General features: G+C 61.8%; 53 protein-coding genes and 2 pseudogenes (1 of these 55 only partly in view). 31 read left to right on the plus strand and 24 right to left on the minus strand.

What is annotated here, in order from left to right:
* Positions 1-89 precede the first annotated feature (89 nt).
* Entirely contained in the window at positions 90-3,491 is a 3,402-nt protein-coding gene (locus tag K2U94_RS19280; protein WP_243068925.1) for an NERD domain-containing protein, read from the minus strand.
* Positions 3,492-3,558: 67 nt separating this feature from the next.
* Between K2U94_RS19280 and K2U94_RS19285 the strand changes: the two genes are divergently transcribed.
* The 5 genes from K2U94_RS19285 to K2U94_RS19305 all read left to right on the plus strand — a co-directional run bounded on the left by K2U94_RS19285 (position 3,559) and on the right by K2U94_RS19305 (position 9,674).
* Entirely contained in the window at positions 3,559-3,858 is a 300-nt protein-coding gene (locus K2U94_RS19285) for a hypothetical protein (protein WP_243068926.1), read from the plus strand.
* Positions 3,858-4,286, plus strand: coding sequence for a type II toxin-antitoxin system VapC family toxin (locus K2U94_RS19290; protein ID WP_243068927.1), 429 nt, complete (start codon positions 3,858-3,860; stop codon positions 4,284-4,286). Before K2U94_RS19285 ends, K2U94_RS19290 begins: the two co-directional genes overlap by 1 nt.
* A 111-nt stretch (positions 4,287-4,397) precedes the next feature.
* A complete protein-coding gene (locus tag K2U94_RS19295) occupies positions 4,398-5,357 on the plus strand; it encodes an aminotransferase (protein WP_243068928.1) in 960 nt (319 codons plus the stop codon).
* Positions 5,357-9,007: a DEAD/DEAH box helicase gene (locus K2U94_RS19300; protein ID WP_243068929.1), complete on the plus strand. Its 3,651-nt coding sequence runs from the start codon at positions 5,357-5,359 to the stop codon at positions 9,005-9,007. Before K2U94_RS19295 ends, K2U94_RS19300 begins: the two co-directional genes overlap by 1 nt.
* 250 nt (positions 9,008-9,257) lie before the next feature.
* Positions 9,258-9,674, plus strand: a complete 417-nt coding sequence (locus tag K2U94_RS19305) for a hypothetical protein (protein ID WP_243068930.1) — start codon at positions 9,258-9,260, stop codon at positions 9,672-9,674.
* A gap of 61 nt (positions 9,675-9,735) precedes the next feature.
* On the opposite strand, the gene tnpC (K2U94_RS19310) is transcribed toward K2U94_RS19305, so the two are convergent.
* The 3 genes from tnpC (K2U94_RS19310) to tnpA form a co-directional block, all read right to left on the minus strand.
* Positions 9,736-11,346 carry an IS66 family transposase gene (gene tnpC, locus K2U94_RS19310; protein ID WP_243068931.1) on the minus strand — a complete coding sequence of 537 codons (1,611 nt, stop codon included), beginning with the start codon at positions 11,344-11,346 and terminating at the stop codon, positions 9,736-9,738.
* A gap of 72 nt (positions 11,347-11,418) precedes the next feature.
* The gene (tnpB, locus tag K2U94_RS19315) at positions 11,419-11,766 is read right to left on the minus strand and encodes an IS66 family insertion sequence element accessory protein TnpB (protein ID WP_243080209.1); all 348 of its coding nucleotides are present in this window, start codon (positions 11,764-11,766) and stop codon (positions 11,419-11,421) included.
* Entirely contained in the window at positions 11,763-12,113 is a 351-nt protein-coding gene (gene tnpA / locus K2U94_RS19320; RefSeq protein ID WP_243068933.1) for an IS66-like element accessory protein TnpA, read from the minus strand. The genes tnpB (K2U94_RS19315) and tnpA overlap by 4 nt, the downstream gene beginning before the upstream one ends.
* 356 nt (positions 12,114-12,469) lie before the next feature.
* Here tnpA and K2U94_RS19325 point away from each other — a divergent pair, with 356 nt between their 5' ends.
* From K2U94_RS19325 to recD2, 4 genes are all read left to right on the plus strand, one after another.
* Entirely contained in the window at positions 12,470-13,750 is a 1,281-nt protein-coding gene (locus K2U94_RS19325; RefSeq protein ID WP_243068934.1) for an SIR2 family protein, read from the plus strand.
* On the plus strand, positions 13,747-15,768 hold the full coding sequence (locus tag K2U94_RS19330) for an ATP-binding protein (protein ID WP_243068935.1): 2,022 nt from the start codon (positions 13,747-13,749) through the stop codon (positions 15,766-15,768). Before K2U94_RS19325 ends, K2U94_RS19330 begins: the two co-directional genes overlap by 4 nt.
* Entirely contained in the window at positions 15,768-16,661 is an 894-nt protein-coding gene (locus K2U94_RS19335) for a 3'-5' exonuclease (protein ID WP_243068936.1), read from the plus strand. The genes K2U94_RS19330 and K2U94_RS19335 overlap by 1 nt, the downstream gene beginning before the upstream one ends.
* Positions 16,662-16,816: 155 nt before the next feature.
* The gene (recD2, locus tag K2U94_RS19340) at positions 16,817-19,012 is read left to right on the plus strand and encodes an SF1B family DNA helicase RecD2 (protein WP_243068937.1); all 2,196 of its coding nucleotides are present in this window, start codon (positions 16,817-16,819) and stop codon (positions 19,010-19,012) included.
* 123 nt (positions 19,013-19,135) lie between these two features.
* On the opposite strand, the gene K2U94_RS19345 is transcribed toward recD2, so the two are convergent.
* Positions 19,136-19,408 (minus strand): WGR domain-containing protein, encoded by a 273-nt coding sequence (locus K2U94_RS19345; protein WP_243068938.1) that lies wholly within the window; start codon positions 19,406-19,408, stop codon positions 19,136-19,138.
* Between the two features lie 256 nt (positions 19,409-19,664).
* On the opposite strand from K2U94_RS19345, the gene K2U94_RS19350 reads away from it, so the two are divergent.
* Positions 19,665-22,004, plus strand: coding sequence for a type I restriction endonuclease (locus K2U94_RS19350; RefSeq protein ID WP_243068939.1), 2,340 nt, complete (start codon positions 19,665-19,667; stop codon positions 22,002-22,004).
* A gap of 543 nt (positions 22,005-22,547) precedes the next feature.
* A complete protein-coding gene (locus K2U94_RS19355) occupies positions 22,548-24,095 on the plus strand; it encodes a hypothetical protein (RefSeq protein WP_243068940.1) in 1,548 nt (515 codons plus the stop codon).
* A gap of 530 nt (positions 24,096-24,625) precedes the next feature.
* Here K2U94_RS19355 and K2U94_RS19360 read toward each other — a convergent pair.
* Together K2U94_RS19360 and K2U94_RS19365 are read right to left on the minus strand one after the other, a co-directional pair.
* The gene (locus K2U94_RS19360; RefSeq protein WP_243068941.1) at positions 24,626-25,369 is read right to left on the minus strand and encodes an RHE_PE00001 family protein; all 744 of its coding nucleotides are present in this window, start codon (positions 25,367-25,369) and stop codon (positions 24,626-24,628) included.
* A gap of 60 nt (positions 25,370-25,429) precedes the next feature.
* Positions 25,430-25,996, minus strand: coding sequence for a recombinase family protein (locus K2U94_RS19365; RefSeq protein WP_243068942.1), 567 nt, complete (start codon positions 25,994-25,996; stop codon positions 25,430-25,432).
* Between the two features lie 128 nt (positions 25,997-26,124).
* Between K2U94_RS19365 and K2U94_RS19370 the strand changes: the two genes are divergently transcribed.
* A complete protein-coding gene (locus K2U94_RS19370; RefSeq protein WP_243068943.1) occupies positions 26,125-29,106 on the plus strand; it encodes a Tn3 family transposase in 2,982 nt (993 codons plus the stop codon).
* On the opposite strand, the gene K2U94_RS19375 is transcribed toward K2U94_RS19370, so the two are convergent.
* The gene (locus tag K2U94_RS19375) at positions 29,083-29,514 is read right to left on the minus strand and encodes a hypothetical protein (RefSeq protein ID WP_243068944.1); all 432 of its coding nucleotides are present in this window, start codon (positions 29,512-29,514) and stop codon (positions 29,083-29,085) included. The two genes, K2U94_RS19370 and K2U94_RS19375, sit on opposite strands and share 24 nt — an antisense overlap.
* 201 nt (positions 29,515-29,715) lie before the next feature.
* Between K2U94_RS19375 and K2U94_RS19380 the strand changes: the two genes are divergently transcribed.
* The 3 genes from K2U94_RS19380 (at position 29,716) to K2U94_RS19390 (ending at position 31,839) form a co-directional block, all read left to right on the plus strand.
* The gene (locus K2U94_RS19380) at positions 29,716-30,894 is read left to right on the plus strand and encodes a site-specific integrase (protein WP_243068945.1); all 1,179 of its coding nucleotides are present in this window, start codon (positions 29,716-29,718) and stop codon (positions 30,892-30,894) included.
* 82 nt (positions 30,895-30,976) lie between these two features.
* On the plus strand, positions 30,977-31,408 hold the full coding sequence (gene parS, locus K2U94_RS19385) for a type II RES/Xre toxin-antitoxin system antitoxin (RefSeq protein ID WP_243068946.1): 432 nt from the start codon (positions 30,977-30,979) through the stop codon (positions 31,406-31,408).
* On the plus strand, positions 31,408-31,839 hold the full coding sequence (locus K2U94_RS19390) for an RES family NAD+ phosphorylase (RefSeq protein WP_243068947.1): 432 nt from the start codon (positions 31,408-31,410) through the stop codon (positions 31,837-31,839). The genes parS and K2U94_RS19390 overlap by 1 nt, the downstream gene beginning before the upstream one ends.
* Positions 31,840-31,849: 10 nt before the next feature.
* Here K2U94_RS19390 and K2U94_RS19395 read toward each other — a convergent pair whose 3' ends face one another.
* Together K2U94_RS19395 and repC are read right to left on the minus strand one after the other, a co-directional pair.
* A complete protein-coding gene (locus K2U94_RS19395; protein WP_243068948.1) occupies positions 31,850-32,644 on the minus strand; it encodes a TIGR01458 family HAD-type hydrolase in 795 nt (264 codons plus the stop codon).
* Between the two features lie 56 nt (positions 32,645-32,700).
* Positions 32,701-33,672: pseudogene (gene repC / locus K2U94_RS19400) on the minus strand (plasmid replication protein RepC); the annotation flags it as partial.
* 164 nt (positions 33,673-33,836) lie between these two features.
* On the opposite strand from repC, the gene K2U94_RS19405 reads away from it, so the two are divergent.
* Positions 33,837-34,037 (plus strand): hypothetical protein, encoded by a 201-nt coding sequence (locus K2U94_RS19405; RefSeq protein WP_243068950.1) that lies wholly within the window; start codon positions 33,837-33,839, stop codon positions 34,035-34,037.
* A 91-nt stretch (positions 34,038-34,128) separates the two neighbouring features.
* Here the strand turns inward: K2U94_RS19405 and K2U94_RS19410 are convergent.
* The 9 genes and pseudogenes from K2U94_RS19410 to K2U94_RS19450 form a co-directional block, all read right to left on the minus strand.
* A pseudogene (locus K2U94_RS19410) lies at positions 34,129-34,764 on the minus strand (hypothetical protein); the annotation flags it as partial.
* 175 nt (positions 34,765-34,939) lie between these two features.
* Positions 34,940-35,272 carry a hypothetical protein gene (locus tag K2U94_RS19415; RefSeq protein WP_243068951.1) on the minus strand — a complete coding sequence of 111 codons (333 nt, stop codon included), beginning with the start codon at positions 35,270-35,272 and terminating at the stop codon, positions 34,940-34,942.
* Between the two features lie 15 nt (positions 35,273-35,287).
* Positions 35,288-35,851, minus strand: coding sequence for a DUF6915 family protein (locus K2U94_RS19420; protein ID WP_243068952.1), 564 nt, complete (start codon positions 35,849-35,851; stop codon positions 35,288-35,290).
* Positions 35,848-36,246, minus strand: a complete 399-nt coding sequence (locus K2U94_RS19425) for a DUF6878 family protein (RefSeq protein ID WP_243068953.1) — start codon at positions 36,244-36,246, stop codon at positions 35,848-35,850. Before K2U94_RS19425 ends, K2U94_RS19420 begins: the two co-directional genes overlap by 4 nt.
* Before the next feature lie 164 nt (positions 36,247-36,410).
* Positions 36,411-37,010 carry a DUF6927 domain-containing protein gene (locus K2U94_RS19430; protein ID WP_243068954.1) on the minus strand — a complete coding sequence of 200 codons (600 nt, stop codon included), beginning with the start codon at positions 37,008-37,010 and terminating at the stop codon, positions 36,411-36,413.
* A 79-nt stretch (positions 37,011-37,089) separates the two neighbouring features.
* On the minus strand, positions 37,090-37,320 hold the full coding sequence (locus K2U94_RS19435) for a hypothetical protein (RefSeq protein WP_243068955.1): 231 nt from the start codon (positions 37,318-37,320) through the stop codon (positions 37,090-37,092).
* Positions 37,321-37,368: 48 nt separating this feature from the next.
* Entirely contained in the window at positions 37,369-37,848 is a 480-nt protein-coding gene (locus K2U94_RS19440; protein ID WP_243068956.1) for a hypothetical protein, read from the minus strand.
* Positions 37,849-37,949: 101 nt separating this feature from the next.
* Entirely contained in the window at positions 37,950-40,058 is a 2,109-nt protein-coding gene (locus K2U94_RS19445) for a ParB/RepB/Spo0J family partition protein (RefSeq protein WP_243068957.1), read from the minus strand.
* A gap of 174 nt (positions 40,059-40,232) precedes the next feature.
* Positions 40,233-41,195 carry an ArdC family protein gene (locus tag K2U94_RS19450; protein WP_243068958.1) on the minus strand — a complete coding sequence of 321 codons (963 nt, stop codon included), beginning with the start codon at positions 41,193-41,195 and terminating at the stop codon, positions 40,233-40,235.
* Positions 41,196-41,986: 791 nt separating this feature from the next.
* Here K2U94_RS19450 and K2U94_RS19455 point away from each other — a divergent pair.
* From K2U94_RS19455 to K2U94_RS19465, 3 genes are all read left to right on the plus strand, one after another.
* Positions 41,987-42,601 carry a type IV toxin-antitoxin system AbiEi family antitoxin domain-containing protein gene (locus K2U94_RS19455; protein ID WP_243068959.1) on the plus strand — a complete coding sequence of 205 codons (615 nt, stop codon included), beginning with the start codon at positions 41,987-41,989 and terminating at the stop codon, positions 42,599-42,601.
* 83 nt (positions 42,602-42,684) lie between these two features.
* Complete coding sequence (locus tag K2U94_RS19460; RefSeq protein WP_243068960.1) at positions 42,685-43,530, plus strand: nucleotidyl transferase AbiEii/AbiGii toxin family protein; 846 nt, start codon at positions 42,685-42,687, stop codon at positions 43,528-43,530.
* A 37-nt stretch (positions 43,531-43,567) separates the two neighbouring features.
* The gene (locus K2U94_RS19465) at positions 43,568-43,810 is read left to right on the plus strand and encodes a hypothetical protein (protein WP_243068961.1); all 243 of its coding nucleotides are present in this window, start codon (positions 43,568-43,570) and stop codon (positions 43,808-43,810) included.
* Between the two features lie 193 nt (positions 43,811-44,003).
* On the opposite strand, the gene K2U94_RS19470 is transcribed toward K2U94_RS19465, so the two are convergent.
* Entirely contained in the window at positions 44,004-44,069 is a 66-nt protein-coding gene (locus K2U94_RS19470; RefSeq protein ID WP_425332562.1) for a helix-turn-helix domain-containing protein, read from the minus strand.
* Positions 44,070-44,424: 355 nt separating this feature from the next.
* Between K2U94_RS19470 and K2U94_RS19475 the strand changes: the two genes are divergently transcribed.
* Together K2U94_RS19475 and K2U94_RS19480 are read left to right on the plus strand one after the other, a co-directional pair.
* Complete coding sequence (locus K2U94_RS19475; protein ID WP_243068962.1) at positions 44,425-44,676, plus strand: hypothetical protein; 252 nt, start codon at positions 44,425-44,427, stop codon at positions 44,674-44,676.
* The gene (locus K2U94_RS19480) at positions 44,673-44,906 is read left to right on the plus strand and encodes a hypothetical protein (protein WP_243068963.1); all 234 of its coding nucleotides are present in this window, start codon (positions 44,673-44,675) and stop codon (positions 44,904-44,906) included. The genes K2U94_RS19475 and K2U94_RS19480 overlap by 4 nt, the downstream gene beginning before the upstream one ends.
* Before the next feature lie 72 nt (positions 44,907-44,978).
* Here the strand turns inward: K2U94_RS19480 and K2U94_RS19485 are convergent, their stop codons facing one another.
* Complete coding sequence (locus K2U94_RS19485; RefSeq protein WP_243068964.1) at positions 44,979-45,173, minus strand: hypothetical protein; 195 nt, start codon at positions 45,171-45,173, stop codon at positions 44,979-44,981.
* 129 nt (positions 45,174-45,302) lie between these two features.
* Entirely contained in the window at positions 45,303-45,812 is a 510-nt protein-coding gene (locus tag K2U94_RS20465; RefSeq protein WP_243068965.1) for a helix-turn-helix domain-containing protein, read from the minus strand.
* A 63-nt stretch (positions 45,813-45,875) separates the two neighbouring features.
* Here K2U94_RS20465 and K2U94_RS19495 point away from each other — a divergent pair, with 63 nt between their 5' ends.
* The 6 genes from K2U94_RS19495 (at position 45,876) to K2U94_RS19520 (ending at position 49,384) form a co-directional block, all read left to right on the plus strand.
* Positions 45,876-46,352 carry a hypothetical protein gene (locus tag K2U94_RS19495; protein WP_243068966.1) on the plus strand — a complete coding sequence of 159 codons (477 nt, stop codon included), beginning with the start codon at positions 45,876-45,878 and terminating at the stop codon, positions 46,350-46,352.
* Between the two features lie 16 nt (positions 46,353-46,368).
* Positions 46,369-46,647, plus strand: coding sequence for a transposase (locus K2U94_RS19500; RefSeq protein ID WP_243068967.1), 279 nt, complete (start codon positions 46,369-46,371; stop codon positions 46,645-46,647).
* The gene (gene tnpB / locus K2U94_RS19505) at positions 46,644-46,991 is read left to right on the plus strand and encodes an IS66 family insertion sequence element accessory protein TnpB (RefSeq protein ID WP_184428059.1); all 348 of its coding nucleotides are present in this window, start codon (positions 46,644-46,646) and stop codon (positions 46,989-46,991) included. The genes K2U94_RS19500 and tnpB (K2U94_RS19505) overlap by 4 nt, the downstream gene beginning before the upstream one ends.
* Positions 46,992-47,064: 73 nt before the next feature.
* A complete protein-coding gene (gene tnpC / locus K2U94_RS19510; protein WP_243068968.1) occupies positions 47,065-48,717 on the plus strand; it encodes an IS66 family transposase in 1,653 nt (550 codons plus the stop codon).
* A gap of 2 nt (positions 48,718-48,719) precedes the next feature.
* Complete coding sequence (locus K2U94_RS19515) at positions 48,720-48,962, plus strand: hypothetical protein (RefSeq protein WP_336606186.1); 243 nt, start codon at positions 48,720-48,722, stop codon at positions 48,960-48,962.
* A 188-nt stretch (positions 48,963-49,150) separates the two neighbouring features.
* Complete coding sequence (locus K2U94_RS19520) at positions 49,151-49,384, plus strand: hypothetical protein (RefSeq protein WP_243068969.1); 234 nt, start codon at positions 49,151-49,153, stop codon at positions 49,382-49,384.
* Between the two features lie 174 nt (positions 49,385-49,558).
* On the opposite strand, the gene K2U94_RS19525 is transcribed toward K2U94_RS19520, so the two are convergent.
* Positions 49,559-50,089 carry a hypothetical protein gene (locus K2U94_RS19525; protein ID WP_243068970.1) on the minus strand — a complete coding sequence of 177 codons (531 nt, stop codon included), beginning with the start codon at positions 50,087-50,089 and terminating at the stop codon, positions 49,559-49,561.
* A gap of 114 nt (positions 50,090-50,203) precedes the next feature.
* Here K2U94_RS19525 and K2U94_RS19530 point away from each other — a divergent pair, with 114 nt between their 5' ends.
* A complete protein-coding gene (locus K2U94_RS19530) occupies positions 50,204-50,509 on the plus strand; it encodes a hypothetical protein (protein WP_243068971.1) in 306 nt (101 codons plus the stop codon).
* Positions 50,506-50,904 carry a DUF2513 domain-containing protein gene (locus K2U94_RS19535; protein WP_243068972.1) on the plus strand — a complete coding sequence of 133 codons (399 nt, stop codon included), beginning with the start codon at positions 50,506-50,508 and terminating at the stop codon, positions 50,902-50,904. The genes K2U94_RS19530 and K2U94_RS19535 overlap by 4 nt, the downstream gene beginning before the upstream one ends.
* Here K2U94_RS19535 and K2U94_RS19540 read toward each other — a convergent pair.
* Positions 50,894-51,181: a DUF742 domain-containing protein gene (locus K2U94_RS19540; RefSeq protein ID WP_243068973.1), complete on the minus strand. Its 288-nt coding sequence runs from the start codon at positions 51,179-51,181 to the stop codon at positions 50,894-50,896. The two genes, K2U94_RS19535 and K2U94_RS19540, sit on opposite strands and share 11 nt — an antisense overlap.
* Between K2U94_RS19540 and K2U94_RS20675 the strand changes: the two genes are divergently transcribed.
* Both K2U94_RS20675 and K2U94_RS19550 read left to right on the plus strand, forming a co-directional pair.
* The gene (locus tag K2U94_RS20675) at positions 51,168-53,858 is read left to right on the plus strand and encodes a PD-(D/E)XK nuclease family protein (RefSeq protein ID WP_243068974.1); all 2,691 of its coding nucleotides are present in this window, start codon (positions 51,168-51,170) and stop codon (positions 53,856-53,858) included. The genes K2U94_RS19540 and K2U94_RS20675 overlap by 14 nt on opposite strands.
* 16 nt (positions 53,859-53,874) lie before the next feature.
* On the plus strand, positions 53,875-57,054 hold the 5' portion of the coding sequence (locus K2U94_RS19550) for a UvrD-helicase domain-containing protein (RefSeq protein WP_243068975.1). It continues 246 nt past the right edge of the window; only the first 3,180 of its 3,426 coding nucleotides appear in the window; the start codon lies at positions 53,875-53,877; the stop codon falls past the right edge of the window.

The raw sequence follows: 57,054 nt of genomic DNA on the forward strand, positions 1-57,054 counted from the left end.
AAGCGCATGACTCTCATTGTGATTGCGGCGTCGCATGGTCTCAAGCTAACTCGTCAATGTCTTTGCCCGTCAATCCTGCCTATGGCAGATCAGACGTCATAGGCCCCTGCTCGTTGCAGCTCCTCCGTCGAGCCCGCATCCAGTCGCTTAAGAGCCGCCAGCGCATGCCGCGCGAAGCGATGGGCACCGCTGCGGGAGCGAAGCCTTTCGACGTCACTTCGATCACCATAAACTCCGACTGTGTTAAAAGCGAACGACATACTACTCTCATTGTCGGGGACCTGATGGTAGAACTGAGCATTAGTTCCGTCGTCGATGAAGCGTCTTGAAACTGTGAGGCAGTCCAGGGGATATGCCCCAGCTAAATCCAATGGGGGATACGCCTCGACCCTGTCCGCTTGATAGGACCTCTCGAATAACGCCGTCTGGACCTCGCTGAGGCAGCCGACGACCAGCTGAGCGGGCATCTGGTGGAGACGTTGCCAAGCAAGCCGCGCATCCATAGCGTCGGCTTCGTGCTTCGCCTCGACTGCATAGATCAGCGATCGAAGTTCAACGAGGCAGCGCTCTTCGGGCGTCGTTGAATCTATCGGCTCGAGTTCGGCGTGGTGCCGACCGACAAACAGTGTCGCGACAGCGAAGGCGCCCCATTCCTCCTGTACAAACGGGTTTGTCCGGCTGGGTAAGCCCGTGAGCGGCCGCAGTAAGGACGCATCCTCAGGATCGGCGAACGACGCTACCTCCTTGACAAGCCAGCTCAAACTTGTCGAACTTTTGACGTCCGATGCTCGGAGCGCTCGACGATACAGGCGCCGCCGCACCTCCTCATCCAGGTCGTAAATCTCCTCTGCGTAGATAGAGTCGAACGGATGGTCGAACATCCTCATGCACAGCGATAAAGCGAGGTCATTGTCGGCCGCAGCGTCATCATCAACAAGCACAGATGCCAGCTCTGCCTTGACCTGCGCGCGCGAATCTTCTGCGTCGCCGTCAAGCGCCCCAAGCATTTTCAAAGCGTCGATGACGCTCGAATTAATGCCCCAATTTCCTGGCTTAACTTCGAGCGCGTTGATTGCCTCGACGAGGCGATCTATCAATTCCTGCGGCGCTCGACGTGCGTAGCCAATCGAATTCAGCATGACGAGCTGGACGTGGTACGGCTCCCACCGAAACCGCTCGCGAAACAGATAAATCAGATCCTTGGCAAAGCGGCTATCGTCGCCGTCGAAGAACACCCGCCGGCCTTCCAGGAGGAAATGAAGCTGGCCTGAGGTGATCTGCTCTAAATTGAATGGGTAGGCCTTGTACTCTTCAGACAGAGGCTCAAACCCACGCTGTGTCGACCTGGCGACCTCTGTAAATCCGATAGATTTACCGAAGCCGTAGTAGGTAAGTGCAAAACTCTGGCTCCGGATCGGATATTGTTCCTGGCGGGCGAAATCCGCCCACCGCAGCCGTTCACTCGCCAACCGGGCGTCCATTTCGGCGCAGAGGTTTAGAAACAGCTCAATGCCAGGTCCCAAAGCAGCGCGACAGCCGACTGCCCGAAGGCGCGCCTCTTCAGCAAAGGTCCACTTGTGCCGGGAGCCCTCTTCCCACCCTATCCGAACAGCATCCCCGTCCTTCGATAGCGCGAGGCGGGCGCTGCGGATTTCGGCAATGCAAGCGTCTGTCGTCTCTTTCAGCAACTCCAACGCCGCCGACGATGCGATCGTGCCAAACCGCCCTCCGGCCGCCCCTGCCAGCAGTGACGAACTCATCACCTCGGATAGAAGTGCCCGACATACGGAAGCGTCCTCGATCGCCGCAATGATATCGCCGGAAATCGGCTCAAGGAGTGGCGTTGACAGCCGCTGCCCAAAGCTTGCGGCATCTGTCGCCGCCGCCTGTGCGAGATCAAACGCAGCGCACGCGTTCAGGATCATCTCATGGGCGAACGAAACGCGACCCGCACGTCGCAACAGCAGACCCGCCGTAAAAAGCATGTCGCACTCGGCGAAGCTTAGACCTTGAGCACGCATGAACTCGTCAAAACTCGTTTCGGCCATCGAGAATGCGACCTGCTCGTGTAGCGTGCTCGCAAGCCGTCTCAGTCCAAACGATCCAGAGCGCGCGTGCTCGCCTAGGCGCTTACGAACGTATTGGTCGACCAAAAGCAAGCGCGTAGCGTTGGCCTTCAGATCGCCGCCAATCTGTCCAACGAGCCCAGCCTCGATACCCGACGCCACGGCCCGAAGCACCTCCTGCGCGGTTGGCGTCAATTCCCCTCCGACCGACTGCGCGATCCGTCGCTTCAATTCCACGCTAGGGCGCGCAATCGTCACGCTGCGCAGCCCGCCGAATTCTTCAGGCTTCGCATCTTGGCCGGTGATGATGAGCCGTGCACCCATCCGTCGCACCAGAGCTCGGGCGCCGCGCAGCGCTTCCAGCGCCGCTGCCCCGAATTCGTTGATCCCGTCGATAATTAGGAAAACCGACCGATCGGAACGGGCGACTACACGGTAAATGTCGGCGGAAACGCCATCTGTGAGCAATCCAACCTCCCGACGAAGGCTGTCAGCCCACGAACCAGTAAAGTTTTTTGCTGCGAGGAAGAAAACCGGGTGGCCGTCCGCGGCCAACTTGGCTGCCAGCCATTTCGCCATTAGCGACTTGCCGCATCCGGATGGGCCGCGGATAAAGCAGCCAGCGTCAGCGGCGACTGCGTTCATCAATTCATCGCGCTGCTCTTCCGTCTCCGGCAGCCATCGCGCCCCGTCGCGCCCGTACTCTGACGCGACTGCGTCGGTGTAGCGCTTCAGAAGGTCAAACGCCTCACGTACCTCCACGCCAGCTATGGCCTGATCCATCGTCACAGAGGTCAACTTGAGCTTCCGCGCAAATGCCTCCCAATCGGTTATTGCCCACGGTGATGTCGCCACCGTTTTGAACCGACCGGGAAACAGGTCGATTGTAGTGACCTGCGCCTTGAAATTGCCGGGCGTGACCTCGGATCCTTCGGGAATCGGGCTGGTGAACACAACGAATCCGTCCGGATGGAAGTTGCCCACCGGTTTCGCCGCCTGCATAGCGTCGCGAACTCGGTTCTTCGCGCCAACCGCCTGCTTATAGGCGTTGGTATAGTCCTTCCATTCGCCAGACGCGGACAACCGCGTCCAGGTTCCGTTGATATCGCCGCGGATAGGAAGCTGACTGGTCTTGACCTCTATGACTGAAACGGAGTTGGCGGTCGCGACTATGCAATCAATTTGGCGTCCGTCGATTTCGACATTGGCGAGAACAATCGACGGGATCTTTTGCTCTTCGAGCCGAGACACTATGAACGCCAAGAACTTACGTTCCGACTCGTGATCGATCGCTCCGCCAATATAAATCTTAGTTTTGGTTGATTCCTCGCGCATAAGCCCATGATAGCAGAGCAGAAAGCATATCGCACCGCGGCTGTTCCGGAAGTCGCCGTCCTCTCTCGCTCGCGCTGCAGCGTTGGTCACCTTGACAGCGATCCTTGATTGAATCGTCGCGTGCGGCTATATTACTGGAAATCTCTAGGAGACGGCCGTGGGCAACTCGCAGAAACGTGCAATTCAGAACTATCGATCTCGCCTTAGCGAGCGCGGTTTGGCGCGCTTTGATGTGCTCGGTCGCGATGCTGACCGCGACCTCATCCGATCTCTGGCGCGCCGGCTCGCAGAAGATGGGCCTGAGGCCTCGCGATTACGCGCAGCAGTCAGCCAGACCATTGCTGGCGAACCGCCCAAGAAAGGCGGCATCCTGGCCGCGCTCCGCCGCTCCCCGCTTGTGGGGGCCGATCTCGACCTTGCTCGTCCCCGCGTGGAAGGGCGTAAAGTCGAAATCTGATGCGCTACCTGCTCGACACCAACATCATCAGCAACATCACGAAGCCTGATCCCTCTGAGTCCCTTCTCGCGTGGATGAGCGACCAAAACGACGAGGATCTGTTCATTGCCTCGCTGACGGTTGCCGAAATCCGCCGGGGCGTCCTCGAGAAGCCAGCCGGCAAACGGCGCGATCAGCTCGAAGTCTGGTTCTCAGGGCCGGACGGACCGCAGGCGCTGTTCGCCGGCCGTGTGCTCCCCTTCGACGAGAACGCCGGCCTGGTCTGGGCGCGGCTCATGGCGGACGGGAAAGCGCAGGGCCGACCTCGCAGTGCGCTGGACACGATCATTGCCGCCGTCGCCGAGGCCCACGGATGCACCGTAGTCACCGACAATGAAAAGGATTTTGAGGGCGTCGAAATCGTCAACCCATTGCGGCGCAAGACATGACGGGAGCATCAACGGGAATGCTTCATCAATGCACGACCCGTTGGACCGACCCAACCGCTAGCACTCGGCAGGCTGGGCTAAGCTATCGCATTCTCTCAGTGGGCGAAGCCAATGCATACTTGTGAGCCGCCCACCGAAGTCCTTGAAGAATGGCTGGCGTCGAACGGAACGGTTAGGGGAACGTATGGCCATCTGCTGCTCGAACAGCAGACCCCGACAGACGAGGACCTCATCGCAGCCTTGCGGCCGTATTTTGAGTCCGCGCATCTCGACGCTCGCGAACATTTTCACCGCCAAATTGCCATCGATCTCCATCCTGACGCAGACGCCCCCGGCGCGCACGCCTGCTATCCTGGCTGCCTCCCGTCCACCGCACGGCGCGGCCTCTTCGGAGAGGTCATGGCCGGGATGATGACAGAAGCTTTCCAAACCAAATTCGTTGGTGGCCACGAATGGTGTGTCCCAATCTTTCTCTTTCGCGAGCACGCTGATGTTGAGGCCTATCTGTGGGACCTTGCACGCGATCCTGCCCGAACCCGCCAGATTTTCGGCCGCTTCGGCTCCGATTTCATAGGACTGTCGCTCAACGAAGCGGGAGAGGCTGTCCGCTTCATCGCCGGAGAAGCGAAATGGCGTCAGCGTCTAACCAAATCTGCGGTCGACTCGTTGATGCTCGGTCCTTGGGAAGAAGACGAAGAGACCGGCGAGCGCGCACGATCCGGTCGCGGTGTCTGGTTCGAAGTCAATCGAGATACGCCAGTCCCGCATGGATTGCGGCAGCTTCAGCGCCTTTTGGAGCTTCGCGATCCCGACGGCCACCAAGCTGCAATTTTGTCGATCGATCAGGCCATCATTCTGGAAAATGCCCCGCCGCTTCCGCGCACCAACCTCATCCTCATCGCCGGGAACGGAGCGCGGGACCGCAAGGAGCTCAATGTCTTGATCGGATGGGAAGAAGCGCCAGAAGAATATACGGCTCCGCATGACCTACAGGTCGTCGAACTCATCCTAACCGACGGCGAACAGCTGATTGATGGCCTCTATTCCAGCCTCTGGCAGGACGATGAATAATGCCAGAGCTGGACGCCGAGCGCCTCGAAGTTGCCGACACCCTGCGCCGCAGGCTCGCCATCGAAAACGAGCTTTCACGTCCACAAGCTCGCGCCTATGTCCGATGCCTTCAAACCACGTGGCAGGTCCCCACCATTCAATGGGCTGAGCGAGAATCCACCCGGCAGCTTGCCGACGCCCGTCGCCTACTCCACGCGGCACACATTTTTCGAGAGATCGAGGGAGCCGGTTCGGCACGCGCGATCGATTGCTTTAGGAGGACCGGCGAGATCCTTGAATGGTTGTCCCGCGCAGCCGACACGCTTCGCGCCGTCATCCCGATCGAGTTACTCGCGGGCGCCGCCTATCAGCTCGGAGGGCTGCCAGCTATGGCATCGGGCCTTCTCAGGCAGGTCGTCACCGAGCACGAAGGCGTCGCGCTATACGCTGCTTTTTTGAAAGCCGACTTTGACGGTGTCATTCGCCTCTCGGCGGCCTTCTGGAATGCGCATCCCGATTTGACGGCATCGGACGCATCGCTTCGACTGGCCGCGCCAGGTGTCGAAGACGACGAACTGGACGAGGACGACGATCGGGTTGTTTGGTTATTCACGGTCGAGCTTGTCCGCAGCCTTGGGCTGATCGCCGACAGCCTCCGGCGCGGCGACGATGCGCGGTTGGAGACCGCCATGGCGAAGCTCTATGCGCTGGACGAGATGGCCTTGAGGACATTCAGCGATGACGCGTCGTTGGCCCTCTCGCTCATGCGACAGGTCGCAGACGGTTACAAAGCCGCGAGCATCTATCGCCCCTTAATCGCCCTTGCCGCCTTGAATCCGAACCGGAGGGGAAAGCTCGTGGCCTACGCCCGAGACCAGTTCAGTCGCGGTCGCGGCATCCTTTGGACCTCGCAGCTTCAGGGGCTCGATCGGCTGCTCCGCGACTCTTCTTTCGCCCTCTGCACGCCTACGGGCTCCGGCAAGACGCTCGTGGCGAACATGGCGCTCGTGAAAGAACTACTGCTTCGCGATCATGACGGCCTTGCGCCGCTGGCCATCTATCTCGTCCCGTCACGGGCGCTCGCTGGCGAGGTCGAAGCCAAACTTCGGTCGGAGCTCGGCGGCGAGATGACGATCACGGCGCTTTATGGCGGCGCCGACTGGGGGATCACGGACTATTGGCTCACGGGCGACGAGCCGACGGTCCTTATCGCCACCGTTGAAAAGGCCGACGCACTGATGCGCTATCTCGGCCCAATATTGACGGCGCGTCTGCGCCTGCTCATTCTCGACGAGGCGCACCAAGTTGTGCCCGACGTCGGCGAGAACACGCGTATCAGCTTCTCGGATCACAGCAACCGTTCGATCCGACTGGAGAATTTCGTCTCTCGCGTCTTAACGCAGCGCCCGGACGTGGTGCGCATTGCCCTTACGGCGGTCGCCGGCGGTGCCGCGCTCCCAGTTGCCCGATGGATCGAAGGCCGTCGCGACGCCGAGGCCGTCGGCGTACGCTATCGCAGCACGCGTCAGGTGATAGGTGTGCTTGAAACCGCGCCCAACGCGACAGGCCGCATCCTCCTGGACATTATGAATGGCCGGACCCTCTACATTCGAGGCGAGGAACAGCCGGTGTACTTGCCACTGCGGATGCAACCAATGCCGCAGCTTCCGGCTGCAATGCGTAACAGCCTCAATCGTTTCAACTGTCTAAGCGTTCTTTGGACAGCGCTGCACCTCGTCGAGGAAGATCAGCGCATACTGATTTCGGTCACGCAAGAGCCCGAGCAAACGATGCGCTGGTTCAGGGAAGCTCTTGAACTCGACAGCTGGGCTGCCGTCCCGCGCTTCATCGCGCCCGATGGCGCCGATCGCGCACGATTCGATGAGGCGCGCGCGGCATGTATCGACTATTGCGGCGAAGGCTCGTTCGAACTCTTCCTCCTCGATCAAGGAATCGCGACCAGCCACGGCCAAATGCCGCAGCGCCTGCGGCGGCTGATGACGGAAATGATCGAACGTCGAATTTGTCCGATCACGGTTGCGACCGCGACACTGACCGAGGGCGTCAATCTCCCGTTCGACCTCATATTTCTCACGTCGCTTAAGCGCCGGTCGTGGGATCAGCTAACCCAGACACAGGTAATCGCCCCCCTTTCCACAGCCGAATTCCGTAATCTCGCAGGTCGCGCCGGCAGGCCGGGCGCCGCGAAGGGCATCGAGGGCATGACCCTCATCGCCTTACCGACACAGGTATCCTCCACTGCGGCGGCCACAATACCGGTCCAACGCGGCCAGCTTCGGGAGCTGCAGAGAGATTACGACCGCCTGCGCGTGTCGCTTCTGCGCGAAGAAATGGACGCGGATGAGGTCGAAAGCCCGCTGGCGTTGCTCCTCGATGCGATCCGAGAACGAGCAGTCGGGCTGCTTGGCGTTGATCCCGATGAATTTCTCGACTGGCTGGAGCAAGTTCTGCCCACAGATATCAGCAGTGCAGCCGGAGAAGGTGCGACTGACGCACGCTCGAGGCTCGCCGATACGCTTGACGAGTTGGACGGAGTGCTCCTGACCGCTCTCGAGGAGATCGCTCGGGCGGAAGACATGGCCATGACAGGCGCCAGAGCGGAAGAGCATCTCGTCAACCTGTGGCGGACAACCTTTACCTCGGCGGCCGCAATCCAGGAGGCCTGGCTCGAACGAGCATTTGTGCAGCGTGGGCGTGCGATCGTGGAAACTATCTATCCGGATGCCGATGAACGCCGCCGCCTTTATCAATATGGCTTCTCTCCGCTCGTCGGCCGTCGATTTGAGGAGATCGCGCCGCACGTTCGGGAGCTTATTGCCGCGGCGACGAATTATGGCGACGACGACGCCGAGGCGCGAATTGATGTGTTTGAAGGGATCGCCGAGCTGCTGGCCGCTGATCGCGGGTTCGGCTTTCGCGTGCGGCAAACTGATGCTGACCAAGCGCTCCTCCGCACCTGGGCAAACGTTTTAGGCTGGTGGATGCACGAACCAGAATCTATGGCGCCCGCAGCCGACGATCTGCGTGCATGGCAGCGTTTTGTCGCCGACAATCTCGAATTTCGGCTCGGCGTCGCCATCGGCGCTGTGGTGGCGCAAGCGTGGTCCACGGGAGCTGGAGGCGCATTTGCCGTCCCCTCCCTTGCTGAATGGAAGGCTACGACAGGCCTGCCTTGGTTTGGCTTCTGGGCTCGAGAACTTCTAAGGTGGGGAACCCATGATCCGTTCGTCGCCTTCGCGCTGTCGCAGAATCTGGCGCAGACGCGCGAGGCGGCGGCAGGGCGCCGAGAGGAGTTCGATGCCTGGTTGAACCAGGAATTCGACGACATCGAGCCAGAGGACTGGATTGATCCCCAGCTCTTCCTTCAGTGGCAGGGCAACCTACCGCGCAGAGAGTGGATAGAGCCAGCGGAAGGGCCCGAAGCTGTCCAACTGACAGGCACCAACGGCCGTCGACGACGATACAGCGTCATCCCGGTGGAGAACGGCGGGCTCGTTCGATGGCTCGATCCCGCCGGCTTCGAACTCGCGCGTTCCAACGACATTCTCGGAGAGTTCGCAACCCGAAGGATCAGTAACGACTACGAACTTCGCATTAGCCGGAGGGAAACTGCGGTCCATCGCACGTTCTCAGCCGCCCCACGGCCATAGGGAGCAATTGGAGGCGCAGAATTGAAGGCACGAGGAAAAACATTTTGGCCGGGGTGAGCAAGTCGCACTACAAGCGTGCGCACGGGCGTAGTTTCCTCTTTGTTCCGCCCATCAGCAGATGGTAATGCCGTTGCCCAGGACGATGCGTTTGGAAAATCGCGAGTGACTATTGAGCACCACAGCCGGATGCGCCAAGCCGACCGCCTGCGTGCTACGCCGGATGGATACCTGAGAAGCTACGAAGGCACGTATGATATCGAGCTTCGCGGGGCCATTCGAGGTCGTGGGCGACATCGCCGCGGATATCACGCCGGAGGAGCGTGCTGAGAGCGTGAAAATGTGCCGCAATCTGCTCTATCATGCCATGAAGCAGCTTAAACATCGCAGGACCCTTCGGACGCTGCACATAGGCGGATCGCTTCATTCAGGAATGCGATGGGACAAGGAACGTAAGTTCAAACCGAACGACTATTACGACTTCCACCACGCGACCGCGGCGCTAAGCTATTGCGACTATTTCCTCACAGATGGTCCACTCCATGTTCTGATCACACGCCCCCAACTCGACCTCGAGCGCGTGAATGACTGTAAGGTTCTGTCCGATCCTGCAGAGGCGGCCGAAGCGATGCGGTTCGCGACGCGCCCTACCAAGGCAGTTCTCTCTTAATTCGAGGTATCCCTCCGCCGTACCACGCAGGCACGGGCTGACCGGCTTCAACGCGATCGCTTCAGGCGGCCTTGGCGGATGCGGCCGGCGACTGCGGCTTCCAGTTCCACGGCATCAGTTCGTCCAGTCGGTGCGCGGGGTGGCCGGCGATGCGGGTGAGGACGTCGGCCAGCCAGGCCTGCGGATCGACGCCATTCATCTTGCAGGTGATGATCAGGCTGTACATCGCCGCGGCGCGCTCGCCCCCGCGATCCGACCCGCAGAACAACCACGATTTTCTTCCAAGGGCGATGCCGCGCAGGCCTCGCTCAGCAGCGTTGTTCGAGAGGCAAACGCGCCCGTCCTCAAGAAACAGCGTGAAGGCCGGCCAACGCTTGAGAATGTAATTGATCGCCTTGGCGAGATCGTGCCCGCGCGAGAACTTGCCGAACTGCTCGCGCAGATAGACTTGGAGATCCTCGATCAGCGGCCGGCTCTGCTTTTGCCGAACCGCCAGGCGCTCCGCGGCGCTCGTGCCGTTGATCGCGCGCTCGATCTCGAACAGCGCGTCGATGCGGCGCACGACCTCGATCGCGACGGGCGACAGCGGAATCTCCTTTTTGCCGGAGGCCTTGCGCCGCGCGTTCTCCTCGATGTCGGCCATGATGAAGAACGGTCGCCGCGCATGCGCCCAACACGCCGCCTCCTTGATCGGACCGGGCTTTCGGTCAGCCTGATAAAGCTTGCCGTAGCCTTCAAAGGCGTCCGCCTGGAAGATTCCGGAATATCCAGCCAGATGCGCCTGCGGATTCTCGCCCCGGCGATTGCGCGAATAATAGAACATCGCCGCCGGCGGCCCGGCGCCGCCGAAGGGCTTGTCGTCGCGCACGTAGATCCAGCATCGCCCGGTGTCGGTCTTGCCCTCGGCTAGAACTGGCACGGTCGTATCGTCGCCATGCAGCCGCTCGGCCGCCATCACATGGGCCTCCATCAGACGAAGGATCGGATTCAGCGCCGCGCAGACCAATCCCACGGAGTCCGCCATGGTCGACAGCGGGATCGGCACGCCTTCCAGGGCGTAGCGTTCGGCTTGGCGGTTCAACGGCTGGTGCTGGCCGAACTTCTCGAACACGATCATCGCCAGCAGACTCGGCCCCGCCCATCCTCTTGGGATGACGTGGAACGGCGCGGGCGCCTGACTGACCTTCTCGCAATTGCGGCAGGTGAACTTTTCGCGCACCGTCTCGACCACCTTCCACTGACGCGGCTGCGACTCCAGCGTCCGCGTCACGTCCTCGCCGAGCTTGCGCAGCCGGTGGCCGCCGCAGCATTCGCACGCCGTCGGCGGCGCGATCACCACCCGTTCGCGGGGAAGATGCTCGGGGAACGTGTTGCGCTCGGGGCGTTGGCGCGTAAATCCGCGCACAGTCGTTGTCTGGGCGACGGCCTGTTCTGCCGCGAGTTCGTCTTGTGTGGCGCTGGCCTCCGCCTCTTCGAACGCCAGCGACAACTGATCGATTAGGCGCTCCGAGCGCTCGGAACGTTGTCCATAAATTTGGCGTTCCAGCTTGGCGATCCGCAGCTTCTGCTGCGCGATCAGCGCCGTGTCTTCCGAGGCTTTGGCCCGCGCCACCGCCAACTCCGCTTTCAGCGCGGCGTTTTCTTCTGCGAGGGCGAGGCGGGCGGCGTCCATGACCCAGAGTGAATCACAAATCGAGCGATTCGAGGCGCCCCAAAATGCGTTCAACCCAAGATTTTTTCGCCCTTACCCGGCGCTGGTCGGTCGCCAGGTCAATTGCGGATTTCGCCAGTCGACCCCCTCAAGCATACAGGCCATCTGAGAAGCCGATATCGAAACGACGCCGTCTTTCGCTGAAGGCCAGATGAACTTTCCTCGGTCCAATCTCTTGGCGTAGAGAGAAAGCCCGACGCCGTCATGCCAAAGAATCTTCGCCAGATCGCCGCGACGACCCCTGAAGATGTACAGGTCGCCGGCGTGGGGATCTCGCATCAACTGCTCCTGGACCTGAAGGGCCAAACCCTGCATGCCCCGGCGCATGTCCGTGTGACCCATCGCAATCCAGACGCGGCATCCCGAGGGTATCGGGATCATGGCTGCAACGCCTTCAAGGCCGCCGCGATCACCGACGACGGCGCGCCAGCGTGGATCCGCACGCGCGCCTCCCTCAGCTCCACCTCGATCACGGCGGAACCCAAGTTCGTTGATGGCGATGAGCAAGGCGCCGCTGGCGCCGGCTTGATGACAACGGGCGCAAATCCGGAAGCATCCGCCTCAACAGCTTCGCGCATCTCCCGGCGCCATTTGAAGACGAGGCTGGTGCAAACATCCTCGCGGCGCGCCACTTCCGCGATCACCGCCCCGGGTTCAAAACTGGCGGCGAGAATCCGCGCCCGGTCTTCGTCACTCCAGCGCCGGCGGCGCTCGGCGCCAGAAATCAATGTCATTCGTCCCATGCTGCGCAGCTATCCTCGCTCATAAAGCCGATTTAGCTGCGTAGAATCGCTCTGAGGCCCTAATTCCTGCAAGGCGCGTCACGCCGGAGGGATACAATTCGAGAGACGGCAGATTTCAGATTTGAGTACGATGACCGCGCAACTTGTCTCGACCACGAACCGATCGGCCGGCCAGAGGCTTGAATTTGGTGTATACGCCACGTCGCCACGCATTGGCTTTCAATTTAACAACGGCGCCGCTATTCCGAGTCCGCTTTGACGCTCGGCACGTCCGATGAACCCGCTTCCTCGGCCGAAGGCCGACAGCGCCGAACAATTTAAATAATGCTGTGGAGAGCGACTTGAGCGATTCAGAAGACGGCGAGAAACCAAAGCAAGTTTTCCAGTTTATTCGGGGCTCCGAGTCTGACGGGCGCGAATATGATTGGGCGGAAGGAGCGGAGATCGTCCGCAAAGCTCTCGCAGAATCCCTTAACGCAAAGAATGTAGCATTCTTGCTGGGCGCTGGATGTTCATCGCTACGTGTTAATGGGGCAGAGGTTGGGATTCCGACCATGGCCCCGCTTGCTGAAGAATTTACGAAAAAGTTGGAGGAAGACGTCCCTGGCTTGCCAACGGCTAAAGAACGCCAGGCACTGATTGATCGGCTCGGCATTGATATTGGCGCCGACGAATATGCCCGCAACCTCGAACGTCTCATGGAATTGCTCCACAGCTTGCGCTTCTCTCTGGGACGGAGTTCGCTTGAGGCGGCGAAGAGGGACCTGGAAATCGTCGAATCGATCATCGCAAAAGTGCAGGGCTTCCTCTGGGAAAAATGCACACAAGGAAAATTCGCCGAAGGCGACCGGAGTGTCCTGAATCTGTATGAGACTTTTTACAGAAAACTCGTTCTCCGCGATCGTTCACTGCCCCGTCCTTGGATATTCACGACCAATTACGATCTTTTCAACGAGACGGCGATGGACAGGCTCGGCCTGCCGTATGCGAATGGATTCTCCGGCGTTGTTGAGCGCCGGTTCAATCCGGCGACCTTTCGATATGCTCTTGCGGAACAGCTCGATCTGACCAGCCGCAAATGGTCGGCCGTTGATGGTTTTGTCTATCTCTGCAAAATCCATGGTTCGATCAGTTGGACCGAGGACGATCACGGGCTTTATCCGATCAGGGAGGCGGCAGCCTCCAACGAGCCCGGGAAAGTGATGATTTATCCCACGCCCGCAAAACAGAACGCCAGCCTCGGATCGCCCTACGCTGACCTTTTTCGTGAATTCCAATCGCGGGTCGTACGCGAGCAGAGCGTGCTGTTCACGATGGGCTACGCATTCGGCGACGAGCACATTAACAACATCATTTATCAGGCGCTGACGATCCCCACCTTTCGGTTGGTGATCTTTGTTGACCCGACGCTGAAAGGCGAGATTGAGAAACTCAAGGCGTTGAGGGATCCGCGGATCTGGATCATTGGTGGCGACGGGCCCCAAGCTGGTCGCAAGGCGCACTATTTTGACACGATCATCGAACAGTTCCTGCCGCAGCGCCCGAGTGAACGCATTGACGATGCGATCCGGAAGGTTCTGGAAGCGATGTCTCCTCCTCGAAAGAGGGAGGAGGCAGAATGAGTCGGGATGATCGTAAACGCGCCATCGGTAAGGTCGTCTCCGTTGCGGCCGATCGATTCGTCGTCGAGATGCACGCCGGTACCGACAACTTCACCGTCGTTGGCTTCGATGACGTTCATTACGTCGCTCGGCTCGGCTCATTTCTGATGCTTCCGGTTCAAACCGAATATGTGGTCGCGGAAGTTGTTGGTCTACGCGAGCAGGATGTGAGCCGCCCTGGTCGTGGCGACGGGGAGATGGACAAAGCGTCATCTGCGAAATTTCTGGACGTTGTCCCCGTTGGAATGTTGCCGCAGGACCGCCGGGAGAAATTTCGATTCGGCGTGTCCGTGTTTCCGTCCCTATACGCGGACGCGCTCTACGCGCTGGATGCGGAACTCGATCGTGTGTTCGAAACGGATGTCCCGAGTGAGCCCGCGCCAAAGAGGGGAGACGATCCGCCAATTCCGCCCGAGGCGACGCGTTTTCGCGCGCTATCGATCGGCAGGTCTGTCATCTTCGACGGCTACGACGTCAAAGTTCGTATTGATGACTTCTTTGGCGGGCATACTGCGGTTCTCGGAAACACCGGCAGCGGCAAGTCCTGCACGGTAGCGTCTGTGCTGCAATCCTTGTTTGACAAAGCCGATGAACACCATGCCCGCGGTGCAACCTTCGTCGTCTTCGATGTCAACGGTGAATATGCCAAGGCGCTGACGCCCCTGGCCAATGGGAGCGGGATTGGTGTTGCTCATATTGTGCTTGATGGTTCGTCGGCGAACGGGCGTTTCCGATTGCCTCATTGGTTCCTTGAGCAGTCGGAATGGGAGTTGCTTCTCCAGGCGAGCGAGCGGACCCAAGTACCAATTCTGCGCATGGCGCTCGGGCTCTCGACACTATTCTCAGGCGGGAACACGCGCGAGTTGAACGGCATCAAGAACCATATCTTGGCCACTTGCTTAAGCCAGATCCTTCGGGATGACTCGGGAAGTCCGTCCAAGCATGATCGGATGGTGGGGCTTCTACAACGATTCAATACGGTCGAGATCAACAACCGGATAATCGCCCAATACATCCGGATCAATTATGGCCAAATGGCAAATCCTGAGGGGCTGACCTCCTACCTGCTCGGTGGCGCTCAAGGTGGAGGGTTCATTATCGACGGGCTGAAGCTTCCCGCCTACGAGAGTCTTCCGTTCGAGTTTTCCGCGCTGGGTGAGGCACTCGACCTTGCGATTCTCTATGAGGAGGCGCACGGAAACAGGCAAATTCGCGACTATTGTTCCCAGTTGTTGACACGGTTTAAATCGTTGGAGGAGCGCCAAGAATACGCGTTTCTTAGGCAAGATCTTCAGGCTGACGGCAATAATCCGTCTATCGCCTCATTCCTGGAGCGCCTTCTAGGCTTGTCGCGAAACGGCGCCGGCTGGGTGAAGCAGAACCAGATCGTGATCATCGATATGAACGCGGTCGAGGACGAAGTCGTGGAACTGGTGGCTTCGGTTTTGGCGCGGATGGCATTCCGCTTGCTCCGCCAGGCTGATCCACGCAACCGCTTTCCCATCCACTTGTTGCTCGAAGAGGCGCATCGCTACATCGCTTCCACGCCGTCACGTTATGCAATCGACGCAAGCCGCGTCTTTGAGCGCATCGCCAAAGAGGGCCGTAAATACGGGCTGTTCCTGCTCGTTGCCTCTCAAAGACCGAGTGAACTGTCAAAGACCGTGCTGTCGCAGTGCTCAAATTTCGTAATCCACCGCATCCAGAACCCTGACGATCTCTCGCACATTCGGCAGATGACCCCGTTTATTTCGGATGCGGTCTTGAAGCGCCTGCCATCCTTGCCCAAGCAACATGCGCTGGTATTCGGAACATCGGTGAATCTGCCGACGACGTTCAGGGTGCGCGACGCCCATCCGCTTCCCGCGAGCGATGATGCAAAAATCCGGGATCTTTGGTTCCATGAAGAAGGACGCACGGCTCAGGTCTGCATCGCAGCACCGCCTGTTAACGGCGCCGATGGCGGCGTGGTCGGCTGATGACGGGTGAACCAGATCTCGAAAAATTTGCCGCTGCTCTGGAGAAAAGCCCAGACTATAAAGTTTTGCGGCGCCTTCAGCCGCGCGCGCCGATCGAAGGGTTTCCTGGCGTTGAAACTCGCGCCGGCCTTTTTGTCGATGTGGAGACGACAGGCCTCAATCCAGAACTGGATGAGATAGTTGAGTTAGCGATGGTGCCGTTCAGATATGCCCTGGACGGCACTGTGGTTCAGGTGCTCGACCCATTCGACCGTCTTCGTGAACCGTCCACGCCAATCCCTCCCGAAATAACGGCACTTACAGGCATAACCGCCGAAATGGTGTCTGGAAAAGAAATCGACCTAGCCGAGGTCGTCAAATTTGCTGCGCCAGCCGCTTTGGTTATCGCCCACAATGCTGCCTTTGATCGTCGCTTTTTGGAGCGGTTCTGCCCGATGTTTTCGACCAAGCCATGGGCTTGTTCTATGGCAGAGGTTGATTGGGCAGCCGAGGGATTCGAAGGGACGAAGCTTCCCTACCTCGCTATGGCGCAGGGCTTTTTCTATGATCGACACCGAGCAGCCAACGACTGTCTAGCGGCAATTGAGGTCTTGGCGCGCGAGCTTCCTCGCGCTCGTGTCCCAGCTTTGGCAAAATTACTTGAACGTGCACGCCAGCCAACGTGGCGCATTTGGGCGGAAAACTCCCCATTTGAATGCAAGGATTTTTTGAAAGCACGTGGCTACCGGTGGAACGGCGAAGAGAACGGTCGACCAAGAGCGTGGTACATTGACGTCTCAGACGTTCAAAAGGATGCAGAACTCGTCTATATGCAGCGGGAGATTTATCGATACGAGGTCGAGCTCAACCCCGTCCGCGTGACGGCTTATGATCGGTATTCTGACCGGGTCTAGCGTTGGGGATCGATGATGATGCGACGCGAGCACATCTGTCGTTATGCCGGAACACTACAGCGCCGGCACCCAAATCGCTGCGATAGCCAAATGTGATCTTGCTCGGCGAACAGTGATAGCCTGAATGTCCATCGCCCCGAATTCGGTACGCTCCGATGAAGCCCTCCTTCGATGCAACGCCGCCCAAAGATACGCTCGTCGGCGCGGTCGAGCGGGTCACGTTTCACAATGAGGACACCGGCTTCGCTGTTTTGAAAGTGAAGGCGCGGGGGCAGCGCGACCTTGTGCCGGTCGTCGGCCACGCCGCGTCGATTTCGGCTGGCGAATTCATCCACGCCGTCGGCGTCTGGATCACCGACCGAACCCACGGGCTGCAATTCAAGGCGGATTTCCTCAAGACTACGCCGCCGACGACGGCCGAGGGGATTGAGAAATACCTCGGCTCCGGCATGGTGCGCGGCATCGGCCCGAAGCTCGCCGAGCGGATCGTCGCCGTATTCGGCGCGGCGACGTTCGAAATCATCGAGGCGAGCCCGGAGAAGCTGAGGGACGTTTCGGGCATAGGCGAGTTCCGCGCCGGAAAAATCGCCGCCGGCTGGGCCGAGCAAAAGGCCGTCCGCGACATCATGCTCTTCCTGCACTCCAACGGCGTTGGCACGTCGCGGGCGGTCCGCATCTTCAAGACTTATGGACACGACGCAATCCAGGTCATGACCGAGGATCCCTATCGGCTCGCGCGCGACATCCGCGGCATCGGGTTTCGCACCGCCGACGCCATCGCCATGAAGCTCGGCATGACGCGCGAAGCGCCGCAAAGGGTGCGCGCTGGCGTCTCCTTCGCGCTGCAGGAAGCGACCGACGAGGGCCATTGCGGTCTGCCGGCGGAGGACCTCATCAAACTGGCGACGACGCTGCTCGAAGTCGACGCCGGCGTCGTCGACGCGGCCCTGGCCCATGAGATCGCCGGCAGCGAGGTCGTTGCGGACACGATCGAGGGGCGATCCTGCATCTTCCTGCGCGGGCTGTATCTCGCCGAGCGCGGCATCGCCGAACGCCTGCTTGCGTTGGCGCGGGGCGAGCCGCCATGGCCGGCGATCGAAGCCGACAAGGCTGTTCCGTGGGTCGAGAAAAAGACCGGCAAGACACTGGCGGCGTCGCAGCGCGCCGCGATCGCGATGGTGCTCCGGTCAAAGACGGCCGTAGTCACGGGCGGACCCGGCGTCGGCAAAACGACGCTGCTCGACGCCATCCTGCGCATCGTCCTCGCCAAGGGAACGAAGATCCTGCTCGCGGCGCCGACCGGCCGCGCCGCCAAGCGAATGTCCGAGCAGACCGGCATCGAAGCCAAGACTATCCACCGGCTGCTTGAGACCGATCCCAAGAAGGGCGGGTTCAAACGCAACGCCGAGAACCAGCTTGATTGCGATCTTCTCGTCGTCGACGAGACCAGCATGCTCGATGCCTCGCTGATGTTCGCCCTGGTGAAGGCCATTCCCCCGAAGGCGGCCCTGCTGTTGGTCGGCGACGTCGACCAATTGCCGTCGGTCGGTCCGGGGCAGGTGCTTGCCGACGTCATCAATTCCGGCGCCGTCGCGGTCGCCCGGTTGACCGAGGTGTTCCGGCAAGCCGCCGAGAGCCGGATCGTCGTCAATGCGCATCGCATCAATCGCGGCGAAATGCCGGAATGGACCAAGCCGGGCGAAGACTCCGACTTCTTCTTCGTCGAGGCAGCTGATCCCGAGGATGGCGCCGCGAAGGTGGTCGAGATCGTCCGCGACAGAATTCCCCGACGCTTCGGCCTCGATCCGGTCCGCGACATTCAGGTGCTGTGCCCGATGCAGCGCGGGGCCCTTGGCGCGCGGGCGCTCAACGCCGATCTCCAGAACGCCCTAAATCCGAACATGGGCGAGAAAATCGAGCGTTTCGGCTCGGCCTTCGCTCCGGGCGACAAGGTCATGCAGACCGAAAACGACTACGACCGCGAGGTGTTCAACGGCGATCTCGGCAGGGTCCGGCGCATCGACCAGACCGACGGTGTTCTGATCGCCGACTTCGACGGGCGCGAGGTCGAATATCCGTTCGGTGAACTCGACGCGCTCGTTCCCGCCTACGCGACGACGATTCACAAGTCGCAGGGGTCGGAATATCCCGCCGTGGTGATCACGCTGGCGAAACAGCACTACACAATGCTCGCCAGGAACCTGGTCTATACCGCCGTCACCCGGGGCAAGCGCCTCGTCGTCATCGTCGGACAGCGCAAGGCGCTCGCCATCGCCGTCCGCAGCCATGGGTCGCGACGACGTTGGACGAAACTGCGCGAATGGCTGACGGGGAACGGGGCGGCGGCATGATTGACGCCACACGCTTTCGTTCGAAACGCATACGAAAACGACCTCCTCCTAAATTCAGCGCCAGAAACTGAGGTTTGCGCAAAAAATATCTCCAACCAAAACCAACTGCCTGCGCGAGCGCAGTTACACGACCGTTTGATAGCCGCGCCGACGCTTCGCCGAGATCAGACGCTTGATGCAATCGAAGGCGTCGTCGGCGCTGTCGCAAAGCTCCAATCGAATTCGGCCCTGACAGCCGATACGACCCCAGCGGCGCACGACCGCCCAGGTCCCAAATAGCGAGGGCTCAAGCGAGACTTCGTAGAACCTCGCCATGTTCCGCGTCGGGTCGATCCGGCGCAGGTGCACAGCTTCCGAGAATTTGCGCGTAGCGATCTTCAAGTCTGCTGGGGACATGTCGAAGAGTCGCAAAGCGCCGACTCCGCGTCCAATTGGAAATTTGAATCAAAGCGCGTCGATTGATTCACGCGCTCGATCGGAGCTCGCCCACTTCCGGCGATGGCGTGCGGCACGGCATCGATCTGCAAGAGGGGCTGGCGCTCCGGATCAACTAAGCGCCGCTTTACTGTAACCTCATTCGCAGCTACCTGACGTTCCTGATCACCAAGCACGAACGCCTTAGCCGGCGCGCGGCGTAGACGTTGGAGGGCGCGTGAGCGGCAAAGCCCCAAAGAACCAGACAGAATACGACCTCGAGACCGCGATCTCCGCTGCGATCGAAGTCGCATTTCCGCGCTTGGGCGCGTCAAACATCAAGCATCAAATCGAATTCACGATCCGCCTCGGACACGCCACGATCACCGCCAAAGGGCGCGAAAGTTGGATCAAGCGTGGCCGCGCCGACATACTCCTGACCTTGGGCGACAAGCCGCTGGCCATACTGGAGCTCAAAAAGCGCGACGTATCGCTGTCGGCGAATGACGGCGAACAGGGCCTCTCCTATGCGCGGCTGCTACCCGTCATGGCGCCCTTCGTCGTTGTAACCAACGGCGAGGAAACACGGATCATCGAAACCTTCTCGGGTCAGCCCTATCAGGGGGAATCGCCGGACGCGAAAACCTTCGAGGTTTTCATGGCCTCGGCGGCGAAAGTGGCCGCAGGCGATCGCGATGACGCAATCGCGACGCTGATGGGAACGGATCCGCAGGTTTGGACGAGCGCCGTAGGCGTCGCTTCGGCCAGGGCCATCGACGAGCTCACCGCCACGACAGATCATCCTCTGCGCCCCTTCGGTCCGTTGAAGGTTCCTCGCCTGGCGACTCTGCGCGTCGCTTCCAAGTTACGCACCGCTCGACTGGTGCTGGTGTCCGGCCCGCCTCTCGTCGGAAAGACGAACGTCCTCGAACAGCTCATTCGTGGGATCAATCCGCAGGTGGCCGGCGGCCTGTTCCTCGAATGCGGGGCGAGCGAAGTCTTTCGACAGATCGCCGACCTACTGGCCGACACGCTCGACTGGCCCGTGGATCCGGAGACGGCACGCAACTGGGTGCGCCAGGTTTCCCGCGCCGGCGGACCAATTCTCGTTCTCGCCATCGACCGTCTCGATCCGGAAGATCGCGACGATGTTCGGACGATCGAAGACCTCACATCGAACACGTTCGGTCCCGCCTTGCGCGTGGTTGTCGGCCTGGACGAGGACGCCACCCGGCGCGTGCTGACAAGCGCCGATGGCCGCAGGGAGTCACCCATCGGCCGCCGGGCCACGATCGTAGAAGTCGCCGACCTTGCGGAGCCGGAATATGTCAAAGCGCTCGAAGCCCTGGCTGAGCTGCACATGGGCATCATGGACGGCGGGCAGCACAGCCCCGACCTGCGCCGTCCCTGGCTCCTGCAAGCCATGGCAACACGTCTATCGGGGATCAAGCGCGAGGGCGTCGGCGTATTTCCGGCGGTGCCCGGGCTGGAAATCGTCGCCCAGGCCCGCGCCAACTTCGCCGATCCCGAGTTGCGACGGCGATACCGTGGGCTCGCTCACGCAATCACCGCAGACGCCCAAGATCAGAGCAAGCCCTACGCCATGGCGCTCGAACTTATGGGACGGTACTTCGTCCGGCGCGCGACGCTGGAGGGCATCCTACCGGCCTCGGACGTCGAGTGGCTCCTCAAGCAGGGTTACCTCACCCCTTCGATTGCCGATGGGAACATCCCCGTCGTGACCGTCGCCCTCCCCGAGCTTCTGGCGAGCGAACTCGCGCGCCATCTTTCCGTTGAGCTGCGGGAAATGGTGGAAGACGGTCCCGTCGAGGCCGCCGAGTGGCTTGCGGGCGCAGCCAGCAATTTTCTGTTCGGCGACATCGTCGCCGCTCAAGCCGTTCTCGACCTCAGCTCGGGCAACGGCGGCGTTCCCTGGGCCCTCTATGATGCGCTGGCGAATATGACACCGGTCCGGGAGGCCGCTCAGGCCGGACAGCATCTTACGACCTGGGTCGAGGGTGTCGGTTCGATCGATATCCGACCGCAGGAAGACGGTTCAACGATCCTGACGATCAACGGCGAAGATCATACCGTGGAGGATGACGGCGATGAGCCCAGCTCCTTCGCGAATATACACGGATGGCTGATCCTCTCGCAGTTAGCCTCCCGCCGGTTTGTGGTCGAGGGAAATGGCAGCCAACTACGGCTCGACCCTGAAGTTCTGCTGCTGGTCGGAACCGCGGATTTCGTCCTGCGGCAGCCGCGCAACGACATCCTGATGGACTCGGTGCCGGTTCACGACTCCGACGAAGGCGGCCAGTTCGTTTGCCATAACGCCGGCATCGTTGAGACGGTGACGCAATCGATCCTGAAATACCTGTCGAACGAACCTCGCGAGGATCGCGACGCGTTCGTGTCGACGGCGATGGATATCGACAACGTCTATTTGATGGCCCGGCTCGATATCGCCCTGCGAATGTTGACGCGGTCCACCGATGCCGATCTGGCCGCATGGGCGGTTGAGGTGCTGACCAACACTGTTCGCCCAGCTTTCCTGCGCCATGTGGACGAACACTAAATGCAGGATTTTAGCCATTCGCATCGCTTCGGCGACCGCGAGGCCGCGTTTCCATATACATGCCGCGACGACCAGGCTTGCAACGGCTCCGGTCTTGACCCATGCGAACTGTCGCCCAAGGACCTGCGAACACGTGAAATCTAGATGCCGGACACTCATATCGACACGATCAAGGTCAAGGCGTGGAACTTCCATTGAGTGGCGTTCTAACCCGCTCGCACGGCCGCGTTCCGAAGCGGCCGAAGGCCGTGTGACAGACGACTGTGACAAGAGCCGGCCGACACCGATCCTCGGCGAACGTTTAAGATATTGATATTACGTTATTATTTGTTGCGTGTCGGCAGACGCAAAAATGGAGACGCCGTACTGAAGTATCGTTATAAATAGCGGAGTGTGACAACGAGGGCGCGCCGCATGAGTACCGTAGAATCGATGCTGCTTTTGGACGGGCCCGCCCTTTCGTCGGACATCGCCCGCAAACTGGTCGCGCAAGGGTGCTCGGCCGACGTCGCACGGCAAAGGATCAGCCGCGCCGGGCCCAATGTGCGCCGGCTGAAGGGACTGGTTTTTCCGCGCAACGCCCGTTTCCTCTATCACGCCAAGCATGAGGGCACCGAGCAATACTGGACTGCCCTGGCCCGCCATATTCGCGAGGCCAGCCCGGCATACGGACCCGCGCTCGCCGCGCTTCAGGCGCGCGATGGCGTCGTGCCGCTCGACCAGTTCGGGATCATCAGCGGTTCGCCGATCCGTCAGAAGGGCCAGGTCTCCAGCGACACGGTCCTGCAACGCCTCGAAGCCGTCCATCTCGTCGAGCGCGGCGAGCTGCAGGGTGTCGGACCCGTCGTCTCCCTTCGCGCTGACGGGCGCCTAGGCCATCCGAATTTCCAGCGGCTGCGCGCCCGCCTTGTCGTCGAAAAGATGCTGCTCCTGGCATTGCGCGACTGGGCCCGACGCTTGGGCGTCGCAAGCTATGACAAGATCGAAATCCGGGGAGAGACCGATCGCCTGCCGACGTTCGGCACGTTCAACTGGGACCTATGCGGCCCGTCCTACATGGTGCCGATCGTCCGCCGTCAAAAGGATGCGCCGCCAAAGCCCGGGTTCCTCGTGGGCGACGTCATCGCCGGCGCGGCCGTCGACGAACATGCTGTCGCGGCCTTCATCCGCAAATTTAGCCTGTCATCCTACCTGAAAAACCTCTCGCCGTTCATGCCCGTGCTCATGGCGGACGGGTATACCCAGGAGGCGTTCAACCTCGGACGCGCGCACGGGATAATGTTGGCGACCCCTAAGAACCTGTTCGGGCGCGACGTCGCCGTCGGGCTCGCGACCTTGCTTGAAACCCTGAGCAAGGCGGCCGCGGTCGCGGTCGCCAAGCCAGAGGTCATCGGCGAGCTGTTCGACAAGCTGAGCAGCATCGACGGGGCGGACCGGAACCTGCGCGGCTCTCTCTTCGAGCTCGTCGTCGGCCATGTCGTGCAAGCCCGCCACGGCGGATCGATTGATATCAATCACCTAATCCGATACGACACCTTCAAGGCGGAGATCGATGTTCGCAGGGTCGTCGCCGGCGAGGTCTGGATCTACGAGTGCAAGGGCTATCAGCCCGACCATCTGATCGATGCGCCGGAAATCGAGGCATGGCTGACCGAAAAGGTTCCTGGCGTCTACCGCGCCACGAAGGGCGAGGACCGCTTCAACACTTCCATGGTGCATTTCGAATTCTGGACCAGCGGCGGCTTCACCGACGCAGCGATCGCGGCGCTCGAGACGGCACGCGACAAAACGAAACGCTATGTCATTGGTTGGAAGACCGGCAAAGAGGTCCGGAACGAACTGGCGAGGCTGTCGTCCTCCGGCATGACGGCGATGTTCGATCAACATTTCCTCAAGCACCCGATCGCCGGATTCGACCGCCGCCACGATGGAGCCGGTGCCCTCGCCGGCATCGGCATCGATGCGACCGTTGCGGCCGATCCCATCGAGCCATCTGTGCCCGCCCCGCCGAAGCGCCAGTCGCCTCAGGAGATCCGCGCTGAGGTTCAGGCCGCCAAGGCCTACGAGCGCTCCGCTTACGCTGCCGAGTGACCGGCGGCGCTAGAGCGAGACGAGCTCCGGTGAGGTTTTCGTTCAGCTCGGCATCGACATGGACGTCGCATTGCGCCGTTACGTCGATCCTAACATCGACCAATCCTTCTCCGCAGCGCTTCGGTCACACGATCGTTCAACGGTGTTTTACGCAGCAAGCAGACATCGCGGATGTCTGAAACGGGGTCAGAATGGGTCGAAGCGCCTATGACGGCTATCCGCCGACCCGGGCCATTTCCGGAGGCGATGTCGACGTACGCCAAGGGTCCGAGTCTGAACACCATATATGGCTCCAGGGGCGCCAACCGGATAGGCAAGGTTCAATCGAACGAGCGGTGGCCTGCAGATCCGCGAAGACCGGCCGCCAAATGCTGCACTGCAATATATCCTTTGACAAATTGTGCAGTGCAACATAACTTAACTGCGTGAGGCGCGGCCCTGCCGGCCTCATCGCCCTCCTTGGGCGTTTCCTCCCTAGACTTAGGCCGTTGGCGTCACAGCCGACGGTCCTTTTTTGGCTCATCCCGGGCTCACAAAATGCCCCAGGCGCGATAGCGCCGCCGCCCGGTGAGCTCGCGCAGCCCCAGCTCGGCGATAAGATTCTGCCCCGCCCGCGCCGAAACTCTGAGCTCCTGCGCCAGCAGCTCCGCGGTGACGATCGGCCGGGCGAGAGCCAGATCCAACGCCTGCGGCAGATGCGAATTCCCCCTCCTGCCCTGCAACTTGCCCGCGCGTCCGGCGCGGGCGAGCAGCCAGCGGTCATGATCCTTCTGGCCTTTTTCGGCGGCGGCCAGAACCGCCGCCAGCCAGAACAGGATTTTGGCGACCGGATCGGCTGGTTTGAGCCGCAGCCGCGGGACCGCGCGGGCGCCGGAATTCACGCACAACAGATGGCTGCGCGTTTTTCCACGGTCACGCAACAGGGCGGCGGCGAGCAGGCGGCCGAGCCAGGGCGCATGTTGCAGCGGCTCGATGTCGTCCCACAAAGCCGCGGTCAAAGCCGCCGCCAGCACCGGCGGCAGGCCGGAAGTGAATTCCACCGCCTCCCGCCATTGCGCGAGCCGCTCGTCCTCGTCCCAGTCAAGATCGTAGACCAGTGGATCGCGTTCCTCTCGGTCGATCGCCGGCTTGCGTTCGAGCGCGCGCGTCGTGCGGTCGAGCGCGGCGTCAAGCGCCGCCAGTTCGGGGCCAAGCGGATCGTCGCGATCGGAAAAAGGCTCATCGTCGAAAGCCCCCTCCCCTTCCGGCTCATCGCTGTTCTTCGGCTTCGCCACCTCTTCCTGGGGTCATCGCAGAATCTTCCCAAAATCCTACGCTAAGGATTTGATCCCGTTTCAAACCCCGGCGCGAGCTTGAGAAACGAACCTCGACACGGTCGCGCGATGGATTTTGAACAGGCGGGCGATTTCGGCGGCGGTCTTGCGGCCGGACGCCACGGCTTCGACGATCTCCTTTTGCTGTTCGGCCGTTATTTTGGGTTTGCGGCCGGGGACGCGGCCCTTGGCTCTCGCCTCGCGCAAGCCGGCGCGCGTGCGCTCTCGGATCATCGCCCGTTCGAATTCAGCGAAGGAGCCGAGCATCTGCATCAACATGCGGCCGGCCGGGCCGGATGTGTCGATCGCCTCGGTCAACGATCGGAATTTCGCGCCGGCGGCGTCGACCCGTTCGAGGATGGCGAGCAGGTCCTTGAGCGAGCGGGACAGGCGGTCGAGTTTCCAAACGACGAGGGTGTCGCCGGGGCGCAGTTGGTCGAGCAGCCGATGCAGCTCGGGCCGATCCCACCGTCCGCCGGACGCCGTTTCCTCGAACACCTTGACGCATTCCGCGTCTTTGAGCGCGCGAATTTGCGGAGCGGTGTCCTGATCGTCTGATTTGGAGACGCGCGCGTAGCCGAGAAGCATGGGCGTTACTTTTTTCTGTTGCCAATCACCAGTATTTGGCAACAGAATTGCGCGTAGCGCAAGCTATTGAATTGTCGTGACGCGCCGAGCGGTCGCGCAAACGGTCGTTTGCGCGACGAGAGAGCGCCATGAAGAAACACGAAATCCTCTCGCCGCAATCTCGCGCGGCGCTGTTCGACCCGCCGACGGAGCCGATGGCGATTGTCCGGCACTACACATACTCAGTCGCGGACCTGGCGCTGATTCGGCGACGCCGCCGCGACGCGAATCGGCTGGGGTTCGCTGTTCACCTTGCCTATTTGAGGTTCCCTGGCCGCGCCCTTGGCGCCGAAGAAAGTCCGCCGCCTAACATGCTTTCTTTCGTCGCGTCGCAGATCGGGAGCGAACCAACATCGTTCGCCGCATACGCGCGGCGTAGCGAAACCCGCTGGGAGCATCTCGGCGAACTTCAGGCGCATCTCGGGGTGCGCTCTTTCAGACGTGAGGACTACCGCGCTGTAGCGGAGATCGCTCTCGCCGAGGCAATCGGCACGGATCGCGGCGATGAGATCGTCGCCGCGATGATCGAACATATTCGAAGCCGGAGCATTTTGCTGCCGGCGCCGACAATATTTGAACGAATTGCCTTGGCCGCCCGCGCTCGCGCGCGAAAACGCGCGCACAAGAATCTCGTCGAAGGTTTGGCGCAAGAGACGATTGCCGGACTGGAGGCGCTGATCGCCGTCGACGACGAGCGGGATCGAACGCCGCTCGCGTGGCTGCGCGAATGGCCGGAAGCGCCGACCCTGCGGAATCTGGCCGGAATAATCGAACGCCTGCACGCCGTTCGAAAACTCGGCGTCGGACAAGATCGCGAGCAACGAATTCACCAGGCGCGCTATGCGGCGCTCGCCCGGGAAACGGTCATTCTCAGCGCGCAGCATCTTTCACGCTTCGATGCGCCGCGCCGATTGGCGACGCTGGTCGTGTTCGCGCGCGAAATGGAGGCGGTCCTCACGGACGCCGCCATCAGCATGTTCGACAAAATGCTCGGCGGCGTATTCCGCCGCGCCGATCGCGTGCACAAAGAGAACGTCGTCGATCGGGCGAAGACGCTCGACGCGTCGACGCGAGCCCTGATCGGCATGGCGAAAGCCATGTTGGCCGCCAAAGCGTCCGGAGTGGACCAGGTCGCGGCGGTGGAGCGCGCGATAGGCTGGGAACGCCTGAAAACTCTGGTCGCCGAGGCCGACAAGACGGTCGCGGATTCGCGCGACGACAATCTGAGCGAGATCGTCGAGCGCTATCCGACGGTGCGACGCATGGTTTCGATCCTCCTCGGCGCCTTCGTCTTCCGCTCCTGGAAACCGGGGGATCCTTTGCTTGCGGCGCTCGACGTGTTGCGCGGGCTCCATGCGACCGGCGCGAGAAATCTGCCGCCGCGCGCTCCGACGGCGTTTCTGAAACCGGCGTGGCGCAAGCTCGTCGGCGTCGGCGTCGGCGCCGCCGCCGATCGCCGGACCTACGAGGTCGCGGTCATGACAACGCTGCGCGATCGCCTGCGCTCGGGCGATATCTGGGTCGAAGGCAGCCGCGCGTACCGCGCTTTCGACGATTTTCTCCTGCCGCCCGACACATTCGCGACGCGGCGCCAAGGCGACGAATTAGGCCTCGCCGTCGCCGATCGCTTCGACGACTGGCGCGCCGAACGCATCGGTCTCCTCCACTCCCGGCTCCGGGAAATCGACGCGCTGGCGGCGGCCGGCGAGCTGCCCGAGGCGACGCTCACCGAAGAGGGGCTTTCGATCAGCCCGATCCGCAAGGACGAAACCGACGCGACCGATCGCGTCGCACGGCGGCTCTACGCCATGTTGCCGCGCTTGCGCGTCACCGAGCTTCTCGCCGAAGTGCATGGCTGGACCGGTTTCGCCGAGCGGTTCAGCCATCTGCGCACGGGCGCGCCGCCCGAAGACAGCCGGGCGTTGATGACGGCTCTACTCGCCGACGCCACCAATCTCGGACTCGCCCGAATGGCCCACAGCTCCAAGGTGTTCAGCCATTCGAAGCTGCTCTGGATCGCGGAATGGCATGTCCGCGACGAAACCTATCAGGCGGCGCTGGCCTGTCTGGTCGACACCATCCATGCGCAGCCGTTCACGAAAATCTGGGGCGACGGCGACACGTCGTCCTCCGACGGCCAATTCTTCAGGGCCGGCGGGCATGGCGAGGCCCGCGCCGATTACAACGCCAAATACGGCTCGGAACCGGGCGTGAAATTCTACACGCATGTCTCCGACCGCTATGCGCCGTTCCACACCAGGGTCATCGCCGCCAACGCTAGCGAGGCCGCGCATATTCTCGACGGCCTGCTGCATCACGAATGTTCGCTCGACATCCGCGAGCATTACACCGACACGGCCGGCGCGATCGATCATGTGTTCGGCCTGTGCCATCTCACCGGGTTTCGGTTCGCGCCGCGCATCCGCGATCTCGCCGACCGCCGCCTCTATGTCGCTGACGCCCGCGCGGCCTACGCCGCGCTGACCCCGATGATCGGCGGAACCGTGGATTTCAGGGTCATCGGCGAGAACTGGGACGAAACCTTGCGCCTCGCGGCGTCGATCAAGGCCGGAACCGTCGCGCCGTCGGTCTTGATGCGGCGGCTCGCGGCCTATCCCAAACAGAATGCGCTGGCGAAAACGCTCCGGGAGATCGGGCGCCTGGAGCGCACCCTCTTCACCCTCGACTGGATCAGCGATCCGGCGCTGCGGCGGCGGGCGAACGCCGGCCTCAACAAGGGCGAGGCGCGCAACGCCCTCGCCAGGGCGGTGTTCTTTCATCGCCTCGGCGAAATCCGCGACCGCACCTTCGAAAATCAGAAATACCGGGCGTCCGGCCTAAATCTCGCCGTCGCCGCCGTGATCCTCTGGAACACCGTCTATCTCGGCCGCGCCGTCGACGAGTTGCGCTCCCGGGGCGAGGCCGTCAGCGACGATCTGCTGGCCCACGTCGCCCCGCTCGGCTGGGAGCACATCGCCTTCAACGGCGATTACGTCTGGCCGACGGAGCCCCTGCAAAACGGCTTCCGCCCCCTCCGAGACCCGCGCTCAGCATTCCTCGACGCGGCTTAGCGTAGGATTTTGGGAAGATTCTGCGATGACCCCTTCCTCGCCGGCGGCGCCAAAGCCGCCGCTGCGCAGAGCGACGAGGCCGTCGGGCGACAGCGCCCAGCCCGGCGCCATGGAGAGGATTCGCCGGCGCGCGCCGAGCACGCGGGCGGCGCGGATAAGCTCCGCCGTCGGCGCGCGCGCGTCCATTCGCGCGTCGTGCAGCACGAGGTCTTCAAGATGCGCCAGCTCGCCGTCAAACCACAGGCTGGCGCAGGCGTCGGAAAAATGGCTGCGTTCGATCCAGCCTTGCCGGATCGGGCTCGCCCGCAGCCGCTCGTCGAGCCGGGCGAGCGAGTCCTCGGCTTGCGCCAGGGGCGCGTAGATTCGCTCCCAATCGAGCCTTTCGACGATTCTTTGGTCGGCTTTCAAGCGCCTGTGATTCCTGCAAATAATTCGTTATAGCGAAGCTAACATGATCTTGTCTTCTGTCATAGGCGCAACTGTTTGGCGCGCCATCTCACTATCGATAAGGATAGCTTATCGATAGTGTTGACGCATACCCTTTAAAGCCGCAAAATGGGGGTCAAAACCGCCCGCACGCCGCGGGAGCGCCCAGAGAGAGCCTTCGCCATGGACCCGACCCGCCGCCCGATCGCGCGCGCCAAACAGGCCGCCGAGGACCGCCGCGCGCTCGAGCTCGACGCGCTCGACGCGATCCTGCCGATGGACCGGCGCGACGCCCTCGCTGGGCTTCTGACCGACGACGACGTCGCGACCCTCAAACATCTGGCGGGCGAAGGGATCGGCGAGAACAGCCTCCGCGCGCTCGCCTCCGACCTCGCCTATCTCGAAGCCTGGTCTCTGGCCGCGACTGGCGCCCCCCTGCCCTGGCCGGCGCCGGAATCGCAGGCTTTGAAATTCGTCGCGCATCATTTGTGGGACCCGCAAAAACGCGAGGCCGACGCCTTGCATGGCATGCCGGCCGCGGTCGAAGCAAGCTTGCGCGACAAGGGGCATTTGCGGAGCCTGGGTCCGCACGCGCCCGCCACCGTCAAGCGGCGGCTGGCCCATTGGGGCACTTTGCATCGCTGGCGCGGCTTTGACGGGCCCTTTGCCGCCCCGACCCTGCGGGCGGCGCTACGCCTCGCCGTGCGCGCCTCGGCGCGGCCGCGCGGGCGCAAAAGCCAAAAAGCGGTGACGCGCGACGTACTCGACCAGCTCATCGCCGTCTGCGACTGGAACCGTCTCGTCGATTTTCGCGACAAGGCGTTATTGCTGACCGCCTTTGCTTCCGGTGGCCGCCGCCGCAGCGAAATCGCCCGCCTGCGGCTCGAGCAGATTTTTGTCGAGCCGCCCGTCCCGCTCGATCCCGCCGATCCGCGCTCCGAAGCCCTGCCCTGCCTGTCGATCGTGCTCGGCCGAACCAAAACCGGCTCGGCCGACGAGGAGACGCGCGTGCTGCTGATCGGGCCGCCGGTTCTGGCGCTGCAGGCATGGATCGCCAAAGCGGGGATCGCGAAAGGCGCGGTGTTTCGCGCCATCGACCGTTGGGGGACGCTGCAGGACAAGGCGTTGACGCCGCAGGCGGTAACTCTGATCGTCAAGGCGCGCTGCGCCCAGGCCGGGCTCGATCCTTCCGCGTTTAGCGCCCATGGCCTGCGCTCCGGCTTTTTGACCGAGGCGGCGCGGCGCGGCGTGCCTCTGCCCGAAGCCATGCGCCAGTCGCAGCACCGCTCGGTGCAGCAGGCGGCGCGCTATTACAACGACGCCGAAGCGCGGCTCGGCGCCGCGGCGCGGCTGCTGGTGTGACGGAAGCATTCTTGGACCAAGCTTCCTTGGACAACGCTGGCCAAATGCCTATATAATAGCGGCAAATGGCATCGGAGATCCCATGATCGCGCCCGAAAAAACCGCAGAAATCGTTGGGGGCCCTAAAATGGTCGGCGTTGAAGTCCGCAGCGGCTTTGATCTCGCGCGGGCGGTGCGACGCGGCTTGCCGGTCGGCGCCGCCCAGCACGTATTGGACAGCGGCAGGCTGACCCCCGCCGAAATGGATAAAGTCGTCCTGCCACGCAGGACCTTAGCCAATCGACGCAAGATCGGCACATTGACCGCCGAGCAATCCGACCGGCTGATCCGCGCCGCTCGCTTGCTCGCCCACGCCGAGGAAACTTTCGGCTCCACCGAAAAGGCCGGACTCTGGCTGCGCCGTCCGACAAAGGCGTTAGGCGGCGAGCGGCCGCTTGATCTTCTCGACACGGAGGAAGGCGCCCGCGAGGTCGAAGTCCTGCTTGGCCGCATCGGTCACGGGATCGCCGCCTGATGCAGGCGTGGCGGCTCTGCCGCGCGCCTTTCAGCGATCTGTCCGGCGAGGGCGCCCGGCTTTATGGCGGACGATGGAATTCGCCAGGAAGCGCTATGGTCTATGCCGCCGGCGAGCCCGCGCTTGCGGTACTGGAAGTGCGCGTTCATCTCGATCTGCCGCCCGAACTGATTCCGGACGATTACGTCCTGATGAAACTGGATTTGTCCGGCCTGGCGGTGGAACATCTCGCGTTGTTGCCCGCCGATCCGCGCGCTTTCGGCGATCAATGGCTGGAACAAAAGCGCAGCCCGATCCTACGCGTTCCATCATTCATTGTGCCCGACGCCCACAATCTGCTGCTCAACCCGACTCATCCCGAAGCGGCGAACGCCAAAATCGTCGGCGCGAACCCCTTCGCCTTTGATCCGCGGCTGTGGGCGCCGTTGTAAATCCGGCTCGTCAGGACAGCAGAAAATTGACGGCGTCCGCTAGGTTTTGGGCGACGAAGGTCGGCGGCGGATCAAGCTCTTTCTCCTGACCGGCTCGATATTTGCCGGTCTGGACCAGAATGCCCATCAACCCCGCCGCCCTCGCGCCGCCGACATCGGCTTCAACGTCGTCGCCGATCATCGCGACGTCCTCCGCCGCGCAGCCGAGGCTGTCAACGGCCAGAGCGAAAAACAACGACGACGGCTTGCCCAGCACCAAGGCTTTGCGGCTGGAGGCGTATTCCAGAGCGGCGACAAAGGCGCCGAGGTCGAGGCTCAATTCGCCGTCGCGATCGAGAAAATTGCGGTTGTTGGCCAGCGCCAGAAATTCGGCGCCGCCCAAGATTTTACGAAAGGCGTCGTTCAGTGTGTCATAGGTGAAATAGGTGCCGGCGTCGCCCAGGACGACCGCTTCCCTCCCCTGCTCCGGCAATCCGGCGAAATCCTCACGCAGGTCCGGATGCGCCACGAGAAACGGCGCCCAATTTTCCCGCAACAAAAACGCGCGCGCCGAAATCGCCGGGGTGAACACGTCGTCGATAGTGACCTGCAAGCCCATTTGCGCGAGATCCTCGACGATCCGGCGGCGCGGAACACGGGTCGTGTTGGTGACGAATTTCAGCGGAATGTTTTCGGCCCTTACCCGCGCGATCGCGTCAAGCGAGCCAGGCAAGGCTTTTCCCCGCACGTGAACCACGCCATCGAGATCGAGCAGTATCCCGCGGATCCGGCGCCGGCCCGAAACGGATGGTTGAAGCTCCGACATCATATTCCTCTCTGGGTCGCGTCCCGCCCGACGGCCAACTAAATTGGCCAGCCGTTTCATCCAGCGGATTTTCGTTCTCGCGCCGACTTGGCCAACTTGCCACGCAAAAGAGCCATCAACACCGGACCGATGGAAAACTCCTTTGCCCTCGCTTTGGCCGACAACGCGCGAAGATAGCCGCCCGGACTGCCGATCGCTTCGCCTTTCTGCAAGATCGCCGCGATAATCACCGCCGCATCGCCCGCCCCCATCGTTTCCTGGGCCTCACGCCAGGCGTCGGCCGAAATGCCCAGGGCGGCGCGCGCCAGGCCGGCCGTGGCGATCAGATCGCGCCACGAACCGATCCCGTCTTTGGCGTAGTCGGCGATGTCGGGGCAGGCGTCGAGCACCATGCCGAGAGGATAGGCTTTGGTCGCCGCGCTGACCCGTGACGTGTTGGCTCCCTCATTCTCTTGGGGTCTTTGGGGAGCGCTCGGTTCTGAAACAATTGAGCCCGGATCGTGGGCCCTGCCTTCTTGGAGGCCAGGTTCAAGATCAATAGGAGGGTTTGGTTTTGAATTGTGTATGTGGCGCTCAGTTTGAGACTCATTGGCGCTTATATTTTGAGAATTAATGTGGCTTTCCAACAGGCTGAGCACTTCGTTGGACAGCATCGCCAGCTCTTCGGCGACCGGCTCCAGTTCCTCGCGCGTCGCCGTGCGCGGAATGCGCACAACCATGCCGCGATAGAGCGCGTGAATTTCGGACCAGTCGGACGGGCCCTGCCCTCCTCGCCGCGTCGGCGCGCCTTCCTCAATGCCGGTCACGATCATTTTGGCGATATCGCGTCGACAGATCGTGATCTTCTCCCGGACGCGTTTGAGCGCCCTCTCCTCGGCGCGCACGGCTTCGGCGAGAGATTCAAATTCATCGGCGCGCGCGACCAGAGGCGAAAGATCGAACCCGAAGGCCATTTCAACCTCCCCTGCCCCGTCCTTGCGCGCATAGCGTTTGCCGTTGGGGCTGTCGCGGCGCACAATCAGTCCGGCTGTCAGGCGACATCTTGGGGTGAGAAATCGAATGCAACGAAATCAAGTGTTTAGGCTTCGCCATGATATTTATGAATATCCATCTAATTTGATAATCTGCGTTGACTTGGCCATCAATTGTGAGAATTTTGGTGCCGAACGTTAGAGCAAATTCGGTGGCCGGAATGAGCGACGATGAACGCGTCTTTGACGATGACGAAAAGCAGCGCGCATGGCTCGCGGGACTGGCGCGCGTTTTGGCTAATCCCGCCATGCTTCGGGATCTGCGCAGGGCGACCCTTCTGAGGGGCCAGCGAAACTTCGATAAATTCTGCCGCGAAGCGAAATTCGAACTGCCCGAGGCCGCCGACGCAAGCCATCAATAGTGAGAATGTTGCAGGACGAAATTCTCACTATTGATGGCCAAATCCCAAATAATCTTCATATTCTCATTCCAAGGTGGCTCCTGACAATCGGCACGACGCTCGGCGTGACGTCCACGTTGAGATAATCGTCGATTTGCGCGGCGTCGAAGCGGGTCGCCGCGACGCCGGGAAACAAGTGGCTGAGCAACCCGGCGCGGGTCTCGGCCAATTCATTGAGAACGAGCGATCCGCCGGCAAGCTCGGCGAGGATCGCCAGCAGCCCAGTCCCGGCCGAGGGCTCGAGGACAAGATCGACAGGCGTGATTGCGGCGGCGACGCGGGCGACGAGCCCGAGCGCGATCGGCGTCGAGAACTGCTGCAGCGTCTGGCTCTCTTCGGAGCGGCGCGTATGAGTGGGCAGAAGGCCGGCGATCTTGGTCAGCATCGCCAGCAGCGCCGCGGGCGAACCGGCGCGCGCCTGCATGGCGGGGCCGAATTTGCGCAGGAACAGCACTGTCGCCGCCTCGCAACCGTCATAGGCCATTTTCCAGTCCCAGGCGCCCTGGGCGTCGGAGCCGCCGAAGGCAGACTCCATCGCGGCGCGCAGTATTGGCGCGTCGACGCGCTTGCCGCGCTCGAGAGCGGCAAGAAGATTCTGCGCGGCGCCGAACAAAGCATCGGGGAACAGCGGGCCAGCTGGGATCGGCGCGGCGGCGAGCGTGGCAAGGCGAACGGGAGCATGGGTCATAGGGAACAGCCTCGGGAGAGTTTTTCGGAATCGAACCGGAGACCTCTCTCTCAAATCCCCCGGTTCATTCCCCTCACGGCCCTCCTCTTCCTCTCCTGGCGCGCCCCAAGAAAAAAGGCCCGACGCGATGAGGCGCCAGACCTGAGTCGCGTGGACTTTGGCTACGGCGCGCGGCTCACGCGGCGGCCGCTAAGGCGTAGACAAGGCGCCAGACTGGAAGAACGGCGCCGTCGGCTTCAACCGCGCGTCCCGTGGCGGCAAGCATTCCGGTCGCTGCAGCGACGGCGAAGAACTTTGACGTCGGATCGAGGACGACCTCGCCTATGCTGAGGGTTTCGGAGACGCCGAGTATGTTTCGCGTCAGGGATCCGAGAAGACCTCTGGTTTTCGATGCGATCTGGAGAGCGACGGCGCCATTGGCGGCGTAGCTGGTCTGATAGAGGCGCGCGTCATTGACAGCGCAGATGGCGATGGGACCAAGGTCGATGGCTTTCGGGTCAAGGCGCATTGGATATTTGCTCCGTTAAAATTCGAGGGACGCGTGCGTCGCGACGCGGCGCCGAATGCGAGTGATGTCGCGCGCATAGGGCTCGGGCGCACTGGGCTCGGGCGCTCTGAACTTGGGCGCTCTGAACTTGGGCGCGACATTGCTGGGGGAGGCTGTGTGGGCCGACTGGATGACGCGTGCTGGCGGTTTATTTTCCCGCCGAGCGTTTGGAACCGGCGCGGCCCTGTCGCCCTGTTCGACGGCGAGCGACCGGCGATAGCCAAAGTTCATCCAGGGTTCGAAGCGGATCGCGGAAAGCCAGTCAGCGACGGTCGGGATGATACCGCCGCAATCTTCCATAATGTGCTGCTCGCCGATGAGACGGACGGGCACATCTTTGCCGGCGGCGTTAGGAATGGTGACGCCGAACTGGCGTTCGCATTCGAAGATTCCCTGACTGTGGTGACGCAGGGCGCGGTGGCGCGCGTCCGCCCACATTTCCTTGGTGGCGTCGAACCATTGGTGGATCGCCAGGTAATCGTCCGGCGCGCCACCGAACCGACGAGCCGACGACTGGGCGTGGAAATGCGCATGGCTCATGGCTGCACCGAGGTCGCGGTGGCTTTGGCGACGGCGTCAAAGTCACCGATTGGAAGCGGATCGTTTTCGGCAAAACCCGTGTTGGTCACGGTCTCGTTCCAGTAAACGTCGCTGGAAAAGGTCTTGTTGGCGAGATCGAAGGTAAGCGTTCCGCCGCCACCATCCCCATCGTACCAATTGACGTCGGTGGCCTCGAGGTAGTCGTCGCCAAAATTCGAAAGGTCGGAGTAAAGCGTCGGATCGAGAGGGAGTTCGGGGTTCGTGCCAATGTCGTTAAGCTGTCCGGAGTCTCCGCAGCCTGAGAAGCAGAGAACGACCTCAGTGAAGCCGGCGGCCGCGAGGCGTGCGGCAAGGGCATTGCGGGTTTCGACAATTTCTGCGGGAATATCGGTCATGGCGAAGATCTTTCGGAGAATGTTTCGGGAGCGAACCGGAGACCTCTCTCTCAAATCCCTCGGTTCATTCCCCTCCCGGCCCTCCTCTTCCTCTCGGCGTTCATAAGAAAAGGTCCGGCGCGAGGCGCCAGACCCATCGATGCCGACCACGAATACCCCCGTCCTCAGCCGCGCGGTGGATCGAACAGCTGATAGGACCGGCTCTTAATGTTGGAAATCCGATAGAGGCCGCCGCTGTCCGGCGCGCGAAACAATACGGCGCCCCGACCGCGCGGATTAGCGACGACCTCCAGTCGTTCAAAACTCCGGCCGTTGGCAAAGCGCAAGACCTCGTCGAAGACGATCACCTGTCCGGCGCGCGGTCCCGGTTTGGCCGCCCGCGCGCGACGAGTGGCGAGATTCTCGCGGCAGCGCGCCCGCCAGTCCAGGGCGTATTTCGCGTCAATTGGCGTCAGCAGATCGAGGATCGACGCCGGGCAATCGCATTCGCAGGGGCCCGAAGATTCATCCATGTCCTTGTATCCGAAGATGTAGCCTTCCTTGTCGCGCGGGTTGTAACGAACGAGGCACACCACGGCGAAGACGTCGCGCTTGCCCGTGTCCGAGCGGATAAGTTCCACGGCGGCGTAATAAACGCGCATGCCAGCAAGCGCCGAGCGCAACACTTTCGACGTCACTTCGGGACGTGTGTAAGTGAATTGCGCGTCGAGATATTGCTTCGGTCCGGAATGGCCGTCGAGCGATTGCATGTAAAGCCAGCCCATAGCTGTCTCCTGTCGATGAGGGAATGAAAGCGGCGCGCGACCGAAAAGCCCCGCGCCGCGAAAGTGGAAATTTCGGGATTCAGGCGGCCAGGGCGAGCCGCAATTCGGCCTGGCGGATCGCAGTCAGGGCCGCCTTGAAGACGGTGGAGCTTTGCTCCTCGGCGAGATCCGTCAGGGCGACCACGCCAAAACAGGCGACGCGGATGTCCGTGTCCGAGACGGCGTCAGGCGCGAGCTTGGTCAGCGTCTCGTCGATAGCGATGAGGTTGGCGATCTCGTCGCGCACATTCTCTTCGCCTAGACGCAGCATCACATGGACGCCAAAGCCCGGCGCGCTCGCCAGCTGGCCATGTTCGGCCTAGTCGAGCAATTCGCAGAGAATATCCTCGGTGCTCTTGCCCTTGATGGCGTCGGCGGTGATGAGAATGGCCATGCCGCCAAAGCCGTCCGCCTGCATTTGCGAACAGGTGAAGGATGTAACGGCTGTGAGATAGCGCAGCGTCGAGGACCTGCGCACAATGTCCTGGAAGATGCATTCCCAGGACATGCCGCTGAAATCGATCTCGATGTCGCCATCCACAATGGACGCGCTCGTGAGGCGGTCGGCGACATAATCGCCGGCCGAGCTTTCCGCCTTTGCCGAAGCGTCGAATGCCACGCGAAGATCGGTGATTGGCAACCAGATCGTGGTTGCCGGACCATCGGCGGCGTTGAAGCTGATCGTTTCTCCATCCGACTCGGCGTAAAAAATATGGCTGAGCACGAGCCGTTCGAGCGGCGTGATGTCGGCGACTGGGATTTGTTGCTGAATGACGGTGGGGGAATAGAAATCGGCCATGACAGGTCTCCAGAAATGCGAAAGCCCGGCGCGACGGCCGGCATGTTTTGGATTGAAGGTGGAGTGAAACGCGGGACGGCCGAAGCCGCCCCGCATCGGAATCATTCGGCCGCGATAGATTGCGGCTGCGCTTGTTCGGGCTCTTCGGCCGCAGCCTCGTCCTCCTCGCCAGCGAGAAAGTCCGGCAGGGCCAGGGTCTCGGCTACATCAGACTGCGCTTCGGCTGCGGTCTCGATTTCGGCGAGACGCAGCGGCTCCGGCAGCCAGCCCGCGCCATCGAGCAGGCGCTCGGCTTCGCTCGCCATATCGCCCTTTTTCAGATGGTCGATCAGCTGGGCCGATTGTTCGCCCTTGGCCTCGCGCACCGCGTCGAGAATGCGGGCTTTCGGCACACGGCCGAGATAATTATCGACGGTCGGCTTCCAGCCCGCCGCCGCCAAGTCGAGATGGACGGCGCGAGCGAGCGTATCGCCATGGGCCATGGCGTCGGGACGCCGGTTCCACGGCTCCTTGACGACATTGACGGTCAGCGAAGCGCAATGGGCGAGAAGGCTCGCCTGACTGACCCCGTCCAGTCCGGCCAATGCGTCCCAGAGATCGGCGGGCGTCTTCGGCAGGAAATTGACCCATTGCTGATGCCGCGCCTCGATCGCGCGCGCCGAAGCGCTTTCCGCCAGACCCGGCGCCTGAGCGGAAAAGGCGGTGTGTTTCGCCGTGATCTCCAGGCAGCTGTTCGAGGCGAAGCGATAGAAGGCGCTGAGGCAAAGCGCGTGAAGCACCGTCCGCAGCGCGACTTCGGGATCATTGGCTAGGCTATTGCGCAAAGCCAGCGTGCGATGCGCCGTCAGCTCGGTGACAAGCCGATCCGACAATGGACGTAGAACGTCCTCCTCCTCGGACGCCTCGGGTTCGGAACCCGTCGGGGCGCCGCCGATTGCGATGATGGTCTGCGGAGCGGCGTTCGCCGACCCTGTCGGCGCCAAGGTTTCTGGCTCACCACCTTCTACCGAAGTCACCGGCGCAACCGGCGCTTCGTCCTCCAATCGGACGAAGCCGCGCACGATTTGCAGAGCGCCCTTGTCGTCCAGGCTGACAAAAACGCCGGCCCGGGCGATTTCGGAGGGATCATAACTGAGGGGACGCTGCTCCAAAGCCACAATTGCCGCCTCGATTTCGGCCAGGCGCAGATCCGCCTCCTCCGGCAATTCGTCGGAGTCAGCATATTGCGTCTCGAGCGCCTCGTATTCGGCCCGCAATGCTTCGAGGCTGGCTTCCTCTTCCTCGGTAAAATCGGTCGCCTCGCCGGTCAGGCGGCGCAAACCGGCAGTGTGGCCATAGGGGAAGTCCGCAGCGATGGCGATCCATTTCCAGCCCTCGGGACGGAGTGCTTCGGCTTCAGCCTGGAGCTTTTCGATCACCAGCCTGTCGAGCAAAGCCGGGTCCTGCAGCCAGCCGCCGTCATCGTCGGTCTGGAACAGATCGCGCAGGACGACGCCGCCAGCGGCCTCATAAGCGTCAACGCCAACAAATTGCGCGCGACGATCCAAAGCCTTGACCGCGCCCTCGGTGAGCACGCGGCGGATGTAATAGGCCTCCTTGTTATAGGTCCGCGAAATCGCCTCCCACACCTGCTCCTGGCGCGCATGGTCGTTGGTGACGGTGAACGCCATCAACTGCTCCAGCGTCATGCCGTCCTCGGCATAGACGTCGAGCAACGTGTTGGAGACGGCGGCGAGGCGCAGGCGCTGCTTGACCACGGTCGGGGTGACGAAGAAACGCGCGGCGATGTCGTCATCCCCAAGCCCCTTTTCGCGCAGGGCCTGAAACGCCCGGAACTGATCGAGCGGATGCAAGGCGACGCGCTGCACATTTTCGGCCAGGGAATCCTCCTCGGCGAGGCCGCCTTCGCGCACGACGCAAGGGACCGGCGCATTCTTGGCCAGGCGCTTCTGCTTGACCAGCAGTTCGAGCGCGCGAAAACGACGACCCCCGGCGGGAATCTCGAACATGCCGGTTTGCTGACCCTCGGCGTCGAGGACCGGCCGGACGCTGAGGCTCTGCAACAAGGTGCGCCGCGCGATATCCTCGGCGAGTTCCTCGACCGAAATACCGGCCTTCACGCGCCGGACATTGGATTGGCTCAACACCAGCTTGTTGAAGGGGATGTCGCGCGAGGCGCTGAGAACGATCTTTTGAACCGCATTAGCCATTGTCTTTTCTCCGCAACGGGCGCCGAGAATTCCTCTCTCGACTTCCTACCCGTCACAAAAATCGGCGCAGCCCTCTGACTCTGGGCCGCGCCGCTTCAAACATCTCGACCTGAAAGGCCCGCGCGCCTCAGCCCTGTCTTTCGGCCGGACCAGGCGGGGCTGACCCCTTTTCATTCAAGCCGCGACCTGCCCATCCTCGTCCTTAACAGCGGTTTCGGTTCGTTCGGCCACAGGCGCAAAGCCGAGAATGAAATCCGCCGCCTTCGACGCCGCACTCGCCGCGCGCACGATCGCCTTATTGTCGTCGTGCAAAACCTCGAGCCAGGAGCCGATGTAATCGGCGTGGCGGACCGTCGGCACGATGCCGAGCGAGGCGCAAAGAAAGGCTGCGGAGATTTCGGCGATCAGCTCCTCGAACGCGTATTTCTTCGAGCCGAAGGACCCGCTCAAATCGCGATTGAGCCGGGAGAGATGGCCGCTCGCGTGAGAAACTTCATGCAGCGCCGTGCGGTGCCAATTGATCGGCTCGAAATAGGCTTGGGGAGGCGGAACCTGCACGTAATCGAGCCGTGGTTGGTAGAACGCCCTGTCCCCGCCGATCCGGAAATCCAGGCCCGTCGCCCGGATTAACGCCTCGACCTGCGGCAAAACAAGGTCGGTTTCGACGGGCGGCGCCGCCGCCGTCAGCTCTTCGGGCAGCCCCTCGCATTGGGCGACATTGAACACCGTGAACCGCTTGAGGAAGGCGATCGACCTGGCTTCATCGCCGGTCTCGGAGGCCTTACGACGTTCGTCCTCGGGCGTGAAGCGGTCGGCGTAAACGACGGTCGTGCCGCGTTCACCCTTGCGCACATGGCCGCCAAGGCTCAGCGCCTGGCGAAAGGTCAACCAGCTTTGGCCGGTAAATCCGTGCTCGATCACCGCGCCCCACAGAATGAGCACATTGATTCCGGTATAGCGCCGATCCGTCGCGGCGTTCTTGGGCATGCCTAGCGGCGCCATGCCGGCCGCCGTCCCCCAGGGCTGAACCCAGGGCGCGCGTCCGGCCGCCAACTCGGCGACGATCTTGTCGGTGATTTCGGAATAAAGGTCCGTCCGGTCTTTGCCGAAGCGGGAGTTTGCAGCGCTCTTGCTCATCGGGATTGTCCACGACGGGCGCCGCGAGCCTCTCTCGCAACCTCCTTCCCGTCGCGGCAAAGCTGGTCCGCACTCTCACTCTAAAGGGGAAACGCGAGCCCTTCAGGGAAATGGGCGGAGGAGCCGACGCCGGCAATCCCCGGCGAAGAAGCTTTACTTCTCGCCTCAGCAGTAGCGGGCGGCGCACACTGGCTGTAGAAGGTGGCGCTATTGTTTTCTGAAGGATTCCTGTTTGAGCCAGTCTGAATTTGATGACGCTTCGACACCGCGGCTTTGGTCCCTGCCCGGCAACGATCCGACGCAATTCAACCGCGAGGACGATCCGCCTGAGCGCGTCGCGCTGAGAATTCTCGTCGATGATGATTTAAAGGAATACGCCCCGCCCTGGCCATACGAATTCCGGGACGGAGACTTTTTCGCCATCGGATCCGGCCTGGCGCTTCACGAAAGTCTGTCGGTTCGCGGCTGGGCGCTATGGCGCGAATAAGCCTTGCGACGCCATCGGGCACATTTTGATCACCGCAAAGCCGACGTCAGTCTGTGATCGCAAGGGGGCGTTGCGGGGTCTCCCCGCAGATGGGGGTGCGCCGACGACCTTGGCGTCGGCCAGGGGGAAGGCCTTCCCCTCCCCGCATACCCAGTTCGAAGAGGCATTTTTGTGGTGGCCTCGGAAAGGATTTATTCTATTTCCGGTGCGCGCCCCATGTCATAGGCATGGCATGTTCGGACCTGCCCTTTGTTTCTAATCCTCGGATATTGCAAATTAAGACCTAGAGTTTATAACAGACGGCATGACCGCCCAAACTCATAGAGAACGAGCCCTGGAAGTCGCGCGCCGACAAGGAATCGCGCGAGGACGAGACTTTGACGCCGCTGGCGTGCCGCGCGTCTATCTGCAAAGGCTGCGCGATGAAGGCGTTCTCGAGCAGGTCGGCCGCGGCCTCTATAAGCTGGCGGGGACGGAATCCTCAAGCGGCGCCAGTCTGGCGGAAGCCACGCGCATCCAGCCGAAAGGGATCATCGGCCTGCTCTCGGCGCTGCAATTCCATAACCTCACGACCCAGACGCCCCACGCGATCTGGATGCTGCTCGGGCCGAAGGACTGGGCGCCGACGAATCCATCGGTATCGCTGAAGATCATTCGCGCCAGCGGCGAGGCGCTGACCGCCGGCGTGGAAAATCATCAGATCGATGGCGTGGCCGTGCCAATCACCTCACCGGCGAAGACTGTCGCCGACTGTTTCAAGCACCGCAACACGATCGGCCTCGACGTCGCGATCGAGGCGCTGCGAGATCTTCTCAAGACGTCGACAGGACGGACTGGGCTGAATGAGCTTTGGCGATACGCCGCCATTGATCGCATCCAGACCGTGATGCGTCCCTATATCGAGGCCATGACTTCATGAAAGCGCCGAAGAACATGGGCGTCTCCATCCGCGAGCGGCTGACCCAGCGCGCCCGCGAGCGCCGTGAGAACGCCCAACTTCTGATGACGCGATACGCCATCGAGCGCGTGCTTTACCGACTAAGCGTCTCGCCGCATCGAAATCACTTCGTCTTGAAGGGCGCGATGCTGTTTAGCCTCTGGGCGCCCGTGCCATATCGCGCGACGGGCGATCTCGATCTCCTCGGTTTCGGCGAGAACGGTCCTGACGCTATCACCGCCGTGTTTGCGGATATCCTCGCCACGCCCGTCGATGACGATGGCCTGATTTTCAGGCTGGAGACGTTGCGGGCTGCGGTGGCCCGTGAGGAAGACGAATATTCTGGCGTGCGCCTTGATTTCGTTGCCGAACTCGCTGGCGCGCGCCTGCCCATGCATGTCGACATCGGCTATGGCGACGCGATTACGCCGGGCCCGGTCGATATCGAATATCCATCACTCATGGGTCAGCCGGCGGCGAAGCTCAAAGCCTATCCGCCTCAGACCGTCGTGGCGGAAAAGTTCCAAGCCATGGTGGTGCTGGACATGCTCAATTCGCGAATGAAGGATTTCTTCGATCTCTGGGCCATCGCCGGCGCCTTCGCGTTCGACGGCCCCGTTCTGGCGCGGGCGATACAGACGACCTTTGAGCGCCGCGCGACACCGCTACCGACCGAAAAGCCAATGGCGCTGTCGGCCAGTTTCGCGGAAGCAAAGCAGGTCCAATGGGCCGCGTTCCTCCGACGGACCGAAATCGCCCTCGCGCCAGACCCTCTCCTGGAGGTTCAAGCGCGCATCGCCGAATTTGTCATGCCTCCTCTGAGAGCTATCACCCGATCCCAATCCTTCGAAGCGAGCTGGGCCGCGGGCGGACCTTGGACGAGGTTGGACGAAATTGTAATTTCCACATGATAATGTCCGTCATGATTTTGACGTCTTGGAGCGCGCGATGAGCGACGACATTCGTTTTGACGGCAAGAATATCTATGCAGCCGGCGTCGCGGGCGCGGCCATCTACGACATTCGGGGCAACCGTATCCACGAGGCCGGTATCGCCAGTCAGCCAAAGTACGAGATCCGCGGCAATCACATTCGCCTATACATGAGCGCATCGCAGCCGAAGTTCGAGATCAAGGGCGATAAGATCCACGAGTACCTGAGTGCAGGCTCGGCGATCTATGAAATTCGATAGCGCAGGCGCGTGTAACGTGCTCGCGCCCCTTGCCGCCGATCTCGTGCCGGCCATCGTTGTGGTAGGCGGCGAGCGCGGCTTTTTTAAATGTGTGAGGCGCCGCCCTGCCGGCCTCAAAGGCTTCCTTGGGCGTATCCTCCCTAGACTTGGGCCGTTGGCGTCAGAGCCGACGGTCTTTTTTCCCGTCTCGGGCTTACAAAATCCCCCAGGCGCGATAGCGCCGCCGCCCAGTCAGCTCGCGCAGCCCTAGTTCGGCGATGAGGTTCTGATTTCCGCGGTCGGGGCGCGGGCGTCCATCTGGGCGTCATGCAGAACGAGGTCTTCGAGATGCGCCAGCGCGCCCTTGACCGCAAAGGGGGCGTTGCCGCGTCTCCCCGCAGAAGGGGGTGCGCCGGCGACATTGGGGCCGGCCAGGGGGAAGGCTTTCCCCCCGTATCCCCTGGCGTGTTCAGGGTTTCAGGTGTGAATAGGCAGTTCACTGTGACCCCTCCGGCGCCCAAGGAATCAATAGCTTTGGAAGCCGATCGGCGTCGAAACACATCGCCGTTTTTTTTACGCCCAAGGCTTGAGTCGATCACCGACATGCCTCAGTTTGCCACCAAAGGAGAGCAAAAATGTTTGGCTGGTGGCGGCGTCGAAAGGAATTGCATGCCCACGTCGACGCCGACGCCACGGCCATGATCGCGGAGTTCGGCGCCTCCGCCTACCACGTCGCACGGGACCGCGCCCTTGAGCAGCGTCTTCACAAGATCGTCGACGCCGAACGGACGCCAGAGCACTGGAACCTTGTGCGCTTCGAAATCCGGAAGAGGACAGGACGGCAGGACGCAGACACGGCGACGAGATATCTTGAGGACGGCGGATGAGCCACGTCATCCGATCCGAGGTCACGGTCGCGAAGCTGGCCGAACATGGCATCGACTCCGTCGATGCGTTTTGCGAGAAATGCGGGAATTCGTGGCGGGCGCCGATCCACATTCTACCGCCTGCCACGACCCTCGCCAAGATCGCCGCGCTCATGGCCTGCCCGAAATGCGGCGGGCGCAATGTCGATGTCACTCCCGCCTCGCGAGAAGAACGCCCGACCGGTCATTGAACGTTTGGCGCGAGGGCGACGATCGTTGCTCTGCACGGGTACGACAGCGATTCCGAATTCAATTCGCGGCATTCAATTGCGGTGGCCGCGGGGGTCGCCGTTGCTCCAATGCGTCTTCGCCAGGAACTCGTCGAGTTTGACGATCAGCGCTTCCATATGGCGTTGAGCTTCCTTCGCGTGAACCGCACCGTGGATCTGGATTTCGAGCAGCGCGAATTCTGCTTCGACGCGCGCAATTTCGATCATCTCGCGCAGTTCCTCGTCCATTTCGGCCGGCTCGTTCCAGACTTTGACCCCGCGTTGGGCCCGCGCCCCGTCGCGCGCACCCACTGTTATTACAAAGCTGAAGGTTAATTTGACGTTAGGTCAAGGCCTTGGACGATCGTCGCGACTTCGTCAGGATTTGTTCGCGCCGGAACCGTGGGTTTCGAAGGTGGCCAGCGAAATCGTCAACGCGATGATCGTTCTGCGCGCCGAAGCGTCGCGCACATTGGCGAAGGCGCGAAGGAGTTCTATGGCGTCCTCAGGAAGCAGGGTTTCCAGCGCTGGCGATTGCCCGGCAGCGACGGCGGCGCGGGCGTTTTGGAAGAAGTAGGCGACAGTCTGATCGAGCGCGACCGCGATATGCAAAAGATCTACTGCGCTGACCCTCGCCGTTCCGGCCTCATATTTCTCGATCTGCGCGGAACTCGCGCCGACGATTTGAGCCAAACGCTCCACGCTCATCTGACGCGACAGTCGCAGCAGTCGAAGCCGTCGTCCGACATGCTCGTCGATGGAATTCACAATCGATTTCATCCTGAAGACTCTGGCAACCCGGTCTACATCCCGCTTATTCAGCGCGACTTTTTTTACGAAACATTCATCAATATTGCATTCGATAGCATGAGCGGTTGCTGAACACACATCCCTTGTCAGGTTTGCGTTAATTGGTTACCGCATGCCATGGCTTCTGCAAAGGCGTGTTTCATGAAACCGATCCTCGCCTTCGTGGTGGTCGAACTCGCCGCCGGAGCCGCCATGGGCGGCGAGCCGGCGAAGCCCGCATTAAACCCCACGGTGACGCGGGCGAAGATCGCAGAGACGATCTGCGCGACCGGATGGACGCGGACGGTGCGTCCTTACGTCTCCGACATGAAGCGGATCAAGGCCGAGATGCTGGCCGCCATCGGCGAGCCCATCGAGCGGCGAAACCGCTACGAACTCGACCACATCGTCCCGCTCGCCCTCGGCGGCGCCCTGATCGATCGTCGAAATCTTGCCCTCCAGCCCATCGACGAGGCGCGTGAGAAGGAGTATCCCTTCGGTGGCGGCCGCCTTCCGTTGAGATCGGATTTGGCGGAGAGATCGCTCTTACGAGCGCTGATACGAGCGCGCCTAAGAGTTGCTCATGGCCCATTCTATTTTGCTGACAGGTCCAGATCGTCGCCGCTCCTGGTCCGATGACGAGCGGCGCGAGATTTTGGCGGAAGCCTTCGCTCCGGGCGCGATCGTGGCCGCGGTGGCGCGGCGTCGCGAGGTTTCGACCGGCCTCATTTACACGTGGCGTCGGAACGCCATGCGCGAGAGCGGCGCGCCGTTTTTACGCGCGCTTGTCACCCATGATCCGCCGCCGGCGGACAAACCGACACCTCAATTGGCGCCTGCAATCGTCGTGGATCTGCCCGGGGGCGCGCGGGTCAGCATCAGCGCGTCGGCGTGCGCCGATTTGATTGCCGCGACATTGCGGGGCCTGCGATGATTCCGATCCCAAGCGGCGTCCGGGTCTGGATCGCGACAGGCCACACCGACATGAGGCGCGGCATGCAAGGCCTCGCGCTTCAGGTTCAGGAGGGGCTTCAACGTGATCCGCACGCTGGCGATCTGTACATTTTCCGGGGGCGCCGCGGCGATCTGGCGAAGATTCTCTGGCATGACGGCGTCGGGCTGTCTCTTTACGCCAAAAGATTGGACCGGGGAAAGTTCATCTGGCCGTCGGCATCCGATGGCGCTCTGTCGATCTCGGCGGCGCAGATGGCCTACATGCTTGAAGGAATTGATTGGCGTAATCCACAATTGACCTGGCGGCCAAAGAGCGCTGGGTGAGCGTGAAAAAAACTCGGAGTCGGCCGCATTTTGGGGCGCCACGAATCGCAAAATATATGATTCACTGCGTCGCATGGCCCCCGCTCGTGACGCCCTTCCTGACGATATCGCCGCCCTGAAAGCGGCGTTGATTGTCGAGCGTGCGAACGCCGTTGAAGTCGCTGCGGAATTGGCCGTCGCCAGGGCCAAGGCGTCCGAAGATCTGGCGCTGATCGCGCAGCAGAAGCTGCGGATCGCCAAGCTGGAGCGCCAGATTTACGGACAAAAGTCGGAGCGCTCGGAGCGTCTGGTCGACCAGTTGGCGCTGGCGTTCGAAGAGGCGGAGGCCGGCGCCACGGAAGACGAACTGGCGGCGGAAAAGGCCGTCGCCCTGGCGACCAACGTGCGCGGATTTACGCGCAAACGTCCCGAGCGCAATACGTTCCCTGACCATCTTCCGCGCGAACGGGTGGTGATCGCGCCGCCGACGGCGTGCGAGTGCTGCGGTGGCAAAAGGCTGCGCAAGCTCGGTGAGGACGTGACGCGGACGCTGGAGTCGCAGCCCCGTCAGTGGAAGGTGGTCGAGACGGTGCGCGAGAAATTCACGTGCCGCGATTGCGAGAAGATCTCCCAGGCGCCCGCGCCCTTCCACGTCATTGCACGGGGATGGGCGGGGCCGAGCCTCCTGGCGATGATCGTGTTCGAGAAGTTCGGCCAGCACCAGCCTTTGAACCGTCAGGCCGAACGCTACGCCCTGGAAGGCGTGCCAATCGCGATGTCGACCATGGCGGACGCGGTGGGATCGGTTTGCGCGGCGCTCGCGCCGGTCCTGCGCCTGGTCGAGGCGCATGTGATGGCGGCCGAGCGGTTGCATGGCGACGACACCACCGTGCCCGTTCTGGCCGAGGGCAAGACCGACACCGGGCGATGTTGGGTCTACGTGCGCGACGACAAGCCCTTCGGCGGCGCCGGGCCGCCGGCGGCGATGTTCTATTATTCGCGCAATCGCCGGGGCGAGCATCCGCAGTCGCATCTGGCCGGATATTCCGGAATTTTCCAAGCGGACGCCTTTGAAGGCTACGGCAAGCTTTATCAGGCCGACCGAAAGCCCGGTCCGATCAAGGAGGCGGCGTGTTGGGTGCATGCGCGACGGCCGTTCTTCGCCATGGCCGACATCGAGGAGAACGCGCGGCGCAAGGCCGCCGGCAAGAAGGAGATTCCGCTGTCGCCCATTGCGATCGAGGTTGTGCGCCGCATCGACGCGCTGTTCGAGATCGAGCGGATCATCAACGGCAAAAGCGCCGCGGAGCGCCTGGCGGTTCGACAAAAGCTCAGCCGGCCACTGGTCGAGGATCTCCAGGTCTATATGCGCGAGCAAGCCGCCCGACTGTCGCGGGGGCATGATCTGGTCAAGGCGATCAACTACATTCTCAAGCGTTGGGCCGCCTTCACACTTTTTCTGGATGATGGCCGTGTTTGCCTTTCCAACAACGCCGCCGAGCGTGGCCTGCGCGGCATCGCCCTTGGAAGAAAATCGTGGCTGTTCTGCGGTTCGGATCGTGGGGGCGAGCGCGCAGCGGCGATGTACAGCCTTATTATCACCTGCAAGATGAACGGCGTCGACCCGCAGGCCTGGTTGGCCGATGTCCTCTCCCGCATCGCCGGCCACCCCGCGCACCGGCTCGATGAGCTGGCGCCTTGGAACTGGAAGCCGCAGGCGCCGGCCAACTCCGCTCAGGCCGCCTGACCGTGCACATCAACAAAGTCCATCACGTCAAGACGATCAGCCGCGTCGCCAGGGAGCTTGGCGAAGATGAGGACTGGCTGTTCGAAATCGCCATCGGCATGGAGGTCGAGGACGGCGTGATCTGGGTCTATGACACGTCCGAAGATGGCGAGATGGCCTTCACCGACTTCGGCATCGAGAACCTGATCGACCTCATCAAAATCCACAAAGACGATCCGACGATCATGGCGAGGCGATCAACCTGAAGCTAGCCGCCTGCGTGCTACGCCGGATGGATACGAGAAGGATGCCGTCGAGGTGTGCCTGTCGTCGCTCGTCTGCCAAGGAAAGATCGCGCTGGACGACGCACAATCCGCGATATTCGAGGACTGGCGAAAAGCCGGGGAGCTTTGCGAGGAAAAGTAGTGACCGCGCGGCGACTCTAATCGCTGGCTTGTCCGATCCCCGGCGTCTTCAACTGCGTCAAACCGTCGCTGCCCACGACAAGATGCTCGACGGCATGATCGACGAGTTCTTCTCGGCAGCGTCGACCTGCCTGACGCCATTGGTGCATTCGTCCCAACGGACGCTGGACATTATCGTGTTGCAGGACCGCTGGATCGAGAAATCGGTGCGCCACACCCGCGACAGCCTCAGACTGATCACATGCGCACCAGCGGTTCCATGATCGAAAACAACCGCACCCGATCCGGCTGGGATATCCGGTGCAGTGACCTGCCAAGGCCAATTTGATTCCGTACCATCGGCACAAATCGGATTGTGCAAAAATCACCACTGTCGCAAAGCAGGAGTACCGTTGATTTTGCAAGGCTTTTTTGTTGAATAAGTTAGGTGCGGATTGCTAGCGCGCTGGGTGCGCTTTCGACCACTGCCAGAGTGCGCGATCTAGATCGCGCAAAGCGACGTTGTGCGTTTTTGCGAGCTGACGGCAGCGGGTGAGATAAGCGAGATAGAAATTGACGGAGCGGTCTTTGCTCTCGCTTCCGAGCGCTTCGAGCGCCCGGAAATCGATCACCGTATAACGTTCCGGATCAATCGCGGTGAGGATAGCGGATGCGACGGGCGCAAGGACCCCTTGTAGTCCAAGCAAAACGGCGATGGCCGCGCGCTCGGTCTTGGCGCTTATCGCGAGACTCAAGGCGTCGGCGATCTCTTCGTCGCTGTTGCGGCGCAGACGGGATTTGCCACGTCCTCCCGTTTTCCAGTCGAAGATCGTCTCGATGTTTGAGCGCGTGTAATCCCCGGAGCGTATCCGGCGTCCGGCCGCGAGCGCATCATCGTCCGATTCATACGCATAGTCCTTTGCGAGCCTATGGATGTCGGCCGGGTCGAACTGCAAATTGAATTCGCAGGGGTTGGACTTGGGGGTCACCTTATACCTCGTTCCCGGGTATCGAGTCTGACCCGATATCGTAGCGCGGCGCTCGCGCTGTTGCCAAGCTGGCGTTTGTGGATGGTAATAAGCTTTATCATATGGAGGGAGCTGATGAGTTCTGATCTTTGGACGTGGGGCGGTACTTATTTCGGCCGCCGGGAAGGTGAAGACTTGTGGACTCACTCCGGTCACCATGTCGGCCGCTTTCACGGCGACGAAGTGTTTGGTTCGGATGGCCGTTATCTTGGCGAAATTAAGAGCGGCAAGTTGATCACACAATTATCGTCGCAAACGCGTCGGGGCCATAGTTTTGCGCCTTATGCGTCGCGGGTTGGGCACGTTCCTTATGTTGGTCATATCGGCACGGTCATGTATTCCGGCTACGAGGATTTTCCAGACCCGGAGACATTCAAATGAAACGCGACATGGACCTCGTTCGCGAACTCCTTTTGAAGTTAGAGGCGCTCGACATCCCGCCCGGCGTTGTGAGGCCGTTGTCCCCCTATAATCCGGCGATGGCCGTCAACGGTTTCACCGGCGATGAAGTTGGACACCATCTTCGTATGCTTGTCAGCGGAAATCTCGTCGAAACCGCTGGGTCTCAATCGTTTGGGCCGGACGGAAGCCTTGTCTTCCGTCAGATAAGCTGGGCGGGCCATGACTTTTTGGATTCCGTTCGCGATCCCGAAATTTGGGCAAAGACGAAAAAGGGCGCGGCGGCGGCAGGAGGATTTACCGTCGATCTCCTCAAAGACCTTGCGAAGGGCCTTGTGAAAAAACAGATCGAGGAATTCACGGGTGTTAAACTCTAATCTCCCATCCGTCCTTGCCGGTCGCGCCCCTGCCCTCGTCTCGGTAAGCGGCGAGCGCGCCTCCTATCGCTTCTTTGAATTCTTTACGGCGCAGATCCGAAATCCACACACGCGTCGTGCTTATCGGCAGCGGGAGATTTATCGATCCGATTGCGTAAGCGTCGATGTTCCTGCAGAGTTCAAGTGCGCGAGGCGGGTTTTCGGGCTTGGCGGTGTTCATGTAATGTTCTAAAACAGCAACTTGGCTTTGAGAAGTGAATTCCGTGCTCAGCACCATTGTCGTTCCCAATCGCAACTCCTGGCGCCATTGCCGTGCAAAAGCTGCCCTGGAGGGCAAGCACGGGGTAAAGCTGCTGACCATCGATCAGCTTGCCGCGCGTCTCGCCGGCGGCTTCCTTCAGCCCATCGACAGCGACCACCTGGCTGCGGCGGTCGGGGAGTCGATTGACCTCCCCCTTGGAGAGCTGGACGCAATTAAGACTTTGCCAGGCTTTCAGCGGGCCGTTGCCAACAGTTTGTCGAAAGCCTGGAGCGCCGGCCTCAGTCTCGAGAACGAAGCGAACGCCGCCTCGGACCAAGCGGCTCGGCTAAGACTGGAGGCGCTCGCGCTTTTGGAAAGAGAAGTGCTGGCGCTGTTGCCCAGGAACGAGCTGAGGCCCGCCGATCTCGTCGCGCGCGCGCTCGGGCGCACGGGTTACGCGCCGGTCCTTTTCGGGTCGATTGAGATTCACGGCCGAACGGAAATGTCGCCGGTCTGGCGCCCCCTTCTGGCTGCGCTCGCCACCGAAGGCGAAGTGACCTGGGTCGCTGAGGCGCGGCGTGTGCCACCATGGCTGGCGCAATTGGGTGTGAAGACCGTAGAGAGCTCCCCAGAACAGCCTGTGCGCCGTTCCATCTCCTGCGCAAGTCCACGCCATGAGATCCTGGAGGCCGTTCGCTGGGCGCGTGGTCTCCTCGCCAGTGGGATCGGCGCTCAAGACATCGCCATCGCGACGGCATCTCCGGCCGGTTGGGATGATCACGTCCTCGCTCTTGCGGCGACCGCCAATATCCCCGTCCACTTCATTCACGGTCGTGCGGCGCTGGATAGTCCTGAAGGACAACTCGCGGCCGCCCTGGCTGAAGTTCTTCTGCGTGGTTTTTCGCAACCGCGCGTCAAACGCGTTATCGGCCTCCTGCGCGCGCAAACCGCCAATTTTTCTAAATTGCCGAGCCAATGGTGGCGCAAACTTCCCGAAGACGCGCCGCTCCTGGACGCCGGGCGCTGGCAGCAGGAAATCGCCGCGCTCAATCCCGAGGATTTCCCTGACGGCGACGACCCAAGACCGCGCCTTCTCGACATCATCGACGCCATCGGCCTCGGCTTAGCCGAGGCCTCCGAGGTCGGCGAGCGGTTGCTTCAAGGAAAGGCCCTGGCGATTTGGCGCAAGGCGCTCACCGACGCCCCCGCCGAAGCCTTGGATGTCACCTTGGCGGGACTGCGAGTTGACGACGACCTCGAGCCGACCGTCTCCGTGGTCTGGGGGCCTGCGTCCGCCATCGCCGCCGTTCCCAGACCTTACACTTGGCTGGTGGGACTGACCTCTAGGTCCTGGCCTCGCCGGGCCAGCGAAGATCCGCTGCTGCCCCATCACATCGTTCCCTCTTCCCGGCTTGATCCCCTACCGGTCCATCAGGCCGATACGCGCGACTTCGAGACGATCGAGGCGATGACCGCCAGCGAACTCGTATTTGCGCGCGCGCGGCGCGATAGCGGCGGACGCGTTAATGGCGTTTCGCCGCTCTATCCGCGCGACATTGTCGAGGTCTATCTCGCGCAAAGCCGCGAACCCGAGCAGGCGGCGAGCGATACCGATCGGCTTTTCGCCCGGCCCGCCGAATTCGCAGCCCTGCCCGAAGCCCGCCTAGCGCTGTCCTCCTGGATCGACTGGCACACCGAACGCATCACGGCGCACGATGGCAAGGTGCGCGCCAACCACCCGCTCCTCCTGCAGGCGCTCGATCGGCGTCAATCGGCGTCCTCCCTGGCGAAGCTGCTGCGCGATCCCCTGGGCTACCTCTGGCAGTACGGTTTTGGTTGGTCTTCACCGGACGAAATCGACGAGCCGCTCACGCTCGACCCCCTGCAATTTGGCAACCTGCTTCATGAAATTCTCGAAGGCGCGATCCTGATTCTTGAAGGAAAGCCGGGTGGATTTGCTGCCGCCGCCCAGGACGAGCAAGCGTTGAAAAACGTCATCGGAGCAGCGACCGCGTCGGTGGCCACGCGATGGGACTCGACAGCGCCCGTGCCGCCCCCCGTGATTTGGCGACGAAAGTGTCAAGACGCGTCGGAGCTTGCTCTGACCGCGCTTTCCGCCAATGAAGCCCCTTTGGTCGGGCAACGGAGTTTCGCGGAAATTCCGTTCGGTGGCGATTCCCGCGCGCTCGACATGGGCGACAATGTCCTGGCGACGTTGCCTTGGAATCCGCGAACCCCGGTCGTAATTCCCGGCACAGGCATTTCGATCGGCGGCTCGATCGACCGGCTGGACCTCGCGGGCGACAACAGCGCGGCCAGGGTCACCGACTACAAGTCCGGGAAATTCCCTCGCGGCGTCCCTCAGCTCAAGGGTGGTGCCGAATTGCAGCGATGCCTTTATGCTTATGCGGTTCGATCGTTGATCGTCGGGTCCCCCGAAGTCGATGCGCGGCTGCTTTATCCGCGAAAAAATGGTGCGCTGCTGAACCTCGCGTCGCCCGACGCGACGCTCACCAAACTCACAGCGTTCTTGGCGGCCGCCTATTCCGCCTTCGCCGCGGGCAAAGCGCTGCCTGGCCCCGGCGCCGCGGAGGACTTTAACGACTTCGCCTTCGCTCTGCCCGGCGGAGCGAAGGAAAGTTACGTGGATCTCATTCGGCCCTTGGTCGCGGCAGAACTTTCCGACCTCGCCCCGTTGTGGGAGGAGCCCTGAAATGGGAGCGATGGCAATGAATCTTCCGGATGCCGCGGCGCGCCTGACAGCGCTCACCGACCATGATCGCACGCTGCTTGTCGAAGCGGGCGCGGGCAGTGGCAAGACCGCGCTTATGGCCGGCCGCGTCGCGGTCATGCTGACAGCCGGCGTGCTCCCGCGCGACATCGTGGCCATTACGTTTACCGAGGCCGCGGCAAGTGAGCTCTTGGAGCGCATCGAAAAGTTCGCGGGCCAGTTGCAACAGGGGACCGTCCCGACCGAGTTGCGGCAAGCCTTGGCATCACCCCTTTCCCAGATCCAGCGCGAGAATATCCAGAACGGCTGTCGAACCCTGGATGAAATCACCTGCACGACAATTCACGGCTTTTGCCAGCAGCTCGTGCGCCCCTATCCGGTCGAGACTGGAATCGATCCTGGCGCCCAGATCATCGACCCTGCCGCGGCCGAACTTGCCTTCCACGATTTGATGGAGGCTTGGCTCTCGGCGCGATTCGGGCGAGATCGCAGCGCCGAGGGGTTGGGCCGGATTCCACCCATGAAGGGGGCCGGCGGTGACGACGATTTTTTTGCCGAGCTGGTGAACATCGCTCCGGATGAAGCTGTCGATCTGATCGAGAAGGCCGCGGACTTTCTCAAGGAGCACCGCAGCGCCTCGGCGCCTCCGATTACGGTGGACCCGGCCGTATACTCGCGCTTGGTCTCCGCGATCGAAGACTTTGTTTCGTGGTATAATGGGTGTGCGGTCGTCGAGGAGAAGACAGCAGAGGTCGTGACGGATCTCGCGCGCATCGCGGATATCGCACGGGGCCTGGCGGGCAGCCCCATCACAGGCAAAACGATCGCCCAGATGTTGGCGCACAAGCGTCCGAGCGCGTGCAAAAAGGACACGTCTGATTTTTCCCAGTGGGGAAAGAAGGGCAAATGGAAGGATGCCGCCAAAGCATTCGGGAAGAGCACCGCCTTCGGCGAAACCCTGAGCGCCGCCGGCGAAGTCCGTTACTGGAATTGCAATGCCGCATACGGCGAGTTTTGCGGCGCCTTGGGACAATTGGCGTTCCAGCGATTTGTCGCGGAGTTCACCGCGCTCAAGGACATTTACGCGCAATATAAGCGCGATGCCGCGCTGATGGATTTCGATGATCTGCTTCACCATGCCCGCGACTTGCTCGCCAAAAGCGAACCGGTCCGGCAGGCGCTGGCGGTCCGATATCCCCGTATCCTTGTCGATGAGTTCCAGGACACCGATCCGTTGCAGGCCGAAATTCTATGGCGTTTGGCTGGCGAGGGACCGCAAACATGCGCATGGCAGGACCGAAAGATTCGGTCCGGCGCGCTGTTCCTGGTAGGCGACCCGAAACAGGCGATTTATCGTTTCCGAGGCGCCGACGTTGCGACATATCTCACAGCAAAGAAGGCGCTGGCCGATCGCGATCCGTCGTCGATCCTCGAAATATCCGCGAATTTCCGATCCCAGCCGTCGATTCTGCAGTTCGTGAACGACAACTTCGCGAGCATGCTTGACCTCGCCCAGGGACAGCCGGGATTTGCCGCGTTGGCGCCTGTGCGAAAGCCAGGCTCCCGATCGGCAGTTGCGAAATTTGACTTAACGATCGAGGATAGGCACCGGAACGAGAGAGGATTGATCGCCGTAGAGCTCAGGCGTGAGGAATCCCGACTCGTCGCCGACATCGTCCAACGCCTGATCGGGTCCTACCGTGTATGGGACAAGGACCTTGGTGATTATCGGCCAGCAAGAGCCGGAGACATCGCCCTCCTCGCGCCGACCGGGACGAGCCTTTGGATCTACGAGCGGGCGCTGGAGAACCAAGACATTCCGATCGCCACGCAGGCCGGCAAGGGATTCTTCAACCGCCAGGAAGTTCAGGACCTGATCGCTGTAGCGCGCGCGATCGCGGACCGCCGTGACACGTTGGCCTTGGGCGCGCTGTTGCGTGGTCCTGTCGTTGGCCTGACCGAGGAAGAGATCGCCGACGAAATCTTGCATTTGCAGAGCGTGACCAACAGCCATCGTCCGCTGCATTTATGGACGAATGCCGAGCAGGTGCAGAACCCCAACCTGAAGCGGACGCTGACAATTCTGCAAAACCTGGCGAGGAAAGCCCGTCGCACGACTCCGCATCAGTTGATGGCTGAGGCTGTCGAAGAGCTGAAAATCAGGCCGATTCTCAAGGCGCGTTATCGGCGCGGCGCCGAGCGCGCGCTGGCGAATGTCGAACTGGTCCTTGAGATGGCGCGCCCTTATGCGGCGCGCGGCATCGCGGAATTCTCCCGCGCAATATGGGATCGTTGGGAAGACACGGAATCGCAAGCCGAGGGTCGGCCTGACGCCGAGGTCGACTCCGTCTCCATCGTCACGATGCATTCGTCGAAGGGCCTCGAGTGGCCGATCGTCATCCCCATAAACTCGATGACCAAGCTCTATTCCAAGGATCAGTTCCTGTACCGACGACAGGACGATTCGGTTCATTTTGCGGTTCTTGATTTCGCGAGCCCGGACTACGACGCCGTGAAGCAGGCCGAGGCCGACGAGTTGCGCCGCGAGCGGGTCCGGCTCTGGTATGTCGCCCTGACGCGCGCCCGCGATCTTCTACTGTTGCCGCTGCAAAGCGAGCGATCGGGCGACGATTGGCTCAGCCTGCTCACGCTGGATTTGGCCTCGTTGCCAAAGTTTGACCCGGCCGCGTTCACGGGGGCGGCGGTCGCGCCTCCGACTGCGGCGGCGAACATTCAGGATCTCAAAACCTGGCAAGCCGAGGCGGCCGCGATCGTCGCAAACGAGCGCACGATCGCGTGGCGCCAGCCCAGCCGACACGAGCAAGGCGCCGATCACCCCGTCAGCGAGTTTTCCATTTTCACCGGTCCCGACGCCGTCGCGGAACAACCGCCTGACGTTGGAACGCCCGTCATCCAGGGCGGGCGGGAACGAGGACTTGTCCTGCATAAGCTCATCGAGGAGGTGCTGACGGGCGAGACCTCCGAGGCGGAAGATGCGCTTCAGGCGCGCGCGGCTGAATTGCTTGCGGAAATGGGCGTGGCAGATAACCCGGACGCGGCCGAAGGTTGCAATAGTGCCGAACTTGCCGCCAGCGTGTTGCGCGGCCTGGGGCTGCCCGAAATCTTGGCGCTGCGCCCGCTGCTTCGGCCTGAGGTTTCCATTTTCAGTTCAAGAGCC

It is taken from the genome of Candidatus Rhodoblastus alkanivorans (genome assembly GCF_022760755.1).
GTDB classification, from domain to species: Bacteria; Pseudomonadota; Alphaproteobacteria; order Rhizobiales; family Beijerinckiaceae; genus Rhodoblastus; species Rhodoblastus alkanivorans.

What these genes read in the sequence shown, in the direction of transcription:
- K2U94_RS19395 (WP_243068948.1), bottom strand. Translation starts at nt 32,644, where the DNA reads ATGTCGGAGCTTCAACCATCCGTTTCGGGCCGGCGCCGGATCCGCGGG.
- recD2 (WP_243068937.1), top strand. Translation starts at nt 16,817, where the DNA reads ATGAAGCCCTCCTTCGATGCAACGCCGCCCAAAGATACGCTCGTCGGC.
- K2U94_RS19335 (WP_243068936.1), top strand. Translation starts at nt 15,768, where the DNA reads ATGACGGGTGAACCAGATCTCGAAAAATTTGCCGCTGCTCTGGAGAAA.
- K2U94_RS19365 (WP_243068942.1), bottom strand. Translation starts at nt 25,996, where the DNA reads ATGCTTCTCGGCTACGCGCGCGTCTCCAAATCAGACGATCAGGACACC.
- K2U94_RS19530 (WP_243068971.1), top strand. Translation starts at nt 50,204, where the DNA reads ATGAGTTCTGATCTTTGGACGTGGGGCGGTACTTATTTCGGCCGCCGG.
- K2U94_RS19330 (WP_243068935.1), top strand. Translation starts at nt 13,747, where the DNA reads ATGAGTCGGGATGATCGTAAACGCGCCATCGGTAAGGTCGTCTCCGTT.
- K2U94_RS19460 (WP_243068960.1), top strand. Translation starts at nt 42,685, where the DNA reads ATGACGCGATACGCCATCGAGCGCGTGCTTTACCGACTAAGCGTCTCG.
- tnpB (WP_184428059.1), top strand. Translation starts at nt 46,644, where the DNA reads ATGATTCCGATCCCAAGCGGCGTCCGGGTCTGGATCGCGACAGGCCAC.
- K2U94_RS19450 (WP_243068958.1), bottom strand. Translation starts at nt 41,195, where the DNA reads ATGAGCAAGAGCGCTGCAAACTCCCGCTTCGGCAAAGACCGGACGGAC.
- K2U94_RS19370 (WP_243068943.1), top strand. Translation starts at nt 26,125, where the DNA reads ATGAAGAAACACGAAATCCTCTCGCCGCAATCTCGCGCGGCGCTGTTC.
- K2U94_RS19305 (WP_243068930.1), top strand. Translation starts at nt 9,258, where the DNA reads ATGATATCGAGCTTCGCGGGGCCATTCGAGGTCGTGGGCGACATCGCC.
- K2U94_RS19540 (WP_243068973.1), bottom strand. Translation starts at nt 51,181, where the DNA reads ATGGTGCTGAGCACGGAATTCACTTCTCAAAGCCAAGTTGCTGTTTTA.
- K2U94_RS19465 (WP_243068961.1), top strand. Translation starts at nt 43,568, where the DNA reads ATGAGCGACGACATTCGTTTTGACGGCAAGAATATCTATGCAGCCGGC.
- K2U94_RS19290 (WP_243068927.1), top strand. Translation starts at nt 3,858, where the DNA reads ATGCGCTACCTGCTCGACACCAACATCATCAGCAACATCACGAAGCCT.
- K2U94_RS19445 (WP_243068957.1), bottom strand. Translation starts at nt 40,058, where the DNA reads ATGGCTAATGCGGTTCAAAAGATCGTTCTCAGCGCCTCGCGCGACATC.
- K2U94_RS19300 (WP_243068929.1), top strand. Translation starts at nt 5,357, where the DNA reads ATGCCAGAGCTGGACGCCGAGCGCCTCGAAGTTGCCGACACCCTGCGC.
- K2U94_RS19405 (WP_243068950.1), top strand. Translation starts at nt 33,837, where the DNA reads ATGAGCGACGATGAACGCGTCTTTGACGATGACGAAAAGCAGCGCGCA.
- K2U94_RS19475 (WP_243068962.1), top strand. Translation starts at nt 44,425, where the DNA reads ATGTTTGGCTGGTGGCGGCGTCGAAAGGAATTGCATGCCCACGTCGAC.
- K2U94_RS19435 (WP_243068955.1), bottom strand. Translation starts at nt 37,320, where the DNA reads ATGCTGCGTCTAGGCGAAGAGAATGTGCGCGACGAGATCGCCAACCTC.
- K2U94_RS19430 (WP_243068954.1), bottom strand. Translation starts at nt 37,010, where the DNA reads ATGGGCTGGCTTTACATGCAATCGCTCGACGGCCATTCCGGACCGAAG.
- K2U94_RS19415 (WP_243068951.1), bottom strand. Translation starts at nt 35,272, where the DNA reads ATGCGCCTTGACCCGAAAGCCATCGACCTTGGTCCCATCGCCATCTGC.
- K2U94_RS19480 (WP_243068963.1), top strand. Translation starts at nt 44,673, where the DNA reads ATGAGCCACGTCATCCGATCCGAGGTCACGGTCGCGAAGCTGGCCGAA.
- tnpC (WP_243068968.1), top strand. Translation starts at nt 47,065, where the DNA reads ATGGCCCCCGCTCGTGACGCCCTTCCTGACGATATCGCCGCCCTGAAA.
- K2U94_RS19425 (WP_243068953.1), bottom strand. Translation starts at nt 36,246, where the DNA reads ATGACCGATATTCCCGCAGAAATTGTCGAAACCCGCAATGCCCTTGCC.
- K2U94_RS19390 (WP_243068947.1), top strand. Translation starts at nt 31,408, where the DNA reads ATGCAGGCGTGGCGGCTCTGCCGCGCGCCTTTCAGCGATCTGTCCGGC.
- parS (WP_243068946.1), top strand. Translation starts at nt 30,977, where the DNA reads ATGATCGCGCCCGAAAAAACCGCAGAAATCGTTGGGGGCCCTAAAATG.
- K2U94_RS19535 (WP_243068972.1), top strand. Translation starts at nt 50,506, where the DNA reads ATGAAACGCGACATGGACCTCGTTCGCGAACTCCTTTTGAAGTTAGAG.
- K2U94_RS19345 (WP_243068938.1), bottom strand. Translation starts at nt 19,408, where the DNA reads ATGTCCCCAGCAGACTTGAAGATCGCTACGCGCAAATTCTCGGAAGCT.
- K2U94_RS19455 (WP_243068959.1), top strand. Translation starts at nt 41,987, where the DNA reads ATGACCGCCCAAACTCATAGAGAACGAGCCCTGGAAGTCGCGCGCCGA.
- K2U94_RS19380 (WP_243068945.1), top strand. Translation starts at nt 29,716, where the DNA reads ATGGACCCGACCCGCCGCCCGATCGCGCGCGCCAAACAGGCCGCCGAG.
- K2U94_RS19295 (WP_243068928.1), top strand. Translation starts at nt 4,398, where the DNA reads ATGCATACTTGTGAGCCGCCCACCGAAGTCCTTGAAGAATGGCTGGCG.
- tnpB (WP_243080209.1), bottom strand. Translation starts at nt 11,766, where the DNA reads ATGATCCCGATACCCTCGGGATGCCGCGTCTGGATTGCGATGGGTCAC.
- tnpC (WP_243068931.1), bottom strand. Translation starts at nt 11,346, where the DNA reads ATGGACGCCGCCCGCCTCGCCCTCGCAGAAGAAAACGCCGCGCTGAAA.
- K2U94_RS19440 (WP_243068956.1), bottom strand. Translation starts at nt 37,848, where the DNA reads ATGGCCGATTTCTATTCCCCCACCGTCATTCAGCAACAAATCCCAGTC.
- K2U94_RS19485 (WP_243068964.1), bottom strand. Translation starts at nt 45,173, where the DNA reads ATGGACGAGGAACTGCGCGAGATGATCGAAATTGCGCGCGTCGAAGCA.
- K2U94_RS19495 (WP_243068966.1), top strand. Translation starts at nt 45,876, where the DNA reads ATGAAACCGATCCTCGCCTTCGTGGTGGTCGAACTCGCCGCCGGAGCC.
- K2U94_RS19420 (WP_243068952.1), bottom strand. Translation starts at nt 35,851, where the DNA reads ATGAGCCATGCGCATTTCCACGCCCAGTCGTCGGCTCGTCGGTTCGGT.